This window comes from Pseudoxanthomonas sp. LjRoot206, from assembly GCF_056175725.1.
Genome location: NZ_JBGFFI010000001.1, coordinates 279877 through 334910, shown reverse-complemented (window position 1 = coordinate 334910; position 55034 = coordinate 279877). Strand labels below are relative to the sequence as shown.

The following is a 55034-nucleotide window of genomic DNA, read 5'->3' as shown; positions in this document are numbered from 1 at the left end:
TCCAGCCCATGCAGCGGATGGTCGCGGCCAGGTCCACGCTGCGTGCATCACTGACCGGCTTGCCCATGTCCAGCGATTCGAGCAGCGCCAGTTCGTCCGCATGACGCTCGATCAACTGGGTGAACTTCAGCAGCACCTTCTTGCGGTGCGTCGGGCGCGCGTTCGACCAGGCACCGGCCTCGAAACTGCGACGTGCGGCGGCGACGGCACGGTTGATGTCCTCTTCCTGCCCATCGGCCACCTGGCCCAGCACGCGGCCGTCGATGGGACTGACGCAGTCGAAGGTCTTGCCACTTGCGGCATCGACGTACTTGCCGTCGATGAAGGCCTGCGTGCGGATCGACAGCCCGGCGGCCATCGCCTGCCAGTCCTGTTGCGTGCGGGGATTGCTCATGGAGGCTCCTGATGTTCTGCCCCCTCCCCCGTTTACGGGGGAGGGTTGGGGTGGGGGCAAGCCGGCGAAAAGAACGCGTGCCCTCGGTGGTGTTTCGAGTGTGGGGTGCGGGCGCCACACGCGACGCATCGATTCTTCATTGGGACGGCGGCGCCGTCGCCCCCATCCCAACCTTCCCCCGCACGCGGGGGAAGGAGCTGTTCACTAGAACGTCGCCGGCGTATTCGCGCTGACGATCACCGCATCCACCTCCCCGACATTGCGGAACCGATGCGGCACCCGGCTTTCGAAGTAATAGCCTTCGCCGGCCTTCAGCACGCGGACCTGCTCGCCGACGGTCACCTCGACCTCACCGGCGATCACCACGCCGCCCTCCTCGCCGTCGTGCGCCAGCATGCTGTCGCCGGTGTCGCTGCCTGGCGGCATCACCTCGCGCAGGATGCACATCTGCCGCTGCGGGCGATGCTGGCCGACGAGGAAATAATGGATGCCGTTGCTGCCCACGTCCGGCAGCTCGTCGGCCAGGTAGAACGGGCTGTCGGGCAGGCCTTTTTCCAGATCGAGGGTGAAGAAGTCGGCGAGGGAGATCGGGATGCCGTCCAGCACCTTCTTCAGCGAACTGACCGACGGACTGACCTTGTTCTGTTCGATCAGCGAGATGGTGCTGTTGGTGACGCCCACGCGCTTGGCCAGCTCGCGCTGGCTGAGGTCTTTGGATTTGCGGACCAGTTGCAGGCGTGCGCCGATGTCCATCACCACCCTTGCCGAGAGACCGAAGTGTTGCGGGATACTTTACACCCCGCGACAGGCCGGTCAATCCGGGGCACCCGGGCAATTCTTCAGCCCGATGAACAACGACGGCCGGGACGGGCAGAACACGCCAGATCCGACCTTCGGCACGGTTGTAAAGTTTTTTCAACGCGCTAAGCTGCGTCCAGTCCTTGCCCCGGAGCCGTGATGAGCGCTGACGACACCCCCTCCGCCCTGGCCGAGCACTACGCGCGCCAGAACCTGGAAGCGCCCGGTTCGCTGGACCATTTCTGGATGCCGTTCACCGCCAACAAGCAGTTCAAGGCGAAGCCGCGCCTGCTCGCCAGTGCATCGGGCATGTACTACCAGGATGTCGACGGCAACGAGGTGCTCGATGCCACCGCCGGCCTGTGGTGCTGCAACGCCGGCCATTCCCGCCCGCGCATCGTCGAGGCGGTGAAGCAGCAGATCGGCACGCTCGACTTCGCGCCCAATTTCTCGATGAGCTCGCCGCTGCCGTTCAAGCTGGCCGAGCGCCTGGCCGCGCTGGCGCCCGGCGACCTCAAGAGGGTGTTCTTCAGCAACTCTGGCTCGGAAGCGGTCGACAGCGCACTGAAGATCGCGCTGGCCTATCACCGCGTGCGCGGCGAAGGCCAGCGCACACGCTTCATCGGCCGCGAGAAGGGTTACCACGGCGTCGGCTTCGGCGGCATGTCGGTCGGCGGCCTGCCGAACAACCGCAAGTGGTTCGGCCCCGGCCTGCCGGCGGTCTCGCACATCCGCCACACGCTGGACGTGTCGCGCAACGCGTTCTCGAAGGGGCTGCCGCCGCATGGGATCGAACTGGCCGAGGACCTGGAGCGCCAGATCGCGCTGTACGACGCCTCGACGATTGCGGCTGTCATCGTCGAACCGATCTCGGGTTCGGCCGGCGTCGTCATCCCGCCGGAAGGCTATCTGCAGCGCCTGCGCGAGATCTGCGACAAGCACGGCATCCTGCTGATCTTCGACGAAGTGATCACCGGCTTCGGCCGCGTCGGCCACGCCTTCGGCGCGCAACGCTTCGGCGTCACCCCGGACATGATCACCGCCGCCAAGGGCATCACCAACGGCTGCGTGCCGATGGGCGCCACCTTCGTGTCCGAGCGTCTGTTCGACGCCTTCATGAGCGGACCGGACAACGCCATCGACATGTTCCATGGCTACACCTACTCCGGCCATCCGCTGGCCTGCGCCGCCGCGCTGGCCACGCTGGACACCTACGAAGAGGAACACCTGTTCGACAAGGCCTTGTCGCTGGGCGACTACTGGCAGGACGCGCTGCACTCGCTGAAGGGTCTGCCGAACGTCATCGACATCCGCAATTTCGGCCTGGTCGGCGCCATCGAACTGGCCCCGCGCGCCGGGGCGCCCGGCACCCGCGCCTACGACGTCTTCGCCCGCGCCTTCCACGAAGGCCACCTGCTGACCCGGGTGACCGGCGACGTCATCGCGCTGTCGCCGCCGCTGATCGTGGAGAAGTCTCACATCGACCGGATCGTGAACATTCTGGCGGACACCATACGGGCAACCGCGTAAAATTACGGACCAACGGCACCAGCGCTCCCCCTCGCGCGAAGCCCCTTCCCGCTACTGGAGAGCACCATGCTGATCGGCGTCCCCAAGGAAATAAAGAACCACGAATACCGCATCGGACTTACCCCGTCCGGCGCCCGCGAGCTGGTCTCGAATGGCCACCAGGTCATCGTGCAGCGCGACGGCGGCAAGGCCATCGGCCTGACCGACGAGCAGTACGTCAAGGCCGGCGCGGAGATCGTCGACACGGCCGCGGAAATCTTTGCCCGCGCCGACATGATCATCAAGGTCAAGGAGCCGCAGCCGAACGAGTGCGCCATGCTGCGTCCCGGCCAGGTGCTCTACACCTATCTGCACCTCGCGCCCGATCCGGAACAGACCAAGGCGCTGGTCGCCTCCGGCGCCACCTGCATCGCCTATGAAACCGTCACCGACCGCAAGGGCGGCCTGCCGCTGCTGGCGCCGATGTCGGAAGTGGCCGGCCGCATGTCGATCCAGGCCGGCGCGCACGCGCTGGAGAAGGCGCAAGGCGGTTCGGGTGTACTGCTGGGCGGCGTGCCCGGCGTGAAGCCGGCGGAAGTGCTGGTGATCGGCGGCGGCGTGGTCGGCATCAACGCCGCGCGCATGGCGATGGGCATGAACGCGCACGTCACCATCCTCGACCGCTCGCTCGACCGCCTGAAGTACCTGGACGAGCTGTACGGCCACCAGCTGACCACGATCTATTCCACCCGCGACGCCATTGAGGAACGCCTGCCCGACACCGACCTGGTGATCGGTGCGGTACTGATTCCCGGCGCCGCCGCGCCCAAGCTCGTCTCGCGCGACCAGCTGAAGCTGATGCGCCCGGGTTCGGTGCTGGTGGACGTGGCGATCGACCAGGGCGGCTGCTTCGAGACCTCGAAGGCCACCACGCACCAGAACCCCACGTACGAAGTGGACGGCATCATCCACTACTGCGTGGCCAACATGCCGGGCGGCGTTGCCCGCACGTCGACCTTCGCGCTGACCAACGCCACCCTGCCCTTCGCCGTGCAGCTGGCGAACAAGGGCGCGAAGCAGGCGCTGCTGGACGACGAGCACCTGCTCAACGGCCTGAACGTGCACGCCGGCAAGGTCACCTACAAGGCCGTCGCCGACGATCTGGGCTACGCCTACGTGCCGGCGCGCGAGGCGCTGGCGTAACACCCCGGAACCCCTGTAGGAGCGCCCCATGGGCGCGATGCTTTGGATATCGAGGCAACTGAAAAGCATCGCGGGCATGGCCCGCTCCTACAGAAAGCCACTATCGGAGACATCGCATGAGCCAGCCGCTGCATCACTTCCTCAACGGACAGCGGGTGGAAGGCGGGAATGGCCGCTTCGGCGATGTGTTCGACCCCGCCACCGGCTCCGTCACCGCACGCGTGCCCTTGGCCTCGGCAGAAGACGTGAAGCAGGCCGTGGACGCCGCGTCCGCCGCCTTTCCGGGCTGGTCCGCCACCACGCCACTGAACCGCGCGCGGGTGATGTTCCGCTTCAAGGAACTGCTCGAAACGCACGCCGGCGACCTGGCGAAGATCATCACCTCGGAACACGGCAAGGTGCTGTCCGATGCGCGCGGCGAAGTGACGCGCGGGCTGGAAGTGGTGGAGTTCGCGTGCGGCATCCCGCACCTGCTCAAGGGCGAGCACTCGATGAACGTCGGCCGCGACGTCGATTCGTGGAGCGAATACGCACCCCTCGGCGTGGTCGCCGGCATCACCCCGTTCAATTTCCCTGCGATGGTACCGCTGTGGATGTTCCCGGTGGCGCTGGCCTGCGGCAACACCTTCGTGCTGAAGCCGTCCGAACGCGATCCGTCCGCCGCGCTGTTCATGGCCGACCTGCTGAAGCAGGCCGGTCTGCCGGATGGCGTGTTCAACGTCGTGCACGGCGACAAGATCGCGGTCGACGCGCTGCTGGACGAGCCGCGCGTGCAGGCGCTGAGCGTCGTCGGCTCCACCCCGATCGCGGAATACATCTACGCGCGCGGCTCCGCCAACGGCAAGCGCGTGCAGGCGCTGGGCGGCGCCAAGAATCACATGGTCGTGCTGCCGGATGCCGATCTCGACGGCGCGGTCTCCGCGCTGCTCGGCGCCGGCTACGGCTCCGCCGGCGAGCGCTGCATGGCGATCTCCGTAGCGGTCTGCGTGGGTGATGCCACGGCCGATGCGCTGGTGGCCGCGCTGGCGCCGAAGGTCGCCGCATTGAAGATTGGCCCCGGCTGCCTCGATCCCGAAATGGGTCCGCTGGTCACCGGCGCGCACCGCGACAAGGTGCGCGGCTATGTCGACGCCGGCGTAGCGGAAGGCGCGGACCTCGTCGTCGATGGCCGCGGCCACGTGGTCGCGGGGCACGCGGACGGCTTCTTCCTCGGCGGTTGCCTGTTCGACCGCGTCACGCCGGCGATGACGATCTATCGCGAGGAGATCTTCGGTCCGGTGCTGTGCGTCATGCGCGTACCGGATCTCGACGCGGCGCTGCGCCTGGTCAACGAACACGAGTACGGCAACGGCACCGCCGTGTTCACCCGCGACGGCGGCGCGGCGCGCGAGTTCGCCCATCGCGTTCAGGCCGGCATGGTCGGCATCAACGTGCCGATTCCGGTGCCGATGGCCTTCCACAGCTTCGGCGGCTGGAAGCGCTCGATCTTCGGCCCGCTGCACGTACATGGTCCGGATGGCGTGCGCTTCTACACGCGGCTGAAGACAATCACCGCCCGCTGGCCGGAGACCCACACGGCCGAGTTCGTGATGCCGACGATGAAGTAAAGTCGGGGCCGGTCCCCGCGAGGCGCTGGCGCATGCCCTTCCGTCGTATCCGCATCCTGCTTCACCTGGCCTGCCTGGTCGCGTCGGTGGCGGCCTCCGCAGGCGAGCCCGTCGCGCAGGTACGCGTCGCCTTCGACCGCAACGGCGTCGTCAGCACCCGTGCCGAAGGCATGGCGGACCTCGCCACCGGCCGCAAGGTCACCGCCGACGATCCCGTGCGCGTCGCCTCGATCTCCAAGCTGGTGACCACGATCGGCGTGATGCGACTGGTCGAGGCCGGCAAACTCGATCTCGATACCGATGTCTCGACGTACCTGGGATGGACGCTGCGTCACCCACAGTTCCCCGACACGCCGATCACCCTGCGCCTGCTGCTGTCGCACCGTTCCAGCCTGACCGATGCGGCCGGCTACTACGCCACGCCGCTGGGCCAGCCGCTGAAAGGCATCCTCGACGATCCCAAGGCCTGGGACGACACGCATGCGCCCGGTACGCACTTCCGCTACACCAACCTCAACTTCCCGCTGGTGGCGATGGCGATGGAGCGCGCCACCGGTGAGCGTTTCGACCTGCTGATGCGCCGGCTGGTGCTGGAACCGTTGAAGCTCGAAGCCTGCTTCAACTGGGAAAGCTGCGACGCCGCCACCGCCACGCGTGCGGTCGTGCTCTACCGCGACCGCGAACCGGTGCGCGACGAGAACCGGGCCGGCAAACCCGCCTGCAGCGTCGTGATCGAAGAAGGCGCGGGCTGCGACCTCGCCCGCTGGAAGGCCGGCGAGAACGGTGCCCTGTTCTCGCCGCAGGGCGGGCTGCGCATCTCGGCAAACGGGCTGGCGAAGATCGGCCGTCTGTTCCTCGGCAATGGCGAGGTCGACGGCGTGAGACTGTTGTCTTCCGCCAGCATCGATGCAATGACGGCACCGCAATGGACGTTCGACGGCGGCAACGGCGTCACCCACGAGGAAGACACCGGCAGTGGCCAGCCACGCGCATTCTTCTGCCGTTATGGTCTTGCCGTACAGACGCTCGCCACCGCGCATGACGGCTGCGGCGACGATCTCTTCGGCGATGGCGTGGCGCGTGTCGGCCATTCCGGCGATGCCTACGCACTGCGCTCGGGCCTGTGGATGGACCGCACGCACGGAACAGGCGTGGCTTACTTCGCCACCGATGCAGGCGCGTCGCCTCAAGGTGCGCAATCGGCCTTCACCCGGATCGAGGAGCGTCTCGCACGCGGCACCGCGCAGCCGGATGGCGGCCGAGTGCGTCCGGAGCAATGAAGGACACGTGAAGTTTGCGGATGCCGTGCGTCGTGTCGACGCGGCGTGAAGAAAAGCGCACTTACGTTGCAGCATCGCGACGCATCCATCGCGACTCCGCCTGCGTATCGCCGGCATCCGACACACACACGATGTCGGCCTTTCCCCTGGAGGAGTCCCCCGATGAAGAAGTCGCTCTTTGCCCTGGCCGTTTCATTCGCGCTTGCCGCGCCCGCTTACGCTGCAGGTCCCGAACAGGGCAAGCTGTCCATGTCCGTTTTCGGCGGTACCGATACGCCCGTCAGCGGTGACGTGCACGATGGCGCGATCGCACCGGTGCCGGATCTTGGTCCGCTGAATCCTGCGCTCGCCGGCGTCAGCGCCGAACTGCGCATCCAGTCGCGCTCGCATGCCGACATCTACGACAACGCGATGGGTTACGGTCTGGAGTTCGCCTACGGACTGAACCCGGACGCCGAGATCTTCGGCCAGATCCGCCGCACCGAAACCGACCCGGGTACCGTGCAGGTCGGTGGCGCCTTCGTCCCCGCCCTCAATACCACGCTGCCCGTGTACGGTACCTTCAGCGACTACAAGGCGCTGACCGTGGAAGCCGGCTATCGCCACTACTTCATGGAGCCGGGTTACACGCGTCCGTTCATCGCCGGTCGACTCGGCGCCACGCAAACCGACGACATCCGCGCCACGTTCGAGATTCCGGATGCCGGCATCACCATCGCCAACGCGCCGTTCACCGAGAAGAAGTGGGCCGCCAGCGCCGGTGTCGATGTCGGCGTGCTGATTCCGGTGAACGACAGCTTCAGCATCACCGCGCAGGCCGGCGTGCGCTACGTGGCCGACCTCAGCGGCGACGACAGCGCGATCGGTGGCCTGGGGCTGGGCTCGATCAACGATACCGGCAAGCGCGTGTCGGTGCCGGTGTCGATCGCCGCACGTTTCGACTTCTGACCGGAGCGCGCCGCGGGCGGACCGCCCTCTCCCCCGGGCCGTCCGCGGCGCGCCACCGCTGCAAGCGGCACTCAAGATCTCCCCGGACCTGCCGATACGCCTACATGTCGACCCGCGTCGCACGACGACGCGGGGTTTCCATGATCCAACAGGGGGATCCACCACCATGACGTCACGTCCTACCGTCCTGCTTTGCGACGATTCGCGCGCCTTGCGCATGCTGGCCGCACGCCAGCTGGAAGACTGCGGCTTCACCGTCGTCGGCGAAGCCGGCAACGGCAACGAGGCCGTCAGCCAGTACCAGGCCCTCAAGCCCGACGTGGTGCTGATGGACCTCGTGATGCCGGAGTGCGACGGCAAACAGGCGCTCGGCAAGATCCTGTCGCTCGACCCGGCTGCCCGGGTGGTGATCCTCAGTTCGCTGGGTGGGCAGGCGGACATCGAGGAATGCCTTAAGCTGGGCGCGAAGTCCTACCTGCAGAAGCCCATCGATCCGGAGGTGATGGATCGCGTGCTGCACGAAGCGGTCGCCTGACCGCGCGCACGTCCTCCTTCCTCTTCAGTACGAGACCACACCATGGCAGCGAAATTCCTGGGCCAGTTCCTGCTGGAACGCGGCACCATCACTTCGGCGCAACTGCTGGCCGCGCTCGACGCGCAGCGCGCCTCCAATCCCCTGCTCGGTGAACTCGCCGTGCACCACCGGATGCTGGACGCCGCGCAGGCCCGCCGCATCAACGACCGCCAGCGCGCGGAAGACCGCCGATTCGGCGACATCGCCCTGGACATGGGCCTGCTGGATGCCGGCCAGCTCGACGTGTTGCTGGCGGCGCAGAAGAAGGGCCGCAAGCTGTTCGGCCAGATCCTGGTCGACCAGGGCGCACTGAGCGCCGAGCAGCTGGAAGGCGAACTGGTCGCGCACCGCCGCGACCTGGACGAAGCCAATCACGCGCTCGCCCTGGGCATCGCCGGCCACGCGCTGGCCGACATGGCCACCAGTGCGATCCGTGTCAGCAACCGTCTGTTCCCGCGCCTCCTCGGCAGCCAGTGCCAGGCCTCGGGCGTCGCCGATGCCGCCACCCTCGACGCCTGCGACGTCACCGCGCACGTGCGCATCGACGCCGGCACGGACTCGCTGCTGATCGGCATCGGCTGCGGTCGCGCTACCATGCAGGCGATCGCCTGCGCCCTGCTCTCGATCACGCCCGAACAGTGCGACGACGAACTCGCCGTGGATGCGCTGGGCGAACTGGTCAACGTGCTGATGGGCTACGTGGTGCGCGACACCCTGGCCGACGACGCCAGCTACCGCGCGCATCCGCCGAGCACGGCGCTCTCCGCCGCCGACCTGGCCGCACGCGACAGCACGCTGGCGCTGTCGATGGCCTCGCAGCGCGGCGATTTCGTCCTGATCGTCGGCTGACCGGGGACTACGCCCGCGTCAGCCGCCACGCGCGGTGGATGCGGGCGTTGCGCTCGAAGTCCGGGGGGATCGTCTCCGCGCTGATCTCCTCGCAGCGCGCGAATTCTGCCACGGCGTTCTCGTCGAGCTTGAAGCGGCGGAAGTTGTTGCTGAAGTACAGCACGCCGCCCGGTGCCAGCCGGGCCACCGCGGCGCGCAGCAAGCGCACCTGTTCCTTTTGCACGTCGAAATCGTCGGCACGCGCGGAATTGGAGAACGTCGGCGGATCGCAGAACACCAGGTCGTATTCGCTCTGTTCCGCTTCCAGCCAGCGCACCGCGTCGGCCTGTACCAGCCGGTGCTTCGCACCGCCCAGGCCGTTCTCGGCCAGGTTGTCGGCGCACCACTGCAGGTAGGTCGCGGACAGGTCGACGCTGGTCGTCGTCGCCGCGCCCGCCACCGCCGCCTGCACACTGGCCACGCCGGTGTAGCAGAACAGGTTGAGGAAACGCTTGCCGCGCGCTTCCTGCGCCATGCGGCGACGCAGCGGGCGGTGGTCGAGGAACAGCCCCGTGTCGAGGTAGTCGAACAGGTTGACCCGCAGCAGCGCGCCCGATTCACGCACCACGATGAATTCTTCGCGCTGCTGCATGCGGCCGTACTTGGAACCGCCCTTGCCGCGCTCGCGCGACTTCACCGCGATCTGCTCCTGCGGCACGCCGAAGACCTCGCGGGTGGCGGCGAGCAGTTCGCTGAAACGACGGCGCACATCGTGCTCGGGAATGGTGGCCGGTGCGGCGTACTCCTGCACATGCAGGAAGGTCCGCGCCTGGCCGCCCTCTTCCAGGTAGACGTCGATGGCGGCGGCGTACTCGGGCAGGTCGGCGTCGTAGGCGCGGTAGCAGGTCACCTGTTCCTGCTCGCGCCAGCGCTTGAATTTCTTCAGGTTCTTGCGCAACCGGTTGGCCACCATCTGCGCGCCGTCCGACAGCGGCTTCGCTTCGCGCGGCTCGCGCGCCGGCGTGGCGACCGGATCGCAGACGATCAGCGCGCATTCGATCGCGCCGTTGAACAGCTGGTACTTCTTGCCGGCGCGCAGGCCGGTCGCATAGCCAAGCTCGGCATTGCCGCACAGCAGGCTGGCGCGCCACTGCGGCACGGCGGCCTGCAGCGCGTTGCCCAGCGCGCGGTACAGCTCGGCATCGGCCGCCAGGCGTTCGTCGTACGGCGGATTGCAGACCACCAGGCCACGCGGCGTGTCCTGCACCGGCAACTGCGCCACATCGCGCGCGTCGAACTGCAACTGGCCGGCCAGCCCCGCAAGCACCGCGTTGTCGCGTGCGGCGCGGATCGCGCCCAGGTCGATGTCGCTGCCGAAGAACACCGGCCGCAGCGCCTTGCGCCCCTCCGTTTCGCGCTGCACCGCGTCGGCGAACAGCGCGCGCCACGCGTCGACGTCGAAGCCCAGCCAACGCGACGGCAGCACGTTGCCATGCCGTTGCAGGCCGGGCGCCACGTCGGCCGCCATCAGGGCGCCCTCGATCAGCAGCGTGCCGCTGCCGCACATCGGGTCGAGCAGCGCGCCGCCGTCGTGGTACAGCGCCGGCCAACCGCCGCGCATCAGCACGGCGGCGGCGAGGTTCTCCTTCAGCGGCGCGTCGTTCTGCGCCTGCCGCCAGCCGCGCCGGTGCATCGGACCGCCGCCCAGGTCGATCGAGATCGTCGCGCGGTTCTTGCGCAGCGACAGGTTGATGCGGACGTCCGGCTGTTCCACATCCACCGACGGCCGCTCCAGCCCCTGCTGGCGCAGGCGGTCCACCACGGCGTCCTTGATGCGCTGCGCGGCGAACCGCGCATGGGTGATGGCCTCGCCGGAGACATGGGCGTCCACCGACAGCGTCAGCTCGGAACGCGTGTGCTGTTCCCACGCGATCGCCATCACGCCGTCGTACAGCGCCTGCTCGTTGAGGCATTCGAACTCGGCGATCGGCCACAGCACGCGGCTGGCCAGGCGCGACCACAGCACGGCGCGCTGCGCATCGACCGGCTCGCCTTCCGCATTGACGCCGGCGACGGTCGCGGTGGCCTTGGGCACGCCGAGCGCGAGCAGCTCGTCGGCCAGCAGGTATTCCAGGCCTTTCGCGCAGGAAACGAAGAATTTCACGGTAGAACCTCTATCAACAGGATCGTCGTCCCAGCGAACGCTGGGACCCATCTTGCTCCTTGCCAGCACTCCAAGGCAGAACCAAGATCAATATGGATGACCCGCCATCCGGCGATTGAACGCCAAGCTTGCGTCGGAATGACGGCAGGGTAGTCAGAGCGTAGCCAGCAACTGCCCGAAGGCTTCCGCTGACGCAGCCACGTGATCGGACAGGCGATGCGAATCGTTGACCAGCAGCAGGCGCGCGCGACGCGGGAATGCCCAGTCGACGACCGCCTGCGCGGGAATCAGTTCGTCGTCCCAGCCATGGATGATGGAAACCGGCACCGCCGCGGCATCGAGCGCCGGCAGCGGCCCCATCGTGATCGGCGGTGCCATCAGGAACAGGCCGCGCACCGGCAGCTCCAGCGAAATGCGGCCGGCGATGTAGGCGCCCAGGCTGGAACCGGCCAGCACCACCGGTCCGCGCGAGGCCGCCGCCTGCGCGAGGCCACGCAAGCGCGCCAGGCGCGCGACGACATCGCCCAGCGAACTGACGTCGCGGCGCGCATCCAGATCGGTGTAGTCGGGACGCTCGTGGCTCCAGCCGAGCCGTTCGGCCACGTCGGCCAGCGCCGTGACCTTGGTCGCGTCCGGACCGCTCTCGAAACCGTGCGACAGGATGCAGTGGCCGCGGATCACAGTGCCTCCACCGTGTCGCCCAGGCGGATCGTGCCGCCTTCGACGATGCGTGCGCACAGGCCGCCATGGCCGCGCATGGCGTTGTAGCCGCCCGGGCCAAGCGCATCTTCCATGCGCGAGCAAGGATCGCAGTCCTCGGTGCCTTCGAACACCGCGTCGCCGATACGGAAGCGGCGGCCCTTCAATGCGACCAGCGGAATGCCCGACACCACCACGTTCCGACGCAGCAGCGACGGCGCGAGATCCGGTCGCTGCGCCAGCGCCGCGATGACCGGCAGGTGCTCGGCCTGGATCAGGGTGATGCCGCGTTTGCCGCTGCCGCCCTTGTAACGGTCGCCGACCAGGCCCGCGCCGGTCTCGGCGTCGACAACCTCGGCGGCGACCATCACCTCGTCGCGCGCCGGCCGCAGGCCGATCCACTCCACCTTGCCGGCGCGCGGCAGGGTGGCCATCAGTTTGGCCAAGGGAGAGTCGGGATTGAGCGGCATGGGAAACCCGCGCGAGGTGGACCTGGAAGGCGCCAGTTTACCGGACCGGGCTGCGGCCCGGTCCTGCTAGCATCCGGCCATGAGCACCGACCTTCCCCTGTTCGCCCGCACCGTCGATACCCTGCCCTACGAGGACAAGCTGGAGGCGCGGCCGCTGGACCAGATCGACCTGGTGGTCATCCATTGCACCGAGCTGCCGGACCTGGCGATGGCGCGCGAGTACGGCGAACGCATCCTGCATGCCTCGGGCACCGGCAACTGCGGCCACTACTACGTTGATCGCGACGGCAGCGTGCATGTGTACGTGCGGCCTGGGCGCATCGCCCATCACGTACGCGGCTACAACCCGCGCTCGGTCGGCATCGAGCTGGTCAACACCGGCCGCTACCCGCACTGGCTCTCCACCGGCAGCCAGACGATGGACGAGCCCTACACCGCCGCGCAGATCGCGTCGCTGCAGGCCCTGCTGGCCGACCTGCAGCGCGAACTGCCCGCACTGCGCTTCATCGCCGGCCACGAGGACCTCGACACCGCCTGCGAGCCGGCGAGCGACGATCCCGACGTCCTCGTCCACCGCAAGATGGACCCCGGCCCGCTGTTCCCCTGGGATGCGGTGCTGCGCAGCACCTCCCTGCAACGCCTGCTGCCCTGACCGGACCGGGTGCGGTCGGCCGCTATAATCGCGGCTTGCCACGTATTCCAGGCCCTGCCGTGCCCGCTCCCGAACCCGTCGTCTCCGAACTGATCGAACTGCTGTCGCTGGAGCGGCTGGAAGACAACCTGTTCCGCGGCCAGAGCCGTGACATCGGCACCAAGTACGTGTTCGGCGGCCAGGTGCTGGGCCAGGCCCTGTCGGCGGCGCAGGCCACGGTGGAAGGCGGCTCCGGCAGCCGGCGCGCGCACTCGCTGCACGCCTACTTCCTGCGTGCCGGCAACATCGAAGCGCCGATCGTCTACGAAGTGGACCGCACGCGCGACGGCGGCAGTTTCTCCGTCCGCCGCGTCACGGCGATCCAGCACGGCCGCGTGGTCTTCTTCTGCGCGGCCTCGTTCCAGGCCGAGGAAGAAGGCGCCGAACACCAGTTATCGATGCCGGAAGTGCCTCAGCCGGAAGACATCGCGCCCGCGCCGCCGGTGCCCGCCGAGGTGATGGCCGCGCTGCCACCCAAGGTGCAGCGCTGGATGTCGCGCCGTGGCCCGTTCGAGTTCCGCCACGTGTATCCGCGCGACGAACTGAATCCGCCCAAGCGTCCGCCGTTCCAGCAGGTCTGGTTCCGCCTCAGCGAACCGGTCGGCGACTCACCGGAGCTGCATCGCGCCCTGCTCGCCTACGCCTCCGACTTCCAGTTGCTGGGCACAGCCACCTATCCGCACGGCATCAGCTACTACCAGCCCAACGTGCAGATGGCCTCGCTGGACCACGCACTGTGGTTCCATCGCCCGTTCCGCGCCGATGACTGGCTGCTGTATTCCATCGACAGCCCCAGCGCGAGCGGTTCGCGCGGCCTGGCGCGCGGGCAGATCTTCGACCGCCAGGGCCGGCTGGTCGCCAGCACCGCGCAGGAGGGCCTGATCCGCGTGGTGCCGGATGCCGAAGCGGCGTCGGCCGTCCCCGCGAAAGACTGAGGAGCCAACATGCGGCAGGTGTTTTCCAGCCAGCGGATCGAGACCGTAGAAGGCGTGGCCAAGCTGCTGACCGATGCCGGCATTCCCGTGCACATCAGCAACGGCCGCTCGTACCACAGCAAGCGCGGCGGGCAGTTCAGCTATACCGAGCCGGTGAAGGCGCAGCTGCAGCCCTCGGTCTGGGTGCGGCACGCCGACGACCAGCCGCGCGCGCGCGAACTGCTGCGCGAGGCCGGCCTGCTGGAAACCACACGCCCCGGCTATGCGTCCACGCTGACGTTCAACAGCCCGCAGGATGCGCCGACGCCGCAGCGTTCGTGGGCCTGGCGCATCCGCCTGATCCTGCTGGCGCTGATCGCGCTGGCGGCCGTCGTGATGTGGATGCGGCGTCCCGTGCCGCCGCCGGCCCCCGTGCCACAGCCCCAGCTGGAGCAGGCGCCGCCTGCCCAACCCGCCCCGGCGGAAGAAGAGGAAGACCGCATCCGCATTCAGCCCGTCAGTGCCGGCTGAGCCAACGGATGACAGGGCGCGCGCCTCGAAAGCCGGTCACATCCTGCGCGCCGGGCCGTCAGGGTCATCGGTTCCCTCGCTGACCCCGATGCCATGAACGCACTCGCCCTCGACCTGATGCTGCAGACCGAACTGCCCGCTGCCACGCGTGGCAGCCAGGAGGCCTACGGCCGCATCGTCCATGCCTGCCAGAACACCGTCACCGCCATCGCCCTGGCGATCACGCGCGACGTGCAGGCCAGCGAGGACATTGCGCAGGAGGCCTTCCTCAAGGCGTGGCAGCAGCTGGACCGGCTGAAGAATAGCGCCAGCTTCCTGCCGTGGCTGCGGCAGATCACCCGCAACCTGGCGCGCGACTGGCTGCGCGCGCAGCACGGCCGGCCGATGTCCGGCGAGGTGGCGGAGATCGCCATCGGCATGGCCGCCGATCCGGACCCGACGCCCGCCGAACGCCTGCTGCAGACGGAAGAGGAACGCGTCGCCACCGAGATCATCTCGTCGCTGCCGGAAGACAGCCGCGAGACCCTACTGCTGTTCTACCGCGAGGGCCAGAGTTCGCAGCAGGTCGCCGACCTGCTCGGCCTCAGTGACGCGGCCGTGCGCAAGCGCCTGTCGCGTGCCCGCGCGATGGTCCGCGACGAACTGCTGCAGCGCTTCGGCGAATTCGCGCGCTCCACCGCCCCGACTGCCGCGTTCACCATGATCGTCATGGGCGGACTGGTCGGCGCGATGCCGGCCGCAAGCGCGGCGACGGTGATCGGTTCGGGCGTGCTGGGCAGTGGACTGGCCGGCAAACTCGGAACCGGCGGACTGACGACCGGCGGTGTTGCCGGCGGCGTGGCAGGCGGTTCGATGGGCGTGATCGTCGAGCAGGTCACCCAGCATCCCGCCGCGCTATGGGGCGCACTGGGCGGCGTGCTCGGCGGCCTCCTCGGTTACGCCTTCACTTGGTGGTATCTGGCGCGCTTCTGCCAGACCGCACAGGAGCGGCAGCAGGTGCGCCGCTTCATGGCGCTCAACACCGTCACCGGCTCCACGTGGCTGTTCTGCCTGATGCTGGCGACGCTGCTGGCGACCGGCTGGCAGGCCATCACGATCACCACGGTCGTGGGTCTGTCCGCGGTCAATTACCAGTACCTCGTGATGCTGCCGCGGATCATGGATCCGATTCTCGCCCATCCCGCCAACCAGCGGCGGCGACGCGGCTACGCCTATCTGCTCGGCAAGCAGGCGATCGTGCTGACCAGCCTGTTCACCGTCGGCGCCATCGCGTTCGTGCTCGTCCGCACGGGTCGTCTGGCCTTCTAGCGGACGCAAGCGCACCGGCCCCGCAGGACCGGTGCGCGATGGGGTATTGCTCAGCGCCGGGTCGGACGACCCGCGGCCAGTTCGTCCTTCGACAGGAAGCCATCCTTGTTGGTGTCGAGCGCATCGAAGCGCTCGGCGAAGCGGCCCTTGTCCTTCACCTCGTCACGCGACAGGCGGCCATCCTTGTTCGCGTCCAGCGCGGTGAAGCGCTCGTCCATGCGCGCCTGCATGCGCTGCTGGAACTCGGCGCGGCGCGCAACGTCGGCCTGGTCGATCTCGGCGCGGGTGAGCTTGCCGTCCTTGTCGGCATCGGCCTTGGCGAACCATTCGTCACGGCGCTGCTTGCCGCGCAATTCGCGGTCGGCGCGGTCGATCACGCCATCCTTGTTGACGTCCATCGTGTCGAAGCGTTCGGCGAAGCGTGGCTGCGCGGCGGCTTCCGCCTTGCTGATCCGGCCATCGCCGTCGGTGTCGAGCTTCTTGAAGCCGTCGCCATGGCGCTGACCGCCGTGGCGGCCGTGGCCGCGCATGCCCTTGCGCTGCGGACGCTCGTCGGCGCTCAGCGTGCCGTCGCCGTTCTTGTCCAGGTCGGCGAAGCGTTCCGCGAGGCGCGGGTTCGCGGCCGCTTCGGCCTTGTCGATCACGCCGTCGTTGTTCTTGTCGAGGCTGGCGCGCGCGGGCTTGGCGGCATCGCCGGCCTGGGTGGCGGCGAACGCGGATCCGGCGCCGAGGGCGGCCAGCACGGCCACGAAAAGCAGGGTCTTGCGGTTCATCGTGTTCTCCTGAAGACGCGGCGCCATCTGCGCCACTGCGACGGAAAACGCGCCTGCACCCCGGCGGTTGACGCGCGGACGGACGCATTCAGGCAGCGGACGGTCGCGATCCCCGAGACCCGGGCGCCGCAGTATGCTGGCCGCATGTCACTTCCCCTCGCCCGCGCCCTGTCGATCTTCGGCCACCCGATGCTGGTGCTGCCGATGGCCGTTCTGGCGATCGCGCTCGCGCAGGGCGACGCGCGAACGGCCGCATGGTCCGCAGCAGGCTTCGGCGCATTCGCCGCGCTGGTGATGGGCTATTCGTGGTGGCAGGTGCGCCGCGGCCGCTGGAACCACGTGGATGCCAGCGCGACGCACGAGCGCAGCGCATTGAACCGTTTCCTGCTGGTCGCGCTCACGACGGGCGCAATCCTGGTCGCGTGGCAGGGGAGCCAACCGCTGTTCGCGCTGGGCCTCGCGCTGTCCGGCGCGATGATCCTGGTGGCGATGCTGACGGCGCGCTGGTGCAAGCTGTCGCTGCATCTGGCCTTCATCGTCTTCGCCGCCTGCCTGCTGGGCAAGCTCGGCATCGGCTGGGTGCTGGCGGCGTTGCTGTTCGCATCCGCGGTGGGCTGGTCGCGCCTCGCGTTGCAGCGCCATACGCAACACGACCTGGTCGCGGGTGCGGTGGCCGGTGCGCTGGCAGGCCTGGCGTTCTGGCCGCTCGCCACGCGCTGGACCGGCTGACATGGGCGAGAACACGCAGCCTATCGACGATCTCCGCCTGTTCCATACCGGCGAGCATCCGTGCGGCTACTGGCCCGACCGCGTCGCCCGCGACCTGGTGCTGGACCCGCGCGATCCGCGTCTGCCGCAGCTGTATCCGGATGCGCTGGGCTGGGGCTTCCGTCGTTCCGGCGACATCGTCTACCGGCCGCACTGCCGCCAGTGCCGCGCCTGCGTCGCCGTGCGGATCCCGGTGGCCGACTTCACGCCCGACCGCAGCCAGCGCCGCTGCGCCGCGCGCAACGCGCGCGTCGACACGCGCATCGTCGCCGCACTGCGCGACGAGGAACACCTTACGCTGTACCAGCGCTATCTCGCCGCACGGCATCCGCTCGGCGGCATGGACGATCACGGCGCCAGCGAGTTCGACCAGTTCCTCGTGGGCAGCTGGTCGCGCGGGCGCTTCGTCGAACTGCGCGAGGACGGACAACTGCTGGCGGTCGCGGTGACCGACGTCATTGCCGGCGCGCTGTCGGCGGTCTACACCTTCTACGATCCCGCACTGGAAGCACGCAGCCTCGGCACGCTGGCGATCCTGCGCCAGATCGAATGGGCGCGACGCGACGGCTACGCGCACCTGTATCTCGGCTACTGGATCGATGGCCATCGCAAGATGGATTACAAGCGGCGGTTCGCACCGCTCGAATGCTTCGACGGGCGTGGCTGGGTTCGCGCGAACCTGTGAGTCGGGATGCAGCCGCGCGCTTACTGTGAGGCGCAAATGTGAATAGCAATTTCGTGACCGACTGCACAGAATGTGCCGCCGGCGCGCACGCGCGTCGGCACTGGAACATCCACTCAATCGCCTGGAGCTTTCATGAAGTTCAACATCCTTGCCCTCGTGGCGCTGACCACCCTGGCGCTGGCCGCCTGCAAGCCCGCTGACGAAGCGACCCCGGCCGCCGATGCGCCGGTGGTCGAAGCCCCGGCGGCATCCGGTGACGGTGCCACCGCGCCTGCCGCCGTTGCCGCGACGGCCGACACCGTGGATGCCGGCACCGGCGTCGCCGAATGCGACCAGTACCTGGAGAAGGTCTATGCCTGCATCAGCGACAAGGTGCCGGAAGCCCAGCGCGACATGATGAAGCAGGGCATCGAGCAGTCGAAGGCCAGCTGGTCCGCCGTCACCGACAAGACGGCCCTGGCCGCCCAGTGCAAGACCGCGATGGAGCAGGCCAAGACCGCCTATGCGGCGATGGGCTGCTCGTTCTGAGGTTCCACCAGGCCGACTCGTCGTTAGCCTGCGGCGCCCCGGTTTCCGGGGCGCTTTTTTTTACGCCTGTCACGCGGGCGTGACAGAATCCGCGCATGCGCACTCTCGCCCTCTTGTTCACGATGACGCTCGCCGCCTGCAGCTCGCCCGCAAAGATGGATGAGCCCGCCAGCCGGCAGGCCGCGCCGCTCCGCGTGGCGACCTACAACACCTCCCTGTTCTCCGACGACGTCGGCGGCGTGATCCGGCAGCTCGAAGGCGACGACGCGCATGCGCGCAAGATCGCCGCGGTGCTGCAGAAGGTGCGGCCCGACCTGGTGCTGCTGAACGAGTTCGACTACGACGACGCACATCGCGCCGCCGATCTGTTCCAGCAACGCTATCTCGACGTCGCCCAGCCTGGCGGCGGCGAACCATTGCGGTATGCCCATCGCTACCTCGCGCCGGTCAACACCGGCGTGCCCAGCGGCCTGGATCTGGACCGCAACGGCTCGGTCGGTACCGAGGGCCGCGAACGCGGCAACGACGCCTGGGGCTACGGGCTGCATCCCGGCCAGTACGGCATGCTGGTGCTGTCGCGTTTCCCCATCGACGAGGCGCAGGTGAGGACGTTCCAGCGGTTGCGCTGGAGCACGCTGCCCGGCGCCACCAATCCCGTGGATCCGAGCACGAAGCAGGCGTTCTACCCCGACACGATCTGGAAGCAGCTGCGCCTGTCGTCCAAGTCGCACTGGGACGTGCCGGTGCGCACGCCGGGCGGCGTAGTGCACTTCCTGGTCTCGCATCCGACGCCGCCGGTGTTCGACGGTCCCGAGAATCGCAACGGCATCCGCAACGCGGACGAGATCCGGCTGTGGCGCGAGTACCTCGCGCCGGGCGATGCCGCCTGGCTCTGCGACGACCAAGGGCGTTGTGGTGGCCTGGCGGCCGATGCACGTTTCGTCATCGCCGGCGACCTGAACAACGATCCCGCCGACGGCGATGGACAGCACGAAGCGATCATCGAACTGCTGGAAGACCCGCGGGTGATGCGCATGGCCACGCCACGCAGCGAAGGCGGCGAAGAGACTGCACTCGCCTACGCCGCGAGGGGCCTGCAGCGCCGCGGCGCGCCGGCCCATGTCACCGGTGATTTCGGCCGCCGCAACGGCGCGCTGCGACTGGATTACGTATTGCCGTCCACCGGCTTCAGCCTGACCGGCAGTGGCGTGTTCTGGCCGAAGAAGGATCAGCCGGACGCCGCCATCGCCGATGGCAGCGACCATCACCTGGTGTGGGTGGACGTTACGCTGTAGGTGTGGACGGCGGCGCGGCCGCCACCCGCGGCCCGAAGCCGAACAGCGACTCGTTCTGCGCCGACACGATCATGCGGATCATGCTGCCGGGTACCATCAGTTCCACCTGCATCTCGTTGCCTTCGGCGTCCTTGCCGACCAGCGTCATCTCGGTGAAGGCGCCGCCGGTATCGATCTCCTTGCAGAAGAGATGCGGACCGTCGGCCTGGCCGGTCAGGTAAGGCTTGATCGCCTCGCCCAGCGCTTCCAGTGCCTGCGGGAAGAAGAACACGGCATAGCCGGTATTGCCGTTCATGGCGTGTCCCTCATTCCAGCGTGATGGTGATGGCGGCGCTCGCATCGCGCGCCATGGCTCGCGCGGTGTCGATGTCATCCGCGCGCGCGAGCGTCACGCCGACGCGACGATGCCCTTCCACGTGCGGCTTGCCGAACAGGCGCAGGGCGGTGTCGGGCGTGGTGAGTGCGCCCTCGACGTTGCCGAACACCGGCACGCCATGGCCATGCGCCAGCATCGCGCAGGAGGCGGACGGACCGCTCTGCCGGATCGCCGGGATCGGCAGGCCGAGGATGGCGCGTGCATGCAGCGCGAACTCCGACAGCTCCTGCGACACCAGTGTCACCAGGCCGGTGTCGTGCGGGCGCGGCGAGACTTCGCTGAACCAGACGTCGTCGCCCTTCACGAACAGCTCCACGCCGAACAGGCCCCAGCCGCCAAGGTCGTCGGTGACGGCACGGGCGATCTGCTGTGCACGCTCCAGCGCACGCGGCGACATCGGCTGCGGCTGCCAGCTCTCGCGGTAATCGCCGTCCTTCTGCCAGTGGCCGATGGGATCGCAGAACGCGGTGCCGCCGGCATGGCGCACCGTCAGCAGGGTGATCTCGTAGTCGAAGTCGATGAAGCCTTCGACGATGCAGCGGCCTGCGCCGGCACGGCCGCCGGTCTGGGCGTAGTCCCAGGCCGCATCGATGTCGGCCTCGCCGCGCAGCGTGCTCTGGCCCTTGCCGGAGGACGACATCACCGGCTTCACCACGCAGGGCAGGCCGATCGCCTGCACCGCTTCACGGTATTCCTCGCGCGTATCGACGAAACGGTACGGCGACGTGGGCAGGCCCAACGTCTCGGCGGCCAGGCGGCGGATGCCTTCGCGGTCCATCGTCAGGCGCGCGGCGCGCGCGGTGGGAATGACACGCGCGGCGCCTTCCGCTTCAAGCGCCACCAGCGTTTCCGTGTGGATGGCCTCGATCTCCGGCACCACGAGGTGCGGTTGCTCGCGGGCGATCAGCGCGCGGATCGCGGCCGGGTCCAGCATGTCGAGGACGTGGGAGCGATGCGCCACCTGCATGGCGGGCGCGTCCGCATAACGGTCGGCGGCGATGACTTCCACGCCCAGGCGCTGCAGCTCGATGGCCACTTCCTTGCCCAGTTCGCCCGACCCCAGCAGCAGGACGCGGGTGGCGAACGGAGACAGTGGGGTTCCAAGAGTGGTCATGCGCGGGCGTCCGGAAAGGGGGCGCCAGTGTAACGGGGCCGCCGACGAGCGGCGGCGGCCCCTCGTTGACATCTGATATCAAATTGATATCTTTTCAGTCATCGCAGGCCAGCCCAGGGGAACCGCCATGCTCCACGTGATCCACCAGATCCAGCGCCGCTGGCCCTCCCGGGCGCATCGGGTCGTTCCCGGCCTGCTCCTCCTCTCCGTTGCCCTGCTTGCCGCAGGCGCCGGCCTGTCGCTGCTGTGACCCTGCCCTGAGACCAAGACCATGAAAGAGAACGCCAAGTCGTCGTTGCCCGGAATCCCGACCCTGCTCGGCCTGCTGGTGCTGGGCCTGGGGGTCATCGCCCTCTTCCTCACGGGCGCGGCGGACAAGCAGCCCGCTTACATGGGCGTGGCCGCCCTGCTCGGCTTCGTGCTCATGTTCCTGATGGCCGGGCTGTACAAGCTGGAACCCAACCAGTCGGCCGTGCTCAGCCTGTTCGGCAAGTACGTTGGCACGGTGAAGGATAACGGCCTGCGCTGGAACAACCCCTTCCTCAGCAAGCGCAAGGTGTCGCTGCGCATCCGCAACTTCGAGAGCAGCCGTCTGAAGGTCAACGAGCTGGACGGCAGCCCGATCGAGATCGCCGCCGTGATCGTGTGGCAGGTGGTCGACTCGGCGGAGGCCGTCTTCAACGTCGACGACTACGAGAGCTTCGTGCACATCCAGTCCGAATCCGCGCTGCGCGCGATGGCCTCCAGCTACCCGTACGACCAGCACGAGGAACGTCAGATCGCCCTGCGCAGCCATCCGCACGAGATCTCGCAGCACCTGCAGGAGCAGATCGCCGAGCGCCTCGGCAAGGCCGGCGTGGACGTGATCGAAGCGCGCATCAGCCACCTCGCCTACGCCCCCGAGATCGCGCAGGCCATGCTGCAGCGCCAGCAGGCCAATGCGGTGATTGCAGCACGCACGCGCATCGTCGCCGGTGCGGTCGGCATGGTCGAGATGGCGCTGGCCGAACTGCAGAAGAACGACGTCGTAAAGCTGGACGAGGAACGCAAGGCGCAGATGGTCAGCAACCTGCTGGTCGTGCTGTGCGGCGAGCGCGGCACCCAGCCCATCGTCAACACCGGTTCCATCTACTGACGCGGGCGCACCGGCATGCATGCCCTCGTCCCGCTGGTCCTCGCCGTCTCCGGCCTGCCCGCCCTGCTCATCGGTGCGTGGATGAGCCGGGCGAACGACGACCGTTCGCGCGGCCTGGCCCTGCACTGGGTGCTGGTGGGGCTGGCGATCCAGGCCGGTGCCGTCGGCGTCTACTGGGCCGGCGATGACGACAGGATCGCGCAGGGCATCGTGATCGCGATGGTGGTGCTGGTGAACGCACTGATCGTGTCGATGGTGCTGCAGCTGCGCCGCCGGAACAGGAAAGCCCCGTGAGCGAGAAGCAGGACAAGAAGGCCTATCCGTTGCGCATCAACGCCGAGGTATTGACGGCGGCACAGCGGTGGGCGGACGACGAACTGCGATCGCTCAATGCCCAGATCGAATACGTGCTGCGCGACGCGCTGCGCAAGGCCGGGCGGCTGCCTAAGGGTGGCGCCCCAGACACCGACAAGAAGGAATCGCCATGAACCATCGCTGGAGCCACAAGGTCGTCGAAGTCCCGTACAGGATGTTCGCCGGCAAGCTCACCGACCGCATCCAACAGGAAATGGACAAGATGAGCGCGCAGGGATGGGAGCTGGTCAGCACCCTCTTCATCGAGCACGAGATCTCGGTGCGGCTGTTCTTCAAGAAGCCTGCCTGACCCCCATCCTGACGGAGCCCACCCATGCAGCATCCGCAGGAGTTTCCCGTCGCCCCGCTGGCATCCCACGCGGCCTGGTGGCTGTGGCTGCCGATGCTCGTCGCGACCGCCGGCGTCATCGTGGCGATGACGATGGAGTCGCGTACGTCGCCACCAGCCGCTGCATGGCTCGCGGTCCCGTTCGTCCTGGCCATCGGCGTGGTGCTGACGCTCGCCCTGCGGCGCAGGCAGATCGTGCTGGACAACCGCGAGTTGCAGGTGCGCGCCACGTTCTATACGAAGAAGCTGCCGGTGGAAGCCATCGACCTGGACAAGGCGCGCGTGCTGAGCCTGGAAGAACATACCGACCTGGCGCCGATGCTGAAGACCAACGGCTTCGGCCTGCCGGGTTTCAAGGCCGGTCATTTCCGCCTGCGCAACCTCACCAAGGCGTTCTGCCTGGTCACCGATCGGACCCACGTCCTCACCCTGCCCCTGCGCGAAGGTGGCATGGTGTTGCTGAGCCCGGCGCGACCGGCCGACCTGCTGGCACGACTCCGCGAACTGGCGACACCCGTCCCGCATCGCTAAGCTGCGGGCATGCGACGCCTGCCCACCCGCGCCCTCAAGACTCTGCTGCTCAACACCGCGCAGATCGAGCTATGGCCGGCCGACGTGCTGCGCGTGCGCAGCAATGCCGATGCGCGTGCGCTCGCCGGCGCGCACACCGTCCTGCGCCGCAAGCAGGACGGGCGCTACCTGGCCGCGGTGTCGGCGCAGGCGGTTCACCCGCTGGTTGCAGGCCTCTCCCGCGAGCCCGGACTCGACGACGCCTGGGACGCACTGGACCGGCTCGAAGGTGCTGCACGCGGCTTCGACACGGATGCGCAGGGCGCGCTGCCGCTGCATGCGCTGCAGGAGCGGCTGCACGGACTGGGATTGGACGATCGCTACAGCGAACGCACCGGCCTGACGCTGGTCGCCGAGCCGGCCGCGCTGGTGTTCGCCGGCCGCGACCGCTACCGCAGGCCGCTGTGGCTGACGGCCGCGGCCGCGCGCGCCTGGCTGGCGATGCAGCGCGCCGCGCAGGTGGACGGCGTCATCCTCGAGGCGATCTCCGGTTACCGCAGCCACGACTACCAGCTCGGCATCTTCGCGCGGAAGCTGGCGCGCGGGCAGACGGTGGAGCAGATCCTCACCGTCAACGCCGCGCCGGGCTACAGCGAACACCACGGCGGACGCGCGCTCGACGTCGGCACGCCGGGCGAGCCGCCGGCCGAGGAATCGTTCGAAGCCACCACCGCCTTCGCCTGGCTCACCCGTCGCGCCGGCGACTTCGGTTTCGCCATGAGCTATCCGCGCGACAACCCGCACGGCATCGTTTACGAGCCGTGGCACTGGTGCCACGGTCCAGCCTGATGCTGCGAACCCACCCAGGGGTTTGATGATGGATCAACCGTACCGGCCGCCGGCCGCCGAACTGACGCAGGTCGACGACGGCGCGCGCCGCCGTCCATTTCGGGACGCGACTATGCTCACCCGCACCGTCATGGGCCTGCTAATTGCAGGCTCGACGATCTCGGCGGCGGCGATCGTTGTCTATCTCGTACAGAACGCCGTGCTCGGCGAAGTGGTGGCCGGCCTGCGCGACTACGACGACACACCGTTCCCCCTGCTGATCGCCATGGTCGGCACCGGCCTGCTGCAGTTGCTGGTCACCTTGACCAGCTACGTTGTGATCGGCATGTGGCTCTATCGCATGTGCTGGAACGCCCATAGTCTTGCTGGCGCCTGGCAGATGACGGTAACGCCCCGCTGGTCGGTGCTCTGGTACTTCATCCCGTTCGCCAACCTGTGGATGCCGTTCGTCGCGATGCGTGAAACATGGAAGGCCAGCGCGGCGCCGGATAACGTGGCGAATGCGCGCAGCCATCCCATGATCCCCCTGTGGTGGGCACTGTGGTTGGTGACGGGCGTCCTGTCTTGGGCTGCGATGCGGGCCGGGCTGACGAGCAACGATGCCCAGGACGAAATCGATGGCAACGTCGCGATGATCGCCAGCGACGCGGGCAACATCGTGCTCAGCCTGTGCCTGCTGTTCGTCGTACGGCGCCTTTGGCACCTGCAGCAGGAAGCGCATGCGCATCGCGGGGCGCAGGGAGCTTGACTCAGTCCTGCGACCGCTTCGTCGGCGCCTTCGCCTCGGTCCCGGCGTCGGCGATACGCCACAGGTACTGCGCCGCATACGTGCGGTAGGGGCCCCACCTCTCGCCGCGCGCCGCCAGCTCCTTCGGCGTCGGCATGACGTCCAGTCGGTCGACGAACTGCGCGCCCTTGCGCACGCCGAGGTCATCGATCGGCAGCACGTCGGGGCGGCCGAGCCGGAACATCAGCATCATCTCCACCGTCCAGCGGCCGATACCGCGCACGGGCACCAGTGCAGAGACGATCTCGTCTTCGTGCATGGTCGACATCTGCCGCAGCGTGGGGATCTCGCCGCGCTGTTCGCGCATTGCGAGATCCCGCAGCGCCAGCGTCTTGTTGCCGGATACGCCGCAGGCGCGCAGCGCCACGTCGTCGATGCGCCCCAGCGTGTCGACGTGCAGGCGCGTGCTGCCGATGGCCGCCTCCACGCGTCCCACGATGGTGGTCGCGGCCTTGCCGCTCAACTGCTGGTAGAGGATGGCCCGTGCCAGCGCGTCGACCGGGTCGAAGGTCTTCTTCCACGTCGGCTGCGGCTCGATGTAGCCGATCCGCTTCATCCACGTGCCGAGCTTGCGGTCGCGCCGGCTCAGATGCTCCCAGGCCTGCTCGGTGTCGAAGCCGCGCGTGTGCCGTGGCATGGCGTCAGCGGCGGATGGCGTCGATCGCCCACACCACCCAGCCGAGCATCAGGGCGATGCCACCGGCGGGCGCCAGACGCGTCGGCAAACCGAACAAGGCGCCTCCCACCAGGCTGCCCGCAAACAGCAGCGTGCCCAGCAGCAACAGGCAGAGCGCGGCCTTGCCCATGCGCCGCGTGGTGCCGGGGGTCAGCGCGGCGAGCGCCAGTCCGTGGCCGAAGGCGAACAGCGCGGCGGTCTGCACATGCGACTGCGCCTGCTCCGCGGCGACCCCGTGCGAGGCGTACGCCGACAGGCCGACGGCGACCGCGGCGAGCAGACCACCGGCAAGCGCCAGGAAAGAGGGTTTGCGTTGGCGTCGATCGTAGTTCATCGGCTCAGCGGTCCCGGAATCGGGCGGGCATCCTGCCAGCGGCGGACGCCACGCCGCGGAACCCGAACCCCACAAACGCAACGCGCCGCATGAAGCGGCGCGTTGGCGTGGAGCGGGACATCCGGGACGGGCGTCCGGGAAGGTTTACTGCTTGACAGCCCAGTAGATGTCGAACTTGCCGGTCGCCTCGAACGAGCCATCGACACCCGACTTCCACGACTCGTACGGACGGTCGACGACTTCGTGGCCGGCGGTGACCGCCCAGGCACGCAGCGCATTGCGCTGGTTGTCGAGCTCGGCCATGTAGCCGGTATAGCTGGCGAACGCCGCCTTGCGGGCTTCGGTGCGGACGTACTCGACCGGGGCGCCCGACGGGATGGTGACCTTCAGCTCGCCCGTCGACGCGACCGGCGTCTCCGGCGGGGTGACCGGCGCGGCGGCAGCGGCGGCCGCTTCCGCCTTGGCGGCGGGGCTGGCCTTGCGGACCGGCTGGGCGATGTCGAACGCGTACTTCTCGGCGCCGAAGTCGGTGGTGATGATGCGCAGCGGGCCAGCGGCGATCAGGCCGTTGGCGTCCATCACGCGCTTGATCCATTCCTGGTTCTGCTTGATCGAGCCCTTGATGGCGTCGTTGGTGCGGTCGATGTTGCCGGCGGTGACGACCAGCAGGTCCTCGGACGGCACGTCGACGACCTTCAGGCCGGTCAGCGGGCTGCCTTCGGTGCGGTAGTCGAAGTTCGGCACGGTGGCCAGCATGTTGGTCAGCTTGCCCAGGCCCGCCTTGACGGCGTCGCCGACGTGGCGGCTGACGTACATGCCGGCATAGCGGCCGAGCAGGTTGAAGCCGTAGGTCACCTGGTAGCTCTGGGTGATCTTGACGTTGCGGTTGTCCTTGCCGGTCGGCTGCAGGTCGAACACGGACTGCTTGTCCGAACCCATGCGCTTGTCGGTGATCGCGTAGACGATCTTGCCGGCGGCACCCGGCGAGGCGGGACGTTCGCTGGCGGTGATTTCCCAGCTGCCCTGGCCCCAGGCGGGATTGGCGGAATTGAAGTCCACCTTGGCGCCGACACCCGTGTTGTCTTCGCCGCCGGAATAGCTCAGTTCGTTGGCCGCGCTCGGGATCAGCGGGTTCCAGTCCTTCATCCGGCGCACGTTGTTCAGCGTGTCGAACACGATGGTCATGCGGCGGTTGGTCTCGACGCTTTCCTGCAGCGAGCGCGAGGACGGCAGGACCAGGCCGATCACCAGAAACAGCGCCAGAACCAGCGCCAACGCAATCACGAACTCGATCAAACGGGTCATTCAGGAGTCTCCGGGGGCCGGTGCCGCGGCCGTGAAAAAAATGCACCGCGCATCCTAGCAGGGTTGCAGGGCTTCGCGCAGCCCATCTGACACCGGTTGGCCGCCCGATTCCGGCACGTACGCGGGCGCATGCTGCCGGCGTGCCGAGGGCCCTGTTGCGCTGCAACGGCGGGCATTCCGCCGGTTGCGCCGGAGGCGCTCGCGAGGGCCGCCGCGCCGCGCGCGACCGGCTTTTTCGCCTCAGACGAGCTGCAGCTCGAACGCCTTCAACACCGCCCGGGTGCGGTCGCGCACGCCGAGCTTGGAGAGGATGTTGGAGACGTGGTTCTTGATGGTGCCTTCGGCCACGCCCAGCGAGTTGGCGATCTCCTTGTTGGAGAAGCCGCTGGCCATCAGGCGCAGGATCTCGGTCTCGCGGTCGGTCAGCGGATCGGGGCGATCCAGGCTGACGAACTCGTTGCGCATGTGCTCCAGTCCCGACAGCAGGCGCTGGGTCACGGCCGGCTGCACCAGCGAACCGCCGTCGGCGACCGTGCGGATGGCACCGACCAGTTGCTCCAGCGACACGTCCTTCAGCAGGTAGCCCTTCGCCCCCGCCTTCAGTCCGGCGAGTACCAGCTGGTCGTCGTCGAACGTCGTCAGGATGATGGTGGGCGGCAGCTGGCCGGCCCTCGCCAGTGCCTGCAGGGCTTCCAGGCCGGACATCACCGGCATGCGCATGTCCATCAGCACCACGTCGGGCTTGACCTGCGGGACCAGGTCCACGGCCTGCTTGCCGTCCGCGGCTTCGGCCACGACCTCGATGCCGTCGTCCAGCGCCAGCAGGGAGCGGATGCCCTGGCGTACCAGGGTTTGATCGTCGACCAGACAGACACGGATCACAGGGGTCCTCCGGAGCTGAGCTCGGGTGTGGGTTCGGGTTCGGGTTGGGGAACGGAAAGGGGGGCGAGCGCGGGTGCGGCTTCGCTGACCGGCAGGGCGATGTGCAGGCAGAAGCCCTTCCCCGCCTGCGTCTCGATGCGCAGCTCGCCGCCGTACTGGGCCAGGCGCTCGCGCATGCCGGTCAGGCCATTGCCTGCGACCACGTGCGGGCTGCCGGCACCGTCGTCGCGCGCGTCGATCCGGATCCTCGTCCCGTCCCGCCGGCAATGCAGCCACAGGTGGCGGGCGCCGGCGTGGCGCACCGCGTTGGTGATGATCTCCTGCGTGCAGCGGAGCAACACGTGCGCCCGGTGCGGATCCTCGAGGGTCAGGGGCTCCTCGATGTCCATGTGGATGGACAGCGACGGCACCTTCTCGGCCAGTGGCAGCAGGGCGGCGCCCAAGTCGATCGAGCCGCTGTCGCGCAGCTGGCTGACGGCCTCGCGCACGTCGGTCAGCAGCAGGCGGGCGAGTGTATGCGCCTGCCGCACGTGCTCCTGCGCGCGCCCTTCGGTCATGTGGCCGGCCACTTCCAGGTTCAGGCTGAGCGCGGTCAGGTGATGCCCCAGCAGGTCGTGTAGCTCGCGCGAGATGCGGGTGCGTTCGTTGACGCGGGCGCTTTCGGCCAGCAGCACGCGGGTGGCCCGCAACTCGGCGTTGAGCCGGCGCTGTTCCTCGCGGGCCTGCGCCTGCTGGCGCGCCACGTAGGTGGTGATCAGCACGAAGGCCGAGAAACCCACGTAGAACATCGACTGGAAGAGGGCCTCCCAGAAGTTGAAGTCGTCGCGCGCCATGAACGACGGCACCAGCAGCACGTGCGCCGCCAGCAGCCAGGCCACGGCGAAACGCAGCTCCAGCAGCCACGGCAGCACGCCGGCCATGATCAGCAGCAGTACCGCGCCCAGCCCGGTCTGGGTGTAGAACCCCACGCCGATCGCGGTCGCCGTCAGCACCATCGCCAGCGGTACGTTCCACCCCAGAGGCAGGCCGTCCCGCCGCCCGTCGAGGGCTCGTGTCGCGAGCCAGTACACGCAGCCGAAGCTGAAGTAGCACACCGCCGTCAGTGGCAGGTTCACGCCATGCCCGTCCGTACCGCTCGACGGCGGCAGCACCCACACGTTCAGGATGATGGGAATCCCCACCAGGGCCCACGTGTAGAGGCCTGCGGCGCGCAGCAGGCGGGTATGGCTCAGTCGTCCCAGCATCCGGGCATCTTAGGCGGAATCGCCTTCGCCCATGTCCCAACTAAAGTCATGCCGTCGTTGGAACGAGGATAGACGGGTTCATCCCCGGCTCACCCGCCGCCTCGCCCCGTGCTGCGGCACCATGCGATAATCCGGCCTTGGCCATGCGCCACCCTGCAAGACCCGTTCGGAGTCAGGTAATGTCGATTGTCATCCGCGACGTGCGCGAGCACGAGCTGGATTCCGTCCTAGCCCTCAACAACAATGCCGGCCTGGCGATCCTGCCACTGGATTCGGCCAAGGTCCGCCGCTTCTACGAGACGGCCGAATACTTCCGCGTCGCCGAGCGCGACGGCAACCTCGCCGGCTTCCTCGTCGGCTTCGGCTCCGGCACCGCGCACGACAGCAGCAACTTCGCCTGGTTCCGTGAGCGTTATCCGCAGTTCTTCTACATCGACCGCATCGTCGTGGCCAGCCGCCGCCGTGGCGGCGGCGTGGGCCGCGCGTTCTATGCCGACGTGCAGAGCTTCGCCGAGCTGCGCTACCCGCAGCTGGCCTGCGAAGTCTTCCTCGACCACGGCGCCGACCCGGCCCTGCTCTTCCATGGCAGCTTCGGCTTCCGCGAAGTTGGCCAGAACGTCATGGCCGAGGCGGAAGTCCGCGCCAGCATGCTGATGAAGGAACTCTGCAGCTATCCGTGGGTGCGCGACACCTACGGCGACGCCCTGCCCGACCTGCCGTGGGCCCGCACCCGCCTGCTGGCCGACGCCGGCGCGCAACGGCCGACCGGTACATGAGCGTGACGCGAGCCCCCATGGACTACGAACAGGCCGGCGAACTGAAGATCGGCCAGGTCGGCATCGCCAACCTCCGCATCCGCACCCTCGACGTCGACCAGCTCATCCGCGAGATGCGCGAACGCGTCGAGCGCGCACCCAAGCTGTTCGGCCGCGCGGCGGTGATCGTCGATTTCGGCGGCCTGACGCGCGTGCCCGACGTCGAGACCGCGCGTGCATTGATCGACGGCCTGCGCGGTGCGGGCGTCCTGCCGGTGGCGCTGGCCTACGGCACCCGCGACACCGAGACCCTGTCCGAGCAACTCGGCCTGCCCCTGCTGGCAAAGTTCCGCGCGCAGTACGAGACCACAGCCCAGGCGGCGCCCGCCCCTGTCCGTTCCGCACCGGAACCCGCCCCCGCCACGCCGGCCGCCGCCCCGGCCGCGAAGGCCGCGGACAGCAAGCCGGGCCTGGTCCAGAAGACCCCCGTGCGCTCCGGCCAGCAGCTGTATGCCGACAACCGCGACCTGACCGTGCTCAGCACCGTCGGCGCCGGCGCCGAAGTGATTTCCGACGGCTCGATCCACATCTACGGCGCCCTGCGTGGCCGCGCCCTCGCCGGTGCGCGCGGCAATGCCGACGCGCGCATCTTCTGCCGTGAATTCCATGCCGAGCTGGTCGCCGTCGCCGGCCACTACAAGGTGATGGAGGAAGTACCCAAGGAGCTGCGCGGCAAGGCCGTGCAGATCTGGCTGGACCAGGACCAACTCAAGATCGCCGCGCAGGACTGAGCGCGGCACCACCCGAACATAAGAACGACCAAGGAGAACACCGTTGGCTGAAATCATCGTAGTCACGTCCGGCAAGGGCGGCGTCGGCAAGACCACCACCAGCGCCAGCATCGCCTGCGGCCTGGCGCGCCGCGGCAAGAAGGTCGCGGTCATCGACTTCGACGTCGGCCTGCGCAACCTCGACCTCATCATGGGCTGCGAGCGCCGCGTCGTGTACGACTTCGTCAACGTCACCCAGGGCGAGGCCACGCTGAAGCAGGCGTTGATCAAGGACAAGCGCTTCGAGACGCTGTTCGTGCTCGCCGCCTCGCAGACGCGCGACAAGGACGCGCTGACCAAGGAAGGCGTCGAGAAGGTGCTGAAGGAGCTGGACGCCGACGGCTTCGATTACATCGTCTGCGATTCGCCGGCCGGCATCGAGAAGGGTGCGTTCCTCGCCATGTACTTCGCCGATACCGCCATCGTGGTGGTGAATCCGGAAGTCTCCAGCGTGCGCGACTCGGACCGTATCCTCGGCCTGCTGGACTCCAAGACCCGCAAGGCCGAAAACGGCGAAACGCTGAAGCCGCACCTGCTGCTGACCCGTTACAGCCCGTCCCGCGTGGAAGGCGGCGAGATGCTCAGCATCAAGGACGTCGAAGAAGTGCTGGGACTCAAGACACTGGGCGTGATCCCGGAGTCTGGCGACGTGCTCAACGCTTCCAACAAGGGCGAGCCGGTGATCCTGGAGCTGGAGTCGCCCGCAGGCCAGGCGTATGACGACGCCGTGGGCAGGCTGCTGGGTGAGGACCGTCCGATGCGCTTCACCACCGTGGAGAAGAAAGGCTTCTTCAGCAAGCTGTTTGGAGCCTGACCATGGGCATGTTCGATTTCCTCAAGCCGAAGAAAGAAACCGCCTCCATCGCCAAGGATCGACTGCGGATCATCGTGGCGCAGGAGCGGACCACCCGTGGCGCGCCCGATTACCTGCCGATGCTGCAGCGCGAACTGCTGGAAGTGATCAAGAAGTACGTCAACGTCGACGCCGAAGCGGTCAACGTGAAGCTGATCAAGGAAGGCGAGCACGACGTACTGGATATCTCGGTCTCGCTGCAGGAAGGCAGCGCCTGATCGCCCGGGCGGAGCACCGCTCCGCCCTCTCACGACTCGACCATGGACGTCGTTGCAGACACCGTCGAAGCCGAGGTGATGCGGGTCGCCTCGCTTCCGTTTGCAGCAGCGGCGGCCCTGCTGTCCCGTTACGGCCTGCGGCTGCATCGCGTCGAGGACGGCGCGTCGATTCCCGGCAGTTTCTGGGGTGAACCCGAAGCCGGCGTCATCGCGCACAACGTCTATGTGCGAGACGATACGCCGGTGCATTCGATGCTGCACGAGGCCTGCCACCTGATCGTCCTGCCGCCGGAGCGGCGTGCACAGGTGCATACCGACGCCACCGATTCGGTGATCGAGGAGGATGCCACCTGCTGCCTGCAGATCATCCTCGCCGACGAGCTGCCCGGCATCGGCCGCGCGCGGCTGATGGCCGACATGGATACATGGGGGTATACGTATCGGCTCGGTTCGACCCGGGCGTGGTTCGAACAGGACGCGGAAGATGCAAGGATGTTTCTCAAAGATCTCGGTCTCCCTCATCGCTGACGCTCGCCCTTTGTAGGAGCGCCCTTGGGCGCGATGCTCCCGGCGTGTTGACGGGTCTGTGGGAAGAGCATCGCGTCCAAGGGCGCTCCTACAGGGAAATGCCCTGCGCACTTGCCGCCCCCGCCGCCTCTCACTACCCTTCCGGTTCCTGCGCCCGCGCACCCTGAAGGACGTCCCGTGAAGCATCGCCACCTCCTGCTCGCCCTCGCCGTCGGCGCGAGCGTCGCCACGCTCGCCGCCTGCAAGAAGGACGAGCCTGCCGCCGACACGACCGCTGCACCGGCCGCGCCGAAGGGCGAGACCGCCGACCAGTTCATCGCGCGCGTCAACGACGAGTTCAAGAAGATGTATCCGGAGCTGACCGCCGCGCAGTGGCTGTCCAGCACCTACATCAACGACGACAGCCAGCTGCTGGCCGCCAAGGGCAACGAGCGCTACCTGACCCAGCTCAACAGCTGGATCGAGCAGGCCAAGAAGTTCGAAGGCCAGCAGATGTCGCCCGAGACGGCACGCGCCATCCAGTTGCTGAAGCTGGCCACCGCCATGCCGGCACCGAAGGACCCAGCCAAGCTCGCCGAACTGACCCAGATCGCCACAAAGATGGAAGGCACCTACGGCGCGGGCAGCTATTGCACCGGCGAAGGCGATGCGAAGAAGTGCCGCCAGCTCGGCGAGCTCGAGGACGTGCTGCGCAGCAGCCGCGACTACGACGCGCAGCTCGACGCCTGGCAGGGCTGGCACACCATCGCCCAGCCGATGCGCAAGGACTACACGCGCTTCGTCGAACTGGTGAACGAAGGCTCCAAAGAAATGGGCTTCGCCGATGCCGGCGAAATGTGGCGCAGCGGCTACGACATGACGCCGGCCGAGATCGCGGCCGAAACAGACCGCCTGTGGGGCCAGGTCAAGCCGCTGTACGAGCAGCTGCACTGCTACACCCGCACCAAGCTGCAGGCCACGTATGGCGTGGAAAAGGGCCAGGTCAACGGCCTGCTGCCCGCGCACCTGATGGGCAACATGTGGCAGCAGGACTGGGGCAACCTCTGGGACGTGCTGGAGCCGTACAAGGGTGCCGGCGATCTCAACATCACCGCCGCCCTGGAAAAGCAGTACCAGGCGGACTACCAGGCCGCACTGGCGAAGGCCGGCCCCGGCCCGACCACCGACGCGATGTTCAAGGCCGAACGCGACGCGCAGCTGCAGGTCGCCAGGCAGATGACCGAGCGCGCCCAGGACTTCTACACCAGCCTCGGCATGCCGAAGCTACCCGAGAGCTACTGGTCGAAGACGCAGTTCATCAAGCCGATGGACCGCGATGTGGTCTGCCATGCCAGCGCATGGGACATGAACATGACCGGCGACGTGCGCACCAAGATGTGCATCAAGCCGAACGAGGAAGACTTCACCACGATCTACCACGAGCTGGGCCACGTCTACTATTACCTGGCCTACAACAAGCTGCCGCCGCTGTTCCAGACCGGCGCGCACGACGGCTTCCACGAGGCGATCGGGGACACCATGGTGCTGGCGATGACGCCCGACTACCTGAAGTCGATCGGCATGGTCGATGGCACGGCGCAGAGCAACGAAGCGCTGATCAACAACCAGATGCGCATGGCGCTGGCGAAGGTGTCATTCATGCCGTTCGGCCTGATGATCGACCGCTGGCGCTGGGGCGTGTTCGACGGCAGCATCAAACCGGCCGACTACAACAAGGCATGGTGGGAGCTGAAGGCCAAGTACCAGGGCGTGGCGCCGGCCACCGCGCGCGGCGAGGACTTCTTCGATCCGGGCGCGAAGTACCACGTGCCGGGCAACACGCCGTACACGCGCTACTTCCTGTCGCACGTGCTGCAGTTCCAGTTCTACAAGGGCCTGTGCGACGCGGCCGGCTACAAGGGTCCGCTGTACAACTGCAGCTTCTACGGCAACAAGGCGGCGGGCCAGAAGTTCTGGGCGATGCTGGAGAAGGGCGCCAGCCAGCCGTGGCAGGGCACGCTGAAGGAACTGACCGGCACCGAGAAGATGGATGCCGGCGCGGTGCTGGAGTACTTCGCCCCGCTGCAGGACTGGCTGAAGCAGCAGAACGAAGGCCAGACCTGTGGCTGGCAGGCGTCGGCCACCGCAGCACCGGCGGCACCGCCCGCCAAGGCGTCGGCCACCGCAGCACCGGCGGCACCGCCCGCCAAGTCGTAGTCCACCCCGGGGCGGGCCGATGACGGCCCGCCCTGCTCGACCTTTCCACCTCAAGGACGTCCGTTCATGCGCCGATCCACGGCACGCTACTTTCTCGCCAGCCTGCTGCTGACCAGCGCCTTCGTTGCGCACGCTGCGGTCACCGAAGTCGCAGGCGAGGCCAGCCGCACACCGCTGAAGGCGGCGCCCGCCTGGAAGTTGCCAGCGTTTCCTGCACGCACCGCCACGCCGGTGGGTTATCGCGAAATAGCGCTCGAGCGCCTCGTCGAGCTGGAAAACCGCAACGCCTCGCCACGCGTGAAGGCGACCCAGATCGGCATCGGCCGGCAACTGGCCGGTGAAGGTATCGGCCGCACGACACCGGCGCTGCGCTGGGTGCCGCTCAAGTCCGGCGGCGCCGTAGCCCGCTTGCAGGTCAATTCGCCCGACGCATTGGGCCTGCGCGTGGGTCTGCATGTCACCGGTCTGCACCCGCACGTCGAACTGCGTTTCGGTGGCTCCGATGCGCCGCAACGCGTGGTCGCCGCGATCAGCGGCGCCGAGGCGCGCCAGTCCGCAGACGCGCAAGGGATCTACTGGAGCCCTGCCACCGACGGCATCACCCAGATCATCGAGATCTACCGACCCGCCCATGTCACGGCGGCGCAGGCGCGACTGCAGGCGCCGCAGGTATCGCACCTGCTGGCCAACAGCGCGAACGATTTCAAGATCGTCGAGAAGATCGGCGAATCCGCATCCTGCAACATCGATGCCGTCTGCCGTGTCGACAGCCTGGGTCCCGCATACGTGCAGGCGAAGAACGCCGTGGCGCACATGGTCTTCAACGTCTACACCACGTCCGGCGGCATCTACGGCACCTACATCTGCACCGGCACCCTGCTCAACGACACCACGGCAGCCACGCAGGTACCGTGGTTCTATTCGGCGGACCATTGCTTCGCCGGCGGCAGCGACGGCGTGCCGGTGCAGGACCGCGCCAAGGTCGCGCTCAGCCTCAATACCTATTGGGGCTACGAGAACTCGACCTGCGGTACCAACAACGGCGTACGCGCCAATCCGCTGACCGGCGGCGCCGACGTGATGTTCCATGACGCCAACGTCGATGCCCTGCTGCTGCGCCTGCGCAACGCACCTCCTGCCTCGGCGACGTTCGCCGGCTGGGATGCCAGCCCGCTGGCGGCAAATGCCAACGTCATCGCCCTGCACCACCCGTCCGGCGACGCCAAGAAGTACTCGCGCGGCCAGCACGTGACCGACGTCTACCCGGAGAACTTCACCGTCGGCTGGCTGGAAGGCACCACCGAAGGCGGCAGCAGCGGCTCCGGCCTGTTCACGCTGTACCGCGACAACAGCTACCGCCTGCGCGGTGGCCTGTACGGTGGCAGCGCGAGTTGCGCCAACGCAGGCACGCTCTCCAGCCCAGCCAACCGCGACCACTATTCGCGCCTCGACCTGATCTTCCCGCAGATCAAACAATGGATCGCTGCGGATCCGGTCCGCGAGAACGGTACCCAGCCACTGGTCCGCGCTGCCGGTGCCAGTGCCGTCGCCCAGGGCCAGGGCGCAAGGACATCGCCTGCGGTATCCGCACCGGTAACGACACCGGCCGTGCGCGAGCGCACGCCGCAGGCGACGCCGCTGCGCGCAGGCACGCTCGAGCGCTGAGCGGACCCCTGCATGCCAAGAAAGAAAGGCCGGCCCCATGCCGGCCTTTTTGCTGCGCACGCATCCGCTTCATCGTGGGCACACGCAGCGCATCCAATCTGATGGCGACCTTTCTCCGGCCCGATCCATGCCGACCATCGTGACCCATGCGCTGATTCCCCTGGCAGCCGGCATCGCGCTCGGCAAGGCACGCCTGCCACCCCGCCTGGTCGTCGCCGGCATGATCGCCGCGGTGCTGCCGGATGCCGACGTCATCGCGTTCAAACTCGGCATCGAATACGCGCACGTGTTCGGTCACCGCGGCGCCAGCCATTCGCTGGTGTTCGCGCTGGTGTGCGGCGCCTTCGTCGCCTGCTGCGCGCGCTGGCTGAAGGTAACGCCCATCGCAGCATTCCTGTTCATCGCACTATCCGCCGCCTCGCATCCGTTGCTGGACATGCTGACTGATGGCGGCCTCGGCGTCGCGCTGCTGTGGCCCTGGTCCGACGCCCGCCACTTCTCGCCATGGCGGGTGATCGAAGTCTCGCCGTTCGCGAACCGCTTCTTCAGCGCGCGTGGCGTGGAGGTGCTGCTGTCGGAGCTGCGCTGGGTGTGGGTGCCGGTGCTTGCGCTTGCGGGCGTCACCGCATGGCTGCGCCGCCGCCGGGCTCTTCTGTAGGAGCGACGTCAGTCGCGACCGCACGCCCACCGGCCACGTGGAAAGCCGGTGACTCTCCCCCCGGGCGCGCCTCTGTTCCTGCGGTGGGCGTTGCCATCGGGGCGCGTCGCGACTGACGTCGCTCCTACTGAAAAGCAACGCCCCTCAGTTCACGTCCGGCGCGGGATCCGGCTTGCGCGCCTTCATCTGTTCGGCCAGTTGCGCCTCGAACTGTTCCAGCGTGAGCCCTTGCGCCGCCGCCTCGATCACCGCGGTGTCGCGCAGTTCGTCCGAATACACCAGCCGCACCGCGTTGCCCTGTGCTTCGTGCAGCGCGGCAGCCTGCTTGATCATCGCCAGCACCTCGGCCGCGCTGTCGGAACTGCCGGCGATGCGGCCGTCCAGGCCCAGTACCCACACGCCGGCCTGGCGTACCACGCCAGCCAGCAGCTCGCCCTCGGGATTGCGCAGTTCGGCATGCGGTTCGATGGCCGGCGCATTCGCGCGCGCCTGGTTGTGCGCCTTGGTCGCCTTGCGCTTCTTCGCCTCGCGGCGGGCCTTGGACTGGATCGACATGGGGGTTCTCGCAGGACGTCAGAGTTGATCGGTGGGTTCGAGCGCGGCGGCGTTCTTCGGGCACGCCAGCCGGCGATGGTGGGCCTTCGCCTCCCATTGCCACATCAGCCAGCCCAGCAGCGTGAAGCCGGCCATGCCGAGCGCCAGATGCAGGCCATGCTGGCTCAGCAGCGGCGAAAGTACACCGGCGATGATGGCGTTGACGATCAGGTTGCTGAAGGCCTGCAGCGACGAGGCCGCGCCACGCTGGCGCGGGTACATGTCGAGGATCGCTAGCGTCAGGATCGGGAATACCAGCGCCACGCCCAGCGCCGCCAGCATCATCGGCAAGACCGCCCACGGCACCCGGATGTCGTCGCCGGCCCAGGCGTTGTAGCCGACGTTGGCGAGCATCGCCAGGGCCATGCAGGCGTAGCCGATCCTCACCAGGCGCGTCCCCTCGATGCGCCCGGCGGCACGGCCCGACAGGAACGCCCCCAGCACCATGCCGCCGATGGTGGGCAGGAAAAGCCAGGCGAACTGCTGTTCGTCCAGGTGCAGCAGATCCATCACGAACGCCGGCGCCGAGGCGATGTACAGGAACAGGCCGCCGAACCCCAACGAGCCTGCCGCGGCCAGCCGCAGGAAGCGCGGATTGCGCGCGATGCCCACGTAATCGCGCAGCAGGCGGCGCGGCGATACCGTCAGCCGCGCCTCCGGGGGGTGCGTCTCCGGCAGCCAGCCGATCACCGCCACCATCAGCAGCAGCGAGAAACCGGCGAGGAACCAGAAGATCATCGGCCACGCGCTCCAGCCGAGGATCCAGCCGCCCACGATCGGCGCGATGGCCGGCGCGATGCCGAAGATCATCGACACCTGGCTCATCAGCCGCTGCGCGTCATCGCCATCGCGCGCGTCGCGGACCACCGCGCGCCCGACGATGAAGCCGACGCCCGCGGACAGGCCCTGCATCGCCCGGAACAGCAGCAGCGTGCCCATGTCGGTGGCCAGCGCACAGCCCACCGAGGCCAGCAGGAATACGAACAAGCCACCCAGGATCACCCGCCGCCGTCCGAACGTGTCGGACAGCGGTCCGTGCACCAGGCTCATCAGCGCATACGTCAGCAGGTACACGCTGATGGTCTGCTGCATCGCCACCTTGTCCGCGCCCAGCTGCACGCCGATGGCCGGGAACGCCGGGAAGATGGTGTCGATCGAGAACGGGCCGAACATCGCCAGCCCGCCCAGCAGCAGGGCCAGGCGACGGTTGGAGATGGCGTGGGGGGCACTCATTGCGGGGAAACTCCGGACAGTCGCGGCGCGGGCTTCATGAACAGGCCGGGCCGGGCCGCCCATGGTACGCGCAAACCGCCGGCCGGCCGCCGCGCCGCGCTATAATCCGGCGGCAAGATCCGGTGGGAGAAGCCCGTCGCCCGCGACGTGCTGCCGAAGGCGCAAACGCCCGTAATCGCTCAGGCCCGATACCACCACGGCAACGACACTCTGGAGAGACCGGCCGCCCACGCGGCAGCGCCGGCGCCGAAGGGGCACGAAGTGCGCGACGTCCCCGTCGGTGTGCTTCCAAACTCTCAGGCAAAAGGACAGAGGGGCACCCCACGTGCGGCTTCCGCACGCTGGCCCTATCGCCCTTCCGGATGCCTGCCATGTCGAACACCCCCTCCCTGCGCGAGCTCGAGCACCACGGCGCGTTCCTCGAACGCCACATCGGCCCGAACGATGCCGAGATCGCGCACATGCTGCGCGTGGTCGGCCACGATTCGCTCGATGCGATGACCGATGCCATCGTGCCCGCCAACATCAAGTCCGCGCAGCCGCTGGCCCTGCCCTCGCCCATCAACGAGGAAGAGGCGCTGGCGAAGATCCGCGCCGTCGCCGGCCGCAACCAGGTCTTCCGCAGTTTCATCGGCCAGGGCTACTACGGCACGCACACGCCGAAGGTCATCCTGCGCAACATCCTCGAGAACCCGGCCTGGTACACCGCCTACACGCCGTACCAGGCAGAGATCTCGCAGGGCCGCATGGAAGCGCTGATCAACTTCCAGACCATGGTCACCGACCTGACCGGCATGGAGATCGCCAGCGCCTCGCTGCTGGACGAAGGTACCGCCGCCGCCGAAGCCATGACGCTGGCCAAGCGCTCGGCTAAGTCGAAGTCGAACACCTTCCTGGTCGCCGGCGACACCCACCCGCAGACGCTGGAAGTGCTGGCCACTCGCGCCGAGCCGCTGGGCCTCACCGTCGAGGTGGTGCGCTCCACCGACGCCTTCCACGAGAAGCTGGCCGCCGGAGACTACTTCGGCGTGCTGGTGCAGTACCCCGCCTCCAGCGGCTGGGTCGCCGACTGGGCGAAGGACGCCGACGCCATCCACGCGAACAATGCGCTGTTCGTCGTCGCCACCGACCTGCTCGCGTTGACCCTGCTGAAGCCGCCGGGCGAGATGGGCGCCGACATCGTCATCGGCAACTCGCAGCGCTTCGGCGTGCCGTTCGGTTTCGGTGGCCCGCACGCCGCCTTCATGGCCTGCCGCGATGCCTACAAGCGCAGCATGCCCGGCCGCTTGATCGGCGTGTCGGTCGATGCCGAGGGGAAGCCGGCCTACCGCCTGACGCTGCAGACGCGCGAACAGCACATCCGTCGCGAGAAGGCCACCTCCAACATCTGCACCGCGCAGGTGCTGCTGGCCGTGATGGCCAGCATGTACGCCGTCTATCACGGCCCGGAAGGCCTGGCCCGCATCGCCGGCCGCGTCGCACGCCTGACCGCCATCCTCGCCGAGGGCCTGCGCACGCTCGGCTATCCGGCCGTGCATGCCAGCGCGTTCGACACGCTGTGCATCGAACCGGGTGACGCGCGCGATGCCATCCTGGCCCGCGCCCGCGACGCCCACCTCAACCTGCGCGTGCGCAGCAACGGTTCGCTGTGCATCTCGCTGGACGAGACCACCACCCGCGCCGACGTCGACGCGCTGTGGGGCGTGTTCGCCGGTGAAGCCGCCACGCTGCCGTCGGTCGACGCGCTGGATGCCAGCGCGCCGTCGCTGATCCCGGCCGACCTGCGTCGCCGCAGCAACTTCCTGACCCATCCAGTGTTCAACACGCACCACAGCGAACACGAACTGCTGCGCTACATGCGCGCACTGTCGGACAAGGATCTGGCGCTGGACCGCACCATGATCCCGCTGGGCAGCTGCACGATGAAGCTCAACGCCACGGCCGAGATGATTCCGGTGACCTGGCCCGAGTTCGGCAACATCCATCCGCTGGCGCCGGCCGGACAGACCCAGGGCTACACGCAGCTGATCGACGAGCTGGAAGCCATGCTGGTCGAATGCACCGGCTACGACGCGGTCAGCCTGCAGCCCAACTCCGGCGCGCAGGGCGAGTACGCCGGCCTGCTGGCGATCCGCGCCTACCACCGCGCGCGCGGCGAAGCCCACCGCGACATCTGCCTGATCCCCGAATCCGCGCACGGCACCAACCCGGCCAGCGCGCAGATGTGCGGCATGCAGGTGGTGGTGACCAAGTGCGATGCCAACGGCAACGTCGATGTCGAAGACATCCGCCGCGCCGCCGAGAAGTACAGCGACCGCCTTGCGGCGATCATGATCACCTACCCGTCCACGCATGGCGTGTTCGAGGAAGACGTGGTCGCCATCTGCGACGTCGTCCACCAGCACGGCGGCCAGGTCTATACCGACGGCGCCAACATGAACGCCCTGGTCGGCGTGGCCAAGCCCGGCAAGTGGGGTTCGGACGTTTCCCACCTCAACCTGCACAAGACCTTCTGCATTCCGCACGGCGGCGGCGGTCCCGGCGTGGGTCCGTGCGCGGTGAAGGCGCACCTGGCGCCGTACCTGCCCAAGACGCTCGGCGGCGAAGGCGACGTGGGCATGGTCAGCGCGGCCAGCTTCGGCAGCGCCAGCATCCTGCCGATCAGCTGGATGTACATCACGCTGATGGGCGCGGCCGGCCTGCGCAAGGCCACGCAGGTGGCGCTGCTCAACGCCAACTACATCGCCAAGCGGCTGGAAGCGCACTACGAGACGCTCTACACCGGCCGCAACGGGCTGGTGGCGCACGAATGCATCCTCGACCTGCGCCCGATCAAGGACCGCACCGGCATCAGCGCCGAGGACGTGGCCAAGCGCCTGATCGACTTCGGCTTCCACGCGCCCACGCTGAGCTTCCCGGTCGCCGGCACGCTGATGGTCGAGCCGACCGAAAGCGAATCGCAGCACGAGTTGGACCGCTTCATCGACGCGATGATCGAGATCCGCGAGGAGATCCGCGCGGTCGAGGACGGCCGCCTGGACCGCGAGGACAACCCGCTGAAGCACGCGCCGCACACCGCGACGATGGTGATGGCCAGCGAGTGGACCCACGCCTACCCGCGCGAACTGGCCGCGTTCCCGCTGGCCACGCTGAAGCTGCAGAAGTACTGGCCGCCGGTCGCGCGCGTGGACAACGTCTACGGCGACAAGAACGTCATGTGCGCCTGCATCCCGGTGGATGCCTACAAGGAAGACGTGGAGGCGTAAGCGCCCGTCACCGTACCGTACCCGCGAGGCCCCGCATGTCGGGGCCTCGTGTTTTCCCGGTCGCACAATGGAGGGAGCGACGCCGCCAACGTCGTGCCAGCAGCGTTTACCATCGACCGCATGGCCGACCTGACTGCACTCGCCCTCGACGCATTGATCTTCATCGGCTTGGCCTGGGTGGTCTGGCGGGCGCTCGGCCGCTCGATCCCCATCGCCGTCATCCCGATCATCATCGGCCTGCTGCTGGCGGCCACCGGCGTGCTGCCGTCCGGCTGGGGCGTGCCGTCGACGCTGGGCGACCAGGCCGGCTTCGTCGGCGTGTTGCTGCTCGCCTTCACCGCCGGACTGGAAACGCGCCAGTCCGCGCACCTGCCCAGCGCGTCCGACGCCGGTCCGTTGCCACGCACGCAGGCCCTGCGCTTCGTCGCCAGCGCCGGCATGGCGCTGCTGCTACCGTTCGCGCTGGGCACGCTGGCCGCGCACTCCTACTTCACCGGCCTGCCGGGCTGGGAGCCGCCGAAGGGGGGCGCATGGATGGGTGCGCTGGCGATCGGCCTGTGCATCGCGGTCAGCGCACTGCCGGTGCTGATCGGCATCGTGCGCGAACTCGGCCCGCTGCACCGCCCGCTGACCCAACTCGCGGTGCGCATCGCGGTGATCGACGATGCCATGCTGTGGATCGGTCTCGCCGTCCTGTTGTTCGTGGCGGAAGGTGGCTCGCTGCTGGCCGGCGCCTCGTCGCTGACCGTGCTCGCCATCGGCGCGATCCTGCTCCTCACCACCGCCGGATCGCTGGCGACGCGCCTGCGCGCCCAACCGCCGGCCTGGTGCGTGTGGCTGGCGCTGCCGCTGTTCCTCGTCGGCGGTGCATGGGTCAGTTCGCAGCTTGGCCTGCACGCCTTGCTGGGCGCCTACTTCGGCGGCGCGATGGTGCCCGCCGCGTGGACGAAGCGGCTGCCGGTCGAACGCATGGGGCAGTTCGCCCTGATCGGACTGGCACCGCTGTTCTTCGGCCACAGCGGCCTGAAGATCGATGGCAGCGTGCTGGGCTGGGCATCGCTGCAGGCCTCGCTGGTGCTGCTGGTGCTGGCGGTCCTGGCGAAGCTGGTCGCGGTGCTGCTGTGTCCGCCGGCCAGCACGCTGTCGCAGCGCGAAGCGCTCGCGGTCGGCGCGCTGCTGCAATGCAAGGGGCTGATGGAAATCGTCGCCGCCACCATCCTGCGCGACAAGGGGCTGCTGTCCGAACACGCGTTCGCCGCGCTGGTCACGCTGGCCGTGCTGTCGACGCTGCTGACCGGCCCGTTCTTCCGAGCCCTGGTGAGGCGCCAGGTGCAGGTCGACACCGGCGGACGCCAGACGACGTAGGGCGCCTCAGGCGTCGAGATAGGGCCGCGAGGTGTCCGCCAGCCAGCCCATGAAGGCCTGCACGCGTTGCGGCAGGTGGCGGCGGTGCGCGTACAGCAGCGTCACCGGCATCGGTTCTGCCCGGTACGCCGGCAGCACTTCCACCAAATGCCCCTGTTCGATCAGCGTGCGCAGGCCGGCCATCGGCGCCTGGATCAGGCCCAGTCCGGCGATGCAGGCCGCTTCGTAGGCGTCGGAGCTGTTGACCGTCAGCGCGCCCGTCATCGGCACGCTGGCGAACTGCGCACCGTCCCAGTATTCCCAACCGTCGGCCTTGCCGCCGAACGTGCTGGCGTAGTGGATCAGCCGGTGCGCATGCAGGTCGTCCGGCGACGCCGGCACGCCGTGACGCTGCAGGTACGCCGGGCTGGCGCAGGTCACCACGCGCAGTTCGCCGAGCGGACGCGCGACCAGGCTGGTATCGGCGAGCGTGCCGACGCGCAGGACGCAATCGAAGCCCTCGCTCACCACGTCGACGCGGCGATCGGTGCAACTCAGTTCCAGCTCCAGGTGCGGATGCGCCTGCAGGAAGTCCGGCAGGTGCGGCAGCACGAAGTGGCGCGCGAAGCGCGCCGGCATGTCCACGCGCAGTCGGCCGCGCAGCGCCTGCGGCGTGCGCGCGAACAGGTGCTGCACCTCCTCCATGTCGGCCAGCAGGTCGCGGCAGCGCTCGTAGAACACCTGGCCGTCCTGGGTGAGCTGCACGCGCCGGGTGGTCCGGTGCAGCAGCTGCGTGCCCAGCCACGCCTCGAGCTGCTGTACGGCGGTGGAGACGCTGGCCTTGGGCAGGCCCAGGCTGTCGGCCGCGCGGGTGAAGCTGGCCATCTCGGCCACCCGGAGAAAGGTCTGCATGGCATCGAGGCGGTTCATGGAGGCTTCCGGCTATTGTTCGGCTTGAGCGAACGGTCTAATCAGTTTAGGCCAATTTATCCAAGCTATGACCACCAATACAGTGTCGCCACGGTGATTCCACCGACTTCCCCGACTGGAGACCTGTCATGACCAGCCCTTCCTCCCCCCTCACCCTGATCACCGGCGGCAGCCGCGGCCTCGGCCGCAACATGGCCCTCGCCGTCGCCCGCCAGGGCCACGACGTGCTGCTGACCTACCGCAGCCAGCAGGCGGAAGCCGCGGCCGTCGTCGCCGAGATCGAAGCCCTCGGCCAGCGCGCCGCCGCGCTGCCACTCGATGTCGGTCGGAGCGACACCTTCGACGCCTTCGCCGATGCCATGCGCGCGCAGTTGGTGGCCTGGAACCGCGAGCGCTTCGACCACCTGGTCAACAACGCCGGCATGGGTGTGCACGCCGGCTTCGCCGAGACCACGCGCGAGCAGTTCGACGCGCTGGTCGACGTGCACGTCAAGGGCCCGTTCTTCCTGACCCAGACGCTGCTGCCGCTGATCGCCGACGGCGGCCGCATCCTCAACATCTCGTCCGGCCTGGCGCGCTTCGCCCTGCCCGGCTACGCCGCCTACGCGGCGATGAAGGGTGCGATGGAGGTGCTGACGCGCTATCAGGCCAAGGAACTGGGCGCGCGCGGCATCGCGGTGAACATCGTGGCGCCCGGCGCGATCGAGACCGACTTCGGCGGCGGCGCGGTGCGCGACAACGCGCAGCTCAACGCCTTCGTCGCCTCGCAGACCGCGCTCGGCCGCGTCGGCCTGCCGGACGACATCGGCGGCGTCGTCGCCCTGCTGCTGTCGCCGGGCGCCGGCTGGGTCAACGCGCAGCGCATCGAAGCGTCGGGCGGGATGTTCGTGTAAGCCACCGTATCGCCTATCGCGCGACATCCCCTCTCCCTGCGTCAGCGGGGAGAGGGTGCCGAAGGCGGGTGAGGGGCGAACGGAGGCGCGAGGCAATCCAAGCACACGATAGTGCCGCGTTCGGCGCGCGCCCCTCATCCGCCCTCCGGGCACCTTCTCCCCGCCTAGCGGGGAGAAGGATTCAGAACTCGATCTTCACCGATGCGGCACTGCGCTTCGCTTCTCCGTGGTAGACCGCTTCGATGTTATTGCCATCCGGATCCAGCACGAAGGCGGCGTAGTAGCCGGGATGGTACGGTCGCTCGCCCGGTGCACCGTTGTCGGTGCCGCCGTTCGCCAACGCAGCCTTATGAAAGGCTTCGACCATCGCCCTGTCCTGCGCCTGGAACGCGAGGTGATGGCGGCCGGTCAACGCCCCCTGCGCAGCTTCGCTGTCGGCCGTGGACACGAACAGTTCGTCCGCCCAGAAATAGCCTTCGTCCTCGCCGCCCATCGGCACGCCGAGTACGTCGAACACCGCGGTGTAGAACCGCTGGCTGGCCTTCAGGTCGCGCACGACCAGCTGGATATGGTCGATCAGGCGACCTCGGTGCAGTTCCTGGGTTTCCATGGCGTGATCCTCCGGTTGAAGAGAAGACAGTGATGGCACGGAATGCGGACAGCGAGTGTCCGCGGTGCCCCGTTAACGCGGTCTCGACACCGCGTGACGGACGCTGGCCGTCCGCCAGCCATCGCGAGCGCACCATGCCCGAGTCCATCTACGACGCCCTGCACGAAAGCCACGAGGCGCAGCGCTCATTGTGCCGCCGCCTGCTTCGTTCCAAGCCCGGCACGCGCGAGCGGCTGGACCTGTTCACCGCGTTGCGTATCGAACTGGCCGCGCACGCTGCCGCCGAGGAGCGCTTCCTCTACGTCCCCATCCTGATGGACGACCGTGGTCTGAATTCCTCGCGCCACGCACTGCACGAGCACCACGAGATGGACGAACTGGTCGAGGACCTGCAGTCGCTCGATCCGCGTCATGCCGCGTGGCTGAAGAAGGCGCGCGAGTTGTCGGAAAAGGTGCACCACCACCTGCGCGAGGAAGAGAAGAAGTTCTTCCAGGTCTCCGGCCGCATCCTCAGCGCCACGAAGAAGGTGCAGCTCGCCCGCCAGTACCGCCGCGACTACGCCCGCATGCGCAAGGAGCTCGAGGCGAAGTAGTCGTGCCCGCGGCACGCGACGCCGTCGCGCGTCCGCGGTAGCCTGCGCGCATGGACTCCCTGATCGCCGCCGCCGGACGGGCACTGGTCGCCGGCGACGTACTCGGCGCACTCAAGCACGTGGGCTGGCGCGACGATCCCGCCGCCCTGGCGCTGCGCGGCATCGCCATGGCGCAACTCGGCGATTATCCCCGCGCGCGCGACCTGCTGCGCCGCGCCGGCCGCGGCTTCGGTGCGCGTGAAGCCGTGGCGCGCGCACGCTGCGTGGTGGCCGAGGCGGAAGTGGCGCTGGCCATGCGCGAACTCGGCACCGCGCCACGCCCGCTCGACGAAGCGGCACGCACGTTGGCGACGCGCGGTGATCGCATCAACGCCACGCAGGCACGCCTGATCGCCGTGCGCCGCCACCTGCTGCTGGGACGACTGGACGCCGCCAGCGCGGTATTGGCCACGCTCGAGCTGGACGGTGCGCCGCCGGCCCACCAGGCCCTGGCCGCGCTCGCCACCGCCGAGATCGCACTGCGCTCGCTGCGTACGCGCGATGCCCGCGATGCCTTGCAGCAGGCGCGCGATACGGCGGTGCAGGCCGGCATCCCGGCCCTGTGCGCGGAAGTCGACGAGGTCGCCGCGGCGTTGCAGCGCCCCGCCGCGCGGATCCTGCACGCGGGCCACGAACAGCCGGTCCGCCTGGACGAAGTGGAAGCGCTGCTCGACCAGGGCACGCTGGTCGTCGACGCCGTGCGCCACGGCCTGCGCAACGCCAGCGTCATGTTGCCGCTCGCTCGGCGCCCGGTGCTGTTCGCTCTGCTGCGCACGCTGGCGCTCGGCTGGCCCGGCGACGTGGAGCGCAACACACTGATCGCGCGCGTCTTCCGCACGCGCCATCCGGACGAGACGCATCGCGCGCGGTTGCGCGTGGAGATCGGCCGCCTGCGCCGGCTGGTCGTCGACGTCGCCGACATCACCGCGACCGGGCAGGGCTTCCGGCTGGTACCGCATCGCGCACGCCATGTGGTCGTGCTGGCGCCGCCGCTGGAAGGCGAACAGGCCGCGTTGCAGGGCCTGCTCGCCGACGGCATGGCCTGGTCGACCTCCGCGCTCGCGCTGGCCACCGGCATGGGCCAGCGCTCGGTACAGCGTGCACTCGCGGCGCTGGAGGCGGACGGGCATGTGCGCTCCGTCGGCCGCGCCCGAGCACAACGCTGGGTGGCGCCGCCGCTGGCCGGATTCACGACGATCTTGTTACTCCCTGCCGTGCTGCCGGCTGCGTAGATTGGCCTCACCCACCCACCGCACCGGAGTTTCCCCATGGACAGCACCGCCACTTCCGCCCCGGCACGCACCGCCGAGATCGTCCGCGAATACGGCCCGTTCGATGGCGCGCCCAGCATCCACGGCGTGACCCACGACGGCCAGCACGTCTGGGCCGCGACCAATGACGGCATCCTCGCCATCGCGCCGGACAGCGGCGATGTCGTGCGCCGCATCGCCAGCCATGCCGATGCCGGCACGGCGTTCGACGGCACCTACCTCTACCAGATCGCCGAGGCACGCATCGACAAGATCGATCCCGCCACCGGCAGCGTCATCGCCTCGATTCCCGCACCCGGCGCCGGTCGCGATTCGGGCATGGCCTGGGCCGAGGGCAGCCTGTGGGTCGGCCAGTACCGCGAGCGGTGCATCCACCAGATCGATCCGGACACGGGGAAGATCCTGCGCACGATCGCCTCCGACCGCTTCGTCACCGGCGTCTCCTGGGTCGATGGCGACCTGTGGCATGCCACCTGGGATGGCGACGACAGCGACCTGCGTCGCATCGATCCGAAGGACGGCCGCGTGCTCGAGCGCCTCGACATGCCGGCCGGCGCGCACGTCAGCGGCCTGGAGTCCGACGGCGCCGACCTGTTCTATTGCGGCGGTGGTCCCAGCGGAAAACTCCGCGCCGTGCGCCGTCCCGCGCGCGCCGCCTGACGATCACCGCGTCGCAGGACGCGCGCGCTCCCGACCCTTCGCTCCGGTCCCGCCAGGGACCGGCCGGTTCGCCGCGTGCCGGCGCCTTCCTCTGTCTGTCCCCCTTCATTCCCGGAGTTGCCGATGAACATCGCACACGACACGCCCGTGATCGCGTCGCGCGAGGCGTGGCAGGAAGCACGCCTCGCCCTGCTCGCCCGCGAGAAAGCGCTCACCTCTCTGCACGACGAGATCGCGCGCGAACGCCGCGCCCTGCCGTGGGTGCGCGTGGAGACGCCCTACGTCTTCGATACGCCCGCCGGTCCGCGCGCACTGGCCGAGCTCTTCGACGGCCGTCGCCAACTGATGGTGCAGCACTTCATGTTCGCGCCCGGCTGGGAGCAGGGCTGCAAGAGCTGCTCCTTCATGGCGGACCACCATGCAGGCGCGCTGGCGCACCTCGCGCAACGCGACCTCACCCTGGTCGCGGTGTCGCGCGCACCGCTGGACGACATCGAGGCGTTCCGCCGTCGCATGGGCTGGACGTTCCCGTGGGTGTCGTCGTTCGGTACGTCGTTCAACCACGATTTCGGGGTCAACTTCACCCGGGAAGAGATGTCGCGCGGCGCGGTCGACTACAACTACGTGCGCCAGCCGTTCCCGCACGAGGAAGCGCCGGGTATCAGCGTGTTCGTGCGCGACGATGCCGGCCAGGTCTTGCACACCTATTCGCGCTACGGGCGCGGCGTGGAAACGATGATGCATACGTACGCGCTGCTCGATCTCGCGCCGCTGGGACGCGCCGAGGAAGCGGACGAGTACCCGATGGCCTGGGTACGCCATCACGACCGGTACGACGCGGCACCGCCCCGCACGACGGGCACGTGCTGTCCGGCGTCGAAGGCCTGAAGCGGAGGCCACCCGCATGACGCTGCCCGAGGCCTGGCTGCCGTGGCTCGCGGTGGCCGGCCTCGGCGCCCTGCATGGCATGAACCCGGCGAATGGCTGGATCTTCCTCGCGTCCGACACCACACGCCGTGACGACGCGTGTGGCCTGCGACGGTGCCTGGCGTCATTGGCGGTCGGACACGCGGCGTCCATCGCTCTCGTCGTCGCGGCAGTCACGCATGGCGTGTCGCTGGATCGCGCGGACCTGATGACGTTCGCCGGAAGCGTACTGATCGCCATGGCGGTGACCCACGCAATCCGACGACGCGGGCGCCACATGCTCGCGACACCGGCTCACCCCAGCCGTCCCAGTGTCCGCCTGGCCCTATGGTCCTGCCTGATGGGGACCGCCAGCGGCAGCGGCCTGATGCTGGTGCCCGCCCTCGTTCCCTTGTGCGTAAGCGGTCCCGCGCGTGCGATCACCACCACCGGTTCGCTCGCCCTGATGCTGGTCGCGGTGATGGTGCATCTGCTGGCGATGCTGCTGACCACGCAGGCCATTGCCACCGGCCTGTGCCGTGGCCTCCGGCATGCGCGCGTTGGGCGCCATGCCCACCACCTGGCATCGCTATGGACACTCGCACTGGCGATCACCGGTGCGGCCCTGATCGCCACGCGCTGACCGCACTACGCATTCTTTACGCAGCGAGGCAGCAACCGCATGGCGACGTTATGCGACTCCCGCCTATCGTGGCGACACCGCACAGACGTGCGCCACGAACCGCTCCATGTCCATCCTGATCCTGCGCGGCCCGCATGCCCAAGCGGCCACCGACCCATCGCTTTCGCTCGCTTCGATTGACCAGGACCTGCACCGGCGCGCGCACTCCTCCGGCCATGCCCTGCATTGCCGCGGATTCCGCAGCCTGCACGACCTGCTGTCCCGCCTCCGCCAGGTGCGCCGCCAGGACCACATGGTGCTGATCGATGCGGGCGACCTCGCGGTCGACAGCCCCGACGATGCCGATGCGCTGCGCGACGCGCTCGACGCCCTGCCGGTTCCCTACATCGAACTCCACGACGACGCCGCACACGCGCTGGAGCCGCGCACGCAGCCGCAGCACGCCCCGCTGGTCACCGTGATCCTGCGTGGCGATCTGGCGAGCGCCTACACGATGGCGCTCGCCGTCGCCCTGCATCGCCTCGGCCGCACCGACCCGACGCCCACCCTCCATGCCTGAGCAGGAACCCCTCATGTCCATTCTCGTGATCCGTGGTCCCGAGCAGCACGACGGACTGACGTCGCCGCCGACACCGCTGCCGCCTTCCGTCCTCGGTGCGCTCGTACAGCGGGCAGGCTGCGCCGGCCAGACGCTCGTCGTCCGCAGTTGCGGCTCCACCACCGAGGTGCTCACCGCGCTGCGACTGGCCAACGAATGGGGCGTCCGCGCCACGCTGCTCGATCCCGGTGCGCTCTCCGACCATCCGCTACTGCAACGCGCCGTGCAGGGCCTGGCGCATCCCTATGTGGAAGTGCACGACGGATCGATCGCGGACGAAGCCAGCCTGCCCGCATCCACCGGCCGGCGCCTCGCCGTGGTGGACGGCTACGGTGCGCGCAGCTATGCGCTCGCACTGGAGATCGCACTGGAGCAACTCGGCTGTGCCGAATGCGAATGCGACGTCCATGTCGGCACCTGACCGGCCACGCCACTACTTCGCCGACTACGAGGTCTATCAGGACGGCCATGCCATCGCCTGGGGCCAGGTGACGCACAGCGCGCGCATGGACGCGGAGGCCGCCGCCGATGCACTCGTCGCCATCTTGCGTGCGCATGCGGCGAATACGCACGACGTCGACACGGGGGCGATCCGGCTGCGCGGTATCTACCGCCTGTAACCGCCGGACCTGTCACCGGGATGTCATCCCGGCCGCGTAGCGTGCCGCGTTTTGGGGAAGGACGGGACGTTGGCCGAGCAGGCGATCAGGGCGTTGACGCGCGTCTTCACCGACGAGGCGCCGGCGCTGCGCGGGTTCTTCGCGCGCCGCGGCGCCAACGACGAGGCCGAGGACCTGGTGCAGGAAACCTACCTGCGCCTGCTGCGCGCGCACCAGGGCGGCGGCGAACGCATCGCCAACCCGGAAGCCTATCTCTACACCGTCGCCACCAACCTGGCGCGCGAGCAGGCGGCCCGCCGGCAGCGCTCGCCGGTTCCCATCGAAGACGTCGAACAGGTGGCCGCGCTGATGACCAGTCCGGAAGGCGTCGAGGATGCGACCGAGCGCGCCCAGCGCCGCCAGCACATGCAGGCCTTGCTTGCCGGCCTGCCGGCGCGCACGCGCGCGGTGCTGGTCATGCAGTACCGCGACGGACTGACCTACCGGCAGATCGCCGAGCGCATGGGCGTGTCGCCGCACATGGTGAAGAAGCATGTCGTGCATGGACTCGCGGTCTGTCGACGCGCCGTCGGGGATGCGCAGTGAACCTCCACGATTTCGGCAGGACGACGGTCACGGAAGAGGCCGCGCACTGGCACCTGCTGCAGCGCGAAGGCGCGCTGGGTGCGGCCGACCAGCAGCGCTTCATGGACTGGCTGGTCGCCTCGCCCGAGCACCTGCGCGAGTATCTCGCCATGGCCCGCGTGGTCGCAGAACTGGGCGATGCGATGCGCGACCTGCCGGCCAGTGCGGACGTCGACGCCATCATCGCCGGCCCGCGTCCCGAGACCGGCAACGTGGTCGCGATCGGCGGCGCACGTCGCGCCAGGCCGGCACCGGCGCATTCGCCCCGTCGCCGCTGGATGCTACGTGTGGCGGTCGCCGCCATGCTGCTGGTGGGTATCGGCCTGGGACTGCAGGTCGCGCTGCCGACACGGATGACGTATGTCGCCCAGCATGGCGCGCCGCGCGTATTCACCCTCCACGACGGCAGCGTGCTGCACCTCAATGCGGAAAGCGAGGCCTCGGTCTCGTTCGGCCTGCTCCATCGACGGGTCCAACTGGCGCGTGGCCAGGCCAGCTTCGTCGTCGCGGCGGAACGGCGCCCCTTCACCGTGCATGCGGCCGGACTGGAAGTGCGCGACATCGGCACCACGTTCGACGTGTCGCTGCAGCGCGGCCACGCCCGCTTCGGCGTTACCGAAGGCCGCATCCTGGTGATCGACAGGGCGGGCGGCGGCCCGCTGCTGGCCGACCTGCGCGCAGGACAGGCGGCGCGCATCGCGCACGTCGACCGCCATGTACGGATATCGCACGAAGATGCCGACGTGCTGACCGCATGGTGGGACCGCCGCATCGTCTTCCGCGACGAACCGCTGCACGAGATCGCCGACCGCTTCAATCGCATGAATCGCGTGCGGCTGCACGTGGACGACCGCATGGCCGGCGCCTTGCGCCTCACCGGCAACCTGCAGGCGGACGATCTCGCTTCGTTGCGTGTATTCCTCGACGAACAGCCCGCGCTGATCACCACCCTGCAAGCCGGCGAGCTCCGCGTGCGTTCGCGTCCCGCGCCCGCATCCGTCGTGCGCTGAGCCGGCGCTGTAAGAAAAAATTCACGAAGAAAACGGTGCCCGATCTTCTTCGTGCGGAATCGTAGGAAGGGTGAGCGCGCGGCGACCGCGACGCCACCACCCCACCCTACCGGATCCCACGATGCGCCGACTCCTCGTTCTTTCCATCGCCCTTGCCCTGCAGGCCGCGACCGCCAACGTCGCCGCCCAGCAGGCGAACGCCGCGACCGACGCCATCCCCGCGCAATCGCTGGACAGCGCGCTCAACACGCTGTCGCGGCAGACCGGCCTGCAGTTCGTCTACAACGCACAGGCCGGAAATCCGCGCACGCGCGCCGTGCCCGCCGGGCTGTCGTCCGACCAGGCGCTGGCCTACCTGCTGGAAGGCACCGGCCTGCGCTTCCGCTACCTCAACGCCGGCACCGTGACCATCGAAGCCGACAGCGCGACCACCCCGACCGCGCCCGCCGCACCGGCGCAGGTACCGGCATCGACCACACCGGCCGCCGGACCGACCGCGCAAGCCGTCGATGCGCAGAACCTGGACAGCGTCGAAGTCGTCGGCAGCTACAGCCGCAGCCTGGAACAGGCCGTCGACATCAAGCGCTACAACGTCGGCTTCTCCGACTCCATCGTCGCCACCGACGTCGCCGACTTTCCCGAACAGAACCTCGCCGAAGCGCTGCAGCGCATGCCCGGCGTGACCATCGAGCGCAACAAGGGCATGGGCAGCAAGGTCAACGTGCGCGGCCTGCCCTCCGAATACACCCATGTCTCGATCAACGACCTGGCGACCGCGTCGGGCAGCGGTGGACGCGATGTGGAATTCGACCTGTTCGCCTCCGAAATCATCCAGCAGGTCACGGTGCAGAAGTCGCCGACCGCGGCCGACGAGGAAGGCGGCATCGCCGGCTCGGTGAAGATCTCCACCGCACGCTCGTTCGACTACAACGACCGCAAGCTGGTGTTCTCCGCCGAAGGCGCGCACAACTCGATCTCCGAGGAGACCGATCCCAAGTTCGCGTTCCTCGCCAGCGACACCTGGGGCGACTGGGGCGCGCTGGTCTCGTTCTCGCATGCCGAGCGCACCAACCGTACCGACTCCACCTCGGGCATCAACTTCCGTCCGATGTCGCGCTTCCTCGGCGCGTCCGGCACGCGCGGTTCGCAGGCCGAAGCGGTGATCGAGCGCGACACCGGCTGGGTCATCAACAACCGCGCCAACACCGCCGAAAGCAACCTGATCGTGTTCCAGGACAAGGTCGGCGACCGTGTCTACCTCAACGACCAGGAAAAGTGGGGCGCCACCGCTTCGCTGCAGTACAAGCCCAGCCGCACCTTCAGCCTGACCTTCGACGCCATGGTCGGCGGCTACGACACCACCGAGGACGAGTACGACGCCGCCGCGTATTCGGCGTCCAGCCGCAGCACGCTGGAGACGATCCACGAGTACGACGCCACCACGCTGTCCGACTACGGCATGCTGGTGCTGCGCGACGTCTCCTATACCGCCACCCAGCACGAGTTCCTCAGCAAGGAGCGCATCAACGAGACCGACTACGGCCAGTACAGCTTGGCGCTGGACTGGAGCAACGACCTCTGGGACATCGAGGCCATGGTCGGCTACTCGGGTGCC

The 55034-nt window shown here is 68.4% G+C and carries 61 protein-coding genes, 2 pseudogenes and 1 riboswitch (2 of these 64 only partly in view); of the genes and pseudogenes, 45 read left to right on the top strand and 18 right to left on the bottom strand.

All coding sequences use genetic code 11. The features are described 5' to 3' along the window. Both AC04MD_RS01670 and AC04MD_RS01665 read right to left on the bottom strand, forming a co-directional pair. A protein-coding gene (locus tag AC04MD_RS01670) for an aldehyde dehydrogenase (protein ID WP_475495606.1) crosses the window boundary here: on the bottom strand, positions 1-394 show its beginning. 1109 nt of this gene lie to the left of the window's left edge; the window shows 394 of its 1503 coding nt (coding positions 1-394); the start codon lies at positions 392-394; its stop codon lies off the left edge, out of view. A gap of 204 nt (positions 395-598) precedes the next feature. Further along, positions 599-1147: a cupin domain-containing protein gene (locus tag AC04MD_RS01665; RefSeq protein ID WP_475495605.1), complete on the bottom strand. Its 549-nt coding sequence runs from the start codon at positions 1145-1147 to the stop codon at positions 599-601. Between the two features lie 204 nt (positions 1148-1351). Between AC04MD_RS01665 and aptA the strand changes: the two genes are divergently transcribed. From aptA to AC04MD_RS01630, 7 genes are all read left to right on the top strand, one after another. Continuing rightward, on the top strand, positions 1352-2722 hold the full coding sequence (aptA, locus tag AC04MD_RS01660) for an omega-aminotransferase AptA (protein WP_475495604.1): 1371 nt from the start codon (positions 1352-1354) through the stop codon (positions 2720-2722). A gap of 66 nt (positions 2723-2788) precedes the next feature. Further along, a complete protein-coding gene (gene ald / locus AC04MD_RS01655; RefSeq protein WP_475495603.1) occupies positions 2789-3904 on the top strand; it encodes an alanine dehydrogenase in 1116 nt (371 codons plus the stop codon). Positions 3905-4020: 116 nt separating this feature from the next. After that, on the top strand, positions 4021-5511 hold the full coding sequence (locus AC04MD_RS01650; RefSeq protein WP_475495602.1) for a CoA-acylating methylmalonate-semialdehyde dehydrogenase: 1491 nt from the start codon (positions 4021-4023) through the stop codon (positions 5509-5511). Between the two features lie 32 nt (positions 5512-5543). Then, a complete protein-coding gene (locus AC04MD_RS01645; protein WP_475495601.1) occupies positions 5544-6791 on the top strand; it encodes a serine hydrolase domain-containing protein in 1248 nt (415 codons plus the stop codon). A 162-nt stretch (positions 6792-6953) separates the two neighbouring features. Next, positions 6954-7739, top strand: a complete 786-nt coding sequence (locus AC04MD_RS01640) for a hypothetical protein (RefSeq protein ID WP_475495600.1) — start codon at positions 6954-6956, stop codon at positions 7737-7739. 166 nt (positions 7740-7905) lie between these two features. Then, positions 7906-8274, top strand: coding sequence for a response regulator (locus AC04MD_RS01635; protein WP_475495599.1), 369 nt, complete (start codon positions 7906-7908; stop codon positions 8272-8274). Between the two features lie 42 nt (positions 8275-8316). After that, entirely contained in the window at positions 8317-9162 is an 846-nt protein-coding gene (locus AC04MD_RS01630; protein WP_475495598.1) for a chemotaxis protein CheX, read from the top strand. Positions 9163-9169: 7 nt separating this feature from the next. Here the strand turns inward: AC04MD_RS01630 and rlmKL are convergent, their stop codons facing one another. From rlmKL to AC04MD_RS01615, 3 genes are all read right to left on the bottom strand, one after another. Continuing rightward, complete coding sequence (gene rlmKL, locus AC04MD_RS01625; RefSeq protein WP_475495597.1) at positions 9170-11305, bottom strand: bifunctional 23S rRNA (guanine(2069)-N(7))-methyltransferase RlmK/23S rRNA (guanine(2445)-N(2))-methyltransferase RlmL; 2136 nt, start codon at positions 11303-11305, stop codon at positions 9170-9172. A gap of 153 nt (positions 11306-11458) precedes the next feature. Then, the gene (locus AC04MD_RS01620) at positions 11459-11986 is read right to left on the bottom strand and encodes an alpha/beta fold hydrolase (protein WP_475495596.1); all 528 of its coding nucleotides are present in this window, start codon (positions 11984-11986) and stop codon (positions 11459-11461) included. Beyond that, positions 11983-12474 (bottom strand): MOSC domain-containing protein, encoded by a 492-nt coding sequence (locus AC04MD_RS01615; protein ID WP_475495595.1) that lies wholly within the window; start codon positions 12472-12474, stop codon positions 11983-11985. The genes AC04MD_RS01620 and AC04MD_RS01615 overlap by 4 nt, the downstream gene beginning before the upstream one ends. A gap of 79 nt (positions 12475-12553) precedes the next feature. Here AC04MD_RS01615 and AC04MD_RS01610 point away from each other — a divergent pair, with 79 nt between their 5' ends. The 4 genes from AC04MD_RS01610 to AC04MD_RS01595 all read left to right on the top strand — a co-directional run bounded on the left by AC04MD_RS01610 (position 12554) and on the right by AC04MD_RS01595 (position 15918). Beyond that, complete coding sequence (locus AC04MD_RS01610) at positions 12554-13126, top strand: N-acetylmuramoyl-L-alanine amidase (RefSeq protein ID WP_475495594.1); 573 nt, start codon at positions 12554-12556, stop codon at positions 13124-13126. A gap of 59 nt (positions 13127-13185) precedes the next feature. Then, the gene (gene tesB / locus AC04MD_RS01605) at positions 13186-14100 is read left to right on the top strand and encodes an acyl-CoA thioesterase II (RefSeq protein WP_475495593.1); all 915 of its coding nucleotides are present in this window, start codon (positions 13186-13188) and stop codon (positions 14098-14100) included. 9 nt (positions 14101-14109) lie between these two features. Beyond that, positions 14110-14610, top strand: coding sequence for a putative signal transducing protein (locus AC04MD_RS01600; protein ID WP_475495592.1), 501 nt, complete (start codon positions 14110-14112; stop codon positions 14608-14610). Positions 14611-14703: 93 nt separating this feature from the next. Beyond that, positions 14704-15918: an RNA polymerase sigma factor gene (locus tag AC04MD_RS01595; RefSeq protein WP_475495591.1), complete on the top strand. Its 1215-nt coding sequence runs from the start codon at positions 14704-14706 to the stop codon at positions 15916-15918. A gap of 50 nt (positions 15919-15968) precedes the next feature. Here AC04MD_RS01595 and AC04MD_RS01590 read toward each other — a convergent pair. Both AC04MD_RS01590 and AC04MD_RS01585 read right to left on the bottom strand, forming a co-directional pair. After that, positions 15969-16130, bottom strand: a pseudogene (locus AC04MD_RS01590) (EF-hand domain-containing protein); the annotation flags it as partial. Between the two features lie 51 nt (positions 16131-16181). After that, positions 16182-16691: pseudogene (locus AC04MD_RS01585) on the bottom strand (calcium-binding protein); the annotation flags it as partial. A 144-nt stretch (positions 16692-16835) separates the two neighbouring features. On the opposite strand from AC04MD_RS01585, the gene AC04MD_RS01580 reads away from it, so the two are divergent. The 4 genes from AC04MD_RS01580 (at position 16836) to AC04MD_RS01565 (ending at position 19967) form a co-directional block, all read left to right on the top strand. Further along, the gene (locus AC04MD_RS01580) at positions 16836-17420 is read left to right on the top strand and encodes a hypothetical protein (protein WP_475495590.1); all 585 of its coding nucleotides are present in this window, start codon (positions 16836-16838) and stop codon (positions 17418-17420) included. A 1-nt stretch (position 17421) separates the two neighbouring features. Continuing rightward, on the top strand, positions 17422-18144 hold the full coding sequence (locus AC04MD_RS01575; protein ID WP_475495589.1) for an arginyltransferase: 723 nt from the start codon (positions 17422-17424) through the stop codon (positions 18142-18144). A gap of 132 nt (positions 18145-18276) precedes the next feature. Then, entirely contained in the window at positions 18277-18672 is a 396-nt protein-coding gene (locus AC04MD_RS01570) for a hypothetical protein (protein WP_475495588.1), read from the top strand. A 95-nt stretch (positions 18673-18767) separates the two neighbouring features. Beyond that, a complete protein-coding gene (locus AC04MD_RS01565) occupies positions 18768-19967 on the top strand; it encodes an endonuclease/exonuclease/phosphatase family protein (protein ID WP_475495587.1) in 1200 nt (399 codons plus the stop codon). Here AC04MD_RS01565 and AC04MD_RS01560 read toward each other — a convergent pair. Next, positions 19957-20262, bottom strand: coding sequence for a hypothetical protein (locus AC04MD_RS01560; protein ID WP_475495586.1), 306 nt, complete (start codon positions 20260-20262; stop codon positions 19957-19959). The genes AC04MD_RS01565 and AC04MD_RS01560 overlap by 11 nt on opposite strands. 10 nt (positions 20263-20272) lie before the next feature. After that, positions 20273-21457 (bottom strand): formate-dependent phosphoribosylglycinamide formyltransferase, encoded by a 1185-nt coding sequence (gene purT, locus AC04MD_RS01555; protein ID WP_475495585.1) that lies wholly within the window; start codon positions 21455-21457, stop codon positions 20273-20275. Positions 21458-21584: 127 nt separating this feature from the next. On the opposite strand from purT, the gene AC04MD_RS01550 reads away from it, so the two are divergent. From AC04MD_RS01550 to AC04MD_RS01515, 8 genes are read left to right on the top strand one after another with little or no spacing between them, the layout of a single operon-like run. Then, positions 21585-21707, top strand: coding sequence for a hypothetical protein (locus tag AC04MD_RS01550; protein WP_475495584.1), 123 nt, complete (start codon positions 21585-21587; stop codon positions 21705-21707). A 21-nt stretch (positions 21708-21728) separates the two neighbouring features. Beyond that, positions 21729-22592, top strand: coding sequence for an SPFH domain-containing protein (locus AC04MD_RS01545; RefSeq protein WP_475495583.1), 864 nt, complete (start codon positions 21729-21731; stop codon positions 22590-22592). A gap of 15 nt (positions 22593-22607) precedes the next feature. Then, entirely contained in the window at positions 22608-22886 is a 279-nt protein-coding gene (locus AC04MD_RS01540) for a hypothetical protein (protein WP_475495582.1), read from the top strand. Beyond that, complete coding sequence (locus AC04MD_RS01535; RefSeq protein ID WP_475495581.1) at positions 22883-23080, top strand: type II toxin-antitoxin system antitoxin; 198 nt, start codon at positions 22883-22885, stop codon at positions 23078-23080. Before AC04MD_RS01540 ends, AC04MD_RS01535 begins: the two co-directional genes overlap by 4 nt. Further along, positions 23077-23256 carry a DUF4177 domain-containing protein gene (locus AC04MD_RS01530; RefSeq protein WP_475495580.1) on the top strand — a complete coding sequence of 60 codons (180 nt, stop codon included), beginning with the start codon at positions 23077-23079 and terminating at the stop codon, positions 23254-23256. Before AC04MD_RS01535 ends, AC04MD_RS01530 begins: the two co-directional genes overlap by 4 nt. A gap of 24 nt (positions 23257-23280) precedes the next feature. Further along, entirely contained in the window at positions 23281-23826 is a 546-nt protein-coding gene (locus tag AC04MD_RS01525) for a PH domain-containing protein (protein WP_475495579.1), read from the top strand. 9 nt (positions 23827-23835) lie between these two features. Continuing rightward, positions 23836-24654 (top strand): M15 family metallopeptidase, encoded by an 819-nt coding sequence (locus tag AC04MD_RS01520; protein WP_475495578.1) that lies wholly within the window; start codon positions 23836-23838, stop codon positions 24652-24654. A 28-nt stretch (positions 24655-24682) separates the two neighbouring features. Next, positions 24683-25402, top strand: a complete 720-nt coding sequence (locus tag AC04MD_RS01515; RefSeq protein WP_475495577.1) for a DUF4328 domain-containing protein — start codon at positions 24683-24685, stop codon at positions 25400-25402. A 1-nt stretch (position 25403) separates the two neighbouring features. Here AC04MD_RS01515 and AC04MD_RS01510 read toward each other — a convergent pair whose 3' ends face one another. From AC04MD_RS01510 to AC04MD_RS01490, 5 genes are all read right to left on the bottom strand, one after another. Then, the gene (locus AC04MD_RS01510) at positions 25404-26078 is read right to left on the bottom strand and encodes a DNA-3-methyladenine glycosylase family protein (protein WP_475495576.1); all 675 of its coding nucleotides are present in this window, start codon (positions 26076-26078) and stop codon (positions 25404-25406) included. A 4-nt stretch (positions 26079-26082) separates the two neighbouring features. Next, complete coding sequence (locus tag AC04MD_RS01505; RefSeq protein WP_475495575.1) at positions 26083-26451, bottom strand: DUF423 domain-containing protein; 369 nt, start codon at positions 26449-26451, stop codon at positions 26083-26085. Positions 26452-26595: 144 nt separating this feature from the next. Further along, positions 26596-27756, bottom strand: coding sequence for a polyketide cyclase (locus AC04MD_RS01500; RefSeq protein ID WP_475495574.1), 1161 nt, complete (start codon positions 27754-27756; stop codon positions 26596-26598). Between the two features lie 240 nt (positions 27757-27996). Next, positions 27997-28638, bottom strand: coding sequence for a response regulator (locus AC04MD_RS01495; protein WP_162109974.1), 642 nt, complete (start codon positions 28636-28638; stop codon positions 27997-27999). Next, on the bottom strand, positions 28635-29882 hold the full coding sequence (locus AC04MD_RS01490; protein WP_475495573.1) for a sensor histidine kinase: 1248 nt from the start codon (positions 29880-29882) through the stop codon (positions 28635-28637). The genes AC04MD_RS01495 and AC04MD_RS01490 overlap by 4 nt, the downstream gene beginning before the upstream one ends. Positions 29883-30061: 179 nt before the next feature. Between AC04MD_RS01490 and AC04MD_RS01485 the strand changes: the two genes are divergently transcribed. The 8 genes from AC04MD_RS01485 (at position 30062) to AC04MD_RS01450 (ending at position 37585) form a co-directional block, all read left to right on the top strand. Further along, a complete protein-coding gene (locus AC04MD_RS01485) occupies positions 30062-30658 on the top strand; it encodes a GNAT family N-acetyltransferase (RefSeq protein ID WP_475495572.1) in 597 nt (198 codons plus the stop codon). Then, on the top strand, positions 30655-31428 hold the full coding sequence (gene minC, locus AC04MD_RS01480) for a septum site-determining protein MinC (protein WP_475495571.1): 774 nt from the start codon (positions 30655-30657) through the stop codon (positions 31426-31428). The genes AC04MD_RS01485 and minC overlap by 4 nt, the downstream gene beginning before the upstream one ends. Positions 31429-31471: 43 nt before the next feature. After that, complete coding sequence (gene minD, locus AC04MD_RS01475; protein WP_475495570.1) at positions 31472-32281, top strand: septum site-determining protein MinD; 810 nt, start codon at positions 31472-31474, stop codon at positions 32279-32281. A 2-nt stretch (positions 32282-32283) separates the two neighbouring features. Further along, entirely contained in the window at positions 32284-32538 is a 255-nt protein-coding gene (minE, locus tag AC04MD_RS01470) for a cell division topological specificity factor MinE (RefSeq protein WP_055941742.1), read from the top strand. A 42-nt stretch (positions 32539-32580) separates the two neighbouring features. Next, positions 32581-33066, top strand: coding sequence for a hypothetical protein (locus tag AC04MD_RS01465; protein WP_475495569.1), 486 nt, complete (start codon positions 32581-32583; stop codon positions 33064-33066). Between the two features lie 177 nt (positions 33067-33243). Next, positions 33244-35262 carry a M2 family metallopeptidase gene (locus AC04MD_RS01460; protein ID WP_475495568.1) on the top strand — a complete coding sequence of 673 codons (2019 nt, stop codon included), beginning with the start codon at positions 33244-33246 and terminating at the stop codon, positions 35260-35262. Between the two features lie 66 nt (positions 35263-35328). After that, entirely contained in the window at positions 35329-36927 is a 1599-nt protein-coding gene (locus AC04MD_RS01455) for a trypsin-like serine peptidase (protein ID WP_475495567.1), read from the top strand. A gap of 127 nt (positions 36928-37054) precedes the next feature. Next, entirely contained in the window at positions 37055-37585 is a 531-nt protein-coding gene (locus AC04MD_RS01450) for a metal-dependent hydrolase (protein ID WP_475495566.1), read from the top strand. Positions 37586-37729: 144 nt separating this feature from the next. Here the strand turns inward: AC04MD_RS01450 and AC04MD_RS01445 are convergent, their stop codons facing one another. Continuing rightward, positions 37730-38140 carry a hypothetical protein gene (locus tag AC04MD_RS01445; protein ID WP_475495565.1) on the bottom strand — a complete coding sequence of 137 codons (411 nt, stop codon included), beginning with the start codon at positions 38138-38140 and terminating at the stop codon, positions 37730-37732. A gap of 18 nt (positions 38141-38158) precedes the next feature. Continuing rightward, entirely contained in the window at positions 38159-39412 is a 1254-nt protein-coding gene (locus AC04MD_RS01440; RefSeq protein WP_475495564.1) for a multidrug effflux MFS transporter, read from the bottom strand. Positions 39413-39612: 200 nt separating this feature from the next. Continuing rightward, a riboswitch (glycine riboswitch) is annotated at positions 39613-39734 on the top strand. Positions 39735-39774: 40 nt separating this feature from the next. On the opposite strand from AC04MD_RS01440, the gene gcvP reads away from it, so the two are divergent. Next, a complete protein-coding gene (gcvP, locus tag AC04MD_RS01435) occupies positions 39775-42678 on the top strand; it encodes an aminomethyl-transferring glycine dehydrogenase (protein WP_475495563.1) in 2904 nt (967 codons plus the stop codon). 120 nt (positions 42679-42798) lie between these two features. Then, positions 42799-44043 carry a cation:proton antiporter gene (locus AC04MD_RS01430; RefSeq protein WP_475495562.1) on the top strand — a complete coding sequence of 415 codons (1245 nt, stop codon included), beginning with the start codon at positions 42799-42801 and terminating at the stop codon, positions 44041-44043. Positions 44044-44049: 6 nt separating this feature from the next. Here the strand turns inward: AC04MD_RS01430 and AC04MD_RS01425 are convergent, their stop codons facing one another. After that, on the bottom strand, positions 44050-44952 hold the full coding sequence (locus tag AC04MD_RS01425; protein ID WP_475495561.1) for a LysR family transcriptional regulator: 903 nt from the start codon (positions 44950-44952) through the stop codon (positions 44050-44052). A 128-nt stretch (positions 44953-45080) separates the two neighbouring features. Here AC04MD_RS01425 and AC04MD_RS01420 point away from each other — a divergent pair, with 128 nt between their 5' ends. Further along, complete coding sequence (locus AC04MD_RS01420) at positions 45081-45845, top strand: SDR family NAD(P)-dependent oxidoreductase (protein ID WP_475495560.1); 765 nt, start codon at positions 45081-45083, stop codon at positions 45843-45845. Positions 45846-46026: 181 nt separating this feature from the next. Here AC04MD_RS01420 and AC04MD_RS01415 read toward each other — a convergent pair whose 3' ends face one another. Then, entirely contained in the window at positions 46027-46455 is a 429-nt protein-coding gene (locus AC04MD_RS01415; RefSeq protein ID WP_475495559.1) for a VOC family protein, read from the bottom strand. Between the two features lie 134 nt (positions 46456-46589). Here AC04MD_RS01415 and AC04MD_RS01410 point away from each other — a divergent pair, with 134 nt between their 5' ends. From AC04MD_RS01410 to AC04MD_RS01360, 11 genes are all read left to right on the top strand, one after another. Continuing rightward, positions 46590-47048, top strand: a complete 459-nt coding sequence (locus tag AC04MD_RS01410) for a hemerythrin domain-containing protein (RefSeq protein ID WP_475495558.1) — start codon at positions 46590-46592, stop codon at positions 47046-47048. A 50-nt stretch (positions 47049-47098) separates the two neighbouring features. After that, on the top strand, positions 47099-48319 hold the full coding sequence (locus AC04MD_RS01405; protein WP_475495557.1) for a helix-turn-helix domain-containing protein: 1221 nt from the start codon (positions 47099-47101) through the stop codon (positions 48317-48319). A gap of 36 nt (positions 48320-48355) precedes the next feature. Continuing rightward, on the top strand, positions 48356-49018 hold the full coding sequence (locus AC04MD_RS01400) for an NHL repeat-containing protein (RefSeq protein ID WP_475495556.1): 663 nt from the start codon (positions 48356-48358) through the stop codon (positions 49016-49018). Between the two features lie 123 nt (positions 49019-49141). Continuing rightward, positions 49142-49906, top strand: a complete 765-nt coding sequence (locus AC04MD_RS01395; protein WP_475495555.1) for a DUF899 domain-containing protein — start codon at positions 49142-49144, stop codon at positions 49904-49906. Positions 49907-49922: 16 nt separating this feature from the next. Continuing rightward, the gene (locus AC04MD_RS01390; protein WP_475495554.1) at positions 49923-50567 is read left to right on the top strand and encodes a hypothetical protein; all 645 of its coding nucleotides are present in this window, start codon (positions 49923-49925) and stop codon (positions 50565-50567) included. Between the two features lie 106 nt (positions 50568-50673). Beyond that, positions 50674-51126: a type II 3-dehydroquinate dehydratase gene (locus AC04MD_RS01385; protein ID WP_475495553.1), complete on the top strand. Its 453-nt coding sequence runs from the start codon at positions 50674-50676 to the stop codon at positions 51124-51126. 13 nt (positions 51127-51139) lie between these two features. After that, positions 51140-51586 (top strand): 3-dehydroquinate dehydratase, encoded by a 447-nt coding sequence (locus tag AC04MD_RS01380; protein ID WP_475495552.1) that lies wholly within the window; start codon positions 51140-51142, stop codon positions 51584-51586. Beyond that, a complete protein-coding gene (locus AC04MD_RS01375) occupies positions 51573-51785 on the top strand; it encodes a hypothetical protein (RefSeq protein WP_475495551.1) in 213 nt (70 codons plus the stop codon). The genes AC04MD_RS01380 and AC04MD_RS01375 overlap by 14 nt, the downstream gene beginning before the upstream one ends. Before the next feature lie 69 nt (positions 51786-51854). Continuing rightward, a complete protein-coding gene (locus AC04MD_RS01370) occupies positions 51855-52370 on the top strand; it encodes an RNA polymerase sigma factor (RefSeq protein WP_475495550.1) in 516 nt (171 codons plus the stop codon). Further along, positions 52367-53419, top strand: a complete 1053-nt coding sequence (locus AC04MD_RS01365; protein WP_475495549.1) for a FecR family protein — start codon at positions 52367-52369, stop codon at positions 53417-53419. Before AC04MD_RS01370 ends, AC04MD_RS01365 begins: the two co-directional genes overlap by 4 nt. Before the next feature lie 121 nt (positions 53420-53540). Next, positions 53541-55034, top strand: the beginning of a protein-coding gene (locus AC04MD_RS01360) for a TonB-dependent receptor (RefSeq protein WP_475495548.1). It continues 1551 nt past the right edge of the window; the window shows 1494 of its 3045 coding nt (coding positions 1-1494); the start codon lies at positions 53541-53543; its stop codon lies off the right edge, out of view.

Coding starts and splice junctions, on each gene's coding strand:
- AC04MD_RS01665 (WP_475495605.1), bottom strand. CDS start 1,147: ATGGACATCGGCGCACGCCTGCAACTGGTCCGCAAATCCAAAGACCTC.
- aptA (WP_475495604.1), top strand. CDS start 1,352: ATGAGCGCTGACGACACCCCCTCCGCCCTGGCCGAGCACTACGCGCGC.
- ald (WP_475495603.1), top strand. CDS start 2,789: ATGCTGATCGGCGTCCCCAAGGAAATAAAGAACCACGAATACCGCATC.
- AC04MD_RS01650 (WP_475495602.1), top strand. CDS start 4,021: ATGAGCCAGCCGCTGCATCACTTCCTCAACGGACAGCGGGTGGAAGGC.
- AC04MD_RS01645 (WP_475495601.1), top strand. CDS start 5,544: ATGCCCTTCCGTCGTATCCGCATCCTGCTTCACCTGGCCTGCCTGGTC.
- AC04MD_RS01640 (WP_475495600.1), top strand. CDS start 6,954: ATGAAGAAGTCGCTCTTTGCCCTGGCCGTTTCATTCGCGCTTGCCGCG.
- AC04MD_RS01635 (WP_475495599.1), top strand. CDS start 7,906: ATGACGTCACGTCCTACCGTCCTGCTTTGCGACGATTCGCGCGCCTTG.
- AC04MD_RS01630 (WP_475495598.1), top strand. CDS start 8,317: ATGGCAGCGAAATTCCTGGGCCAGTTCCTGCTGGAACGCGGCACCATC.
- AC04MD_RS01615 (WP_475495595.1), bottom strand. CDS start 12,474: ATGCCGCTCAATCCCGACTCTCCCTTGGCCAAACTGATGGCCACCCTG.
- AC04MD_RS01610 (WP_475495594.1), top strand. CDS start 12,554: ATGAGCACCGACCTTCCCCTGTTCGCCCGCACCGTCGATACCCTGCCC.
- AC04MD_RS01600 (WP_475495592.1), top strand. CDS start 14,110: ATGCGGCAGGTGTTTTCCAGCCAGCGGATCGAGACCGTAGAAGGCGTG.
- AC04MD_RS01595 (WP_475495591.1), top strand. CDS start 14,704: ATGAACGCACTCGCCCTCGACCTGATGCTGCAGACCGAACTGCCCGCT.
- AC04MD_RS01580 (WP_475495590.1), top strand. CDS start 16,836: ATGTCACTTCCCCTCGCCCGCGCCCTGTCGATCTTCGGCCACCCGATG.
- AC04MD_RS01575 (WP_475495589.1), top strand. CDS start 17,422: ATGGGCGAGAACACGCAGCCTATCGACGATCTCCGCCTGTTCCATACC.
- AC04MD_RS01570 (WP_475495588.1), top strand. CDS start 18,277: ATGAAGTTCAACATCCTTGCCCTCGTGGCGCTGACCACCCTGGCGCTG.
- AC04MD_RS01565 (WP_475495587.1), top strand. CDS start 18,768: ATGCGCACTCTCGCCCTCTTGTTCACGATGACGCTCGCCGCCTGCAGC.
- AC04MD_RS01560 (WP_475495586.1), bottom strand. CDS start 20,262: ATGAACGGCAATACCGGCTATGCCGTGTTCTTCTTCCCGCAGGCACTG.
- purT (WP_475495585.1), bottom strand. CDS start 21,457: ATGACCACTCTTGGAACCCCACTGTCTCCGTTCGCCACCCGCGTCCTG.
- AC04MD_RS01550 (WP_475495584.1), top strand. CDS start 21,585: ATGCTCCACGTGATCCACCAGATCCAGCGCCGCTGGCCCTCCCGGGCG.
- AC04MD_RS01545 (WP_475495583.1), top strand. CDS start 21,729: ATGAAAGAGAACGCCAAGTCGTCGTTGCCCGGAATCCCGACCCTGCTC.
- AC04MD_RS01540 (WP_475495582.1), top strand. CDS start 22,608: ATGCATGCCCTCGTCCCGCTGGTCCTCGCCGTCTCCGGCCTGCCCGCC.
- AC04MD_RS01530 (WP_475495580.1), top strand. CDS start 23,077: ATGAACCATCGCTGGAGCCACAAGGTCGTCGAAGTCCCGTACAGGATG.
- AC04MD_RS01525 (WP_475495579.1), top strand. CDS start 23,281: ATGCAGCATCCGCAGGAGTTTCCCGTCGCCCCGCTGGCATCCCACGCG.
- AC04MD_RS01520 (WP_475495578.1), top strand. CDS start 23,836: ATGCGACGCCTGCCCACCCGCGCCCTCAAGACTCTGCTGCTCAACACC.
- AC04MD_RS01515 (WP_475495577.1), top strand. CDS start 24,683: ATGGATCAACCGTACCGGCCGCCGGCCGCCGAACTGACGCAGGTCGAC.
- AC04MD_RS01510 (WP_475495576.1), bottom strand. CDS start 26,078: ATGCCACGGCACACGCGCGGCTTCGACACCGAGCAGGCCTGGGAGCAT.
- AC04MD_RS01505 (WP_475495575.1), bottom strand. CDS start 26,451: ATGAACTACGATCGACGCCAACGCAAACCCTCTTTCCTGGCGCTTGCC.
- AC04MD_RS01500 (WP_475495574.1), bottom strand. CDS start 27,756: ATGACCCGTTTGATCGAGTTCGTGATTGCGTTGGCGCTGGTTCTGGCG.
- AC04MD_RS01490 (WP_475495573.1), bottom strand. CDS start 29,882: ATGCTGGGACGACTGAGCCATACCCGCCTGCTGCGCGCCGCAGGCCTC.
- AC04MD_RS01485 (WP_475495572.1), top strand. CDS start 30,062: ATGTCGATTGTCATCCGCGACGTGCGCGAGCACGAGCTGGATTCCGTC.
- minC (WP_475495571.1), top strand. CDS start 30,655: ATGAGCGTGACGCGAGCCCCCATGGACTACGAACAGGCCGGCGAACTG.
- minE (WP_055941742.1), top strand. CDS start 32,284: ATGGGCATGTTCGATTTCCTCAAGCCGAAGAAAGAAACCGCCTCCATC.
- AC04MD_RS01465 (WP_475495569.1), top strand. CDS start 32,581: ATGGACGTCGTTGCAGACACCGTCGAAGCCGAGGTGATGCGGGTCGCC.
- AC04MD_RS01455 (WP_475495567.1), top strand. CDS start 35,329: ATGCGCCGATCCACGGCACGCTACTTTCTCGCCAGCCTGCTGCTGACC.
- AC04MD_RS01450 (WP_475495566.1), top strand. CDS start 37,055: ATGCCGACCATCGTGACCCATGCGCTGATTCCCCTGGCAGCCGGCATC.
- AC04MD_RS01445 (WP_475495565.1), bottom strand. CDS start 38,140: ATGTCGATCCAGTCCAAGGCCCGCCGCGAGGCGAAGAAGCGCAAGGCG.
- AC04MD_RS01440 (WP_475495564.1), bottom strand. CDS start 39,412: ATGAGTGCCCCCCACGCCATCTCCAACCGTCGCCTGGCCCTGCTGCTG.
- gcvP (WP_475495563.1), top strand. CDS start 39,775: ATGCCTGCCATGTCGAACACCCCCTCCCTGCGCGAGCTCGAGCACCAC.
- AC04MD_RS01430 (WP_475495562.1), top strand. CDS start 42,799: ATGGCCGACCTGACTGCACTCGCCCTCGACGCATTGATCTTCATCGGC.
- AC04MD_RS01425 (WP_475495561.1), bottom strand. CDS start 44,952: ATGAACCGCCTCGATGCCATGCAGACCTTTCTCCGGGTGGCCGAGATG.
- AC04MD_RS01420 (WP_475495560.1), top strand. CDS start 45,081: ATGACCAGCCCTTCCTCCCCCCTCACCCTGATCACCGGCGGCAGCCGC.
- AC04MD_RS01415 (WP_475495559.1), bottom strand. CDS start 46,455: ATGGAAACCCAGGAACTGCACCGAGGTCGCCTGATCGACCATATCCAG.
- AC04MD_RS01410 (WP_475495558.1), top strand. CDS start 46,590: ATGCCCGAGTCCATCTACGACGCCCTGCACGAAAGCCACGAGGCGCAG.
- AC04MD_RS01405 (WP_475495557.1), top strand. CDS start 47,099: ATGGACTCCCTGATCGCCGCCGCCGGACGGGCACTGGTCGCCGGCGAC.
- AC04MD_RS01400 (WP_475495556.1), top strand. CDS start 48,356: ATGGACAGCACCGCCACTTCCGCCCCGGCACGCACCGCCGAGATCGTC.
- AC04MD_RS01395 (WP_475495555.1), top strand. CDS start 49,142: ATGAACATCGCACACGACACGCCCGTGATCGCGTCGCGCGAGGCGTGG.
- AC04MD_RS01390 (WP_475495554.1), top strand. CDS start 49,923: ATGACGCTGCCCGAGGCCTGGCTGCCGTGGCTCGCGGTGGCCGGCCTC.
- AC04MD_RS01385 (WP_475495553.1), top strand. CDS start 50,674: ATGTCCATCCTGATCCTGCGCGGCCCGCATGCCCAAGCGGCCACCGAC.
- AC04MD_RS01380 (WP_475495552.1), top strand. CDS start 51,140: ATGTCCATTCTCGTGATCCGTGGTCCCGAGCAGCACGACGGACTGACG.
- AC04MD_RS01375 (WP_475495551.1), top strand. CDS start 51,573: ATGTCGGCACCTGACCGGCCACGCCACTACTTCGCCGACTACGAGGTC.